This window comes from Mycobacterium sp. NGS51 (genome assembly GCF_059812525.1).
Window position 1 is genome coordinate 224,771 of record NZ_JCALCV010000004.1, and the last position, 54,471, is coordinate 279,241.

Below are 54,471 nucleotides of genomic sequence, written 5' to 3' on the forward strand. Positions count from 1 at the left end.
CCCACTTGCTGTTAGGCCGCGGCGAGGCCAACACCGGCGGCGCCGACAAATCGAGCATCCTGGCCGACGGGATGGAGTCGCTGCTGGGCGCGGTCTACCTACACCACGGGATGAACACGGCCCGGCAGGTGATCCTGCGGTTGTTCGGTGGGCTGCTGGACGCCGCGCCCACGCTGGGCGCCGGCTTGGACTGGAAGACCAGCCTGCAGGAGTTGACCGCGGCGCGTGGCTTGGGCGCGCCGTCATACCAGGTCACCTCCACCGGGCCCGACCACGACAAGGAGTTCACCGCCGTCGTCGTCGTCATGGAGACCGAGTACGGCACCGGTGTGGGTCGATCCAAAAAGGAAGCCGAACAGAAGGCCGCTGCAGCAGCCTGGACTGCCCTCGACAGCGCGTGATGTAGATGCCCGAACTCCCCGAAGTCGAGGTGGTGCGACGCGGGTTGGCCGACCATGTGGTCGACAAGACGATCACCGCGGTCCGGGTGCATCATCCCCGCGCGGTGCGGCGCCACGAGGCCGGCCCGGCCGACCTCACGGCGCGACTGCTCGGCGCACGGATCATCGGCACCGATCGCCGCGGCAAATATCTGTGGCTGACGCTGGACGGCGACCAGGCGCTGGTCATCCACCTGGGGATGAGCGGACAGATGCTGCTCGGCACTGTCCCCAATGTCGGCCATTTGCGGGTCGCCGCGGTGCTCGACGACGGGACCACGATGAGCTTTGTCGACCAACGGACGTTCGGCGGGTGGCTGCTGGCCGACCTGGTGACTGTGGACGGCAGCGTGGTGCCCGCGCCGGTGGCGCATCTGGCCCGTGACCCGCTCGACCCGCGATTCGACGTCGCTGCTGTCGTTAATGTGTTGCGGCGCAAGCATTCCGAGATCAAACGCCAGCTGCTCGACCAATCCGTGGTGTCGGGTATCGGCAATATCTATGCCGACGAGGCGCTGTGGCGGGCCGAGGTGAACGGAGTCCGCCTCGCCGACGGTTTGAGCCGACCGAAGCTGACAGCGGTGTTGGCGGCGGCCGCCGAGGTGATGCGTGACGCGTTGGCTCAGGGCGGCACCTCGTTCGATGCGCTGTATGTCAACGTCAACGGCCAGTCCGGCTACTTCGACCGGTCGCTGAATGCTTACGGTCGCGACGGCAAACCCTGTCGGCGCTGTGGTGCGGTGATCCGCCGGGAGAAGTTCATGAACCGCTCGTCGTTCTACTGTCCGCGCTGCCAGCCCCGCCCGCGCTGACTCCTGTTTGGCCGGGCGCGAGCGTGCGCTATCCCGGGCGACACGCCGGGCAAATTACCGGGAACACGCACGCTCGCGCAGAGGGCGTCAGTCGAAGATGTCGCGGCGCACCGATCCCGGGGGCGCGTCCGGGTCGACGAACCATTCCCGAGCGAACAGCAGGCCGAACACCTGAGGTGGTAGGCGCAGCAGCACCCCGAACATGCGCGCGGCCGCACCGGTGCTGCCGATCTGCGAGCGATGAGCGGCCAATGCATCCCGCTTCTGCCGTGCAAAACGGAAAACGTCGATCCGGTGGGTGATGGTTGCCCGCGGAGCGTATGCGGTGCGGACGACGTCCGGCTCGTACGGCGCCGGCAGGCGCAGCACCCGAGCGAGATCGCTGATCCGGCACAGCCATTCCCGGGGCATCGTCACCTCGAGCACTCTCGGCGTGCCAGCGAGTTCGGCCGCCCGCTTGCCGACATGGTGGACCTGCACATGATCACGATGGTGATAGCCGCCGTTGGATTGGTAGTTCAGCAGCAGGTCCGCATTTTCGGCGCGAAGTATCGCCGCCAGTCGCTGCGCCGCCTCCTCGACATCCGCTCGTCCGAACCGGACTCGTCCGGGCGGGTCAGGGTAGAAGTCGGGGCCGTATCCGCTGTCGGCATAGCCGAGACACTCGACCCGATGCGCCCCGAGAATGCCTGCACTCGACCGCAATTCGTCTAGGCGAGGTCTGTCTTCGGCATTATCCATATGACCGTCGGTTGCCGTGACGACAACCACACGGTTCCCGGCCGCGGCCGCTCGCGCCAGCGTGCCACCGGTCAGGATGACCTCGTCGTCGGGGTGGGCGTGGAATGCGACGACGGTGGCCATGGATTGCAGTATTACCCGACCTTGTCGATTGCCGCACACGGTAGAACTGACCCATGACGCAACTGTGGGTGGAACGCACCGGGGTCCGTCGCTACACCGGACACAGCTCGCGGGGCGCACAGGTCCTCGTCGGGTCCGAGGACGTCGACGGAGTGTTCACACCGGGGGAGTTGCTGAAGATCGCGCTGGCGGCCTGCAGCGGAATGGCCAGCGACCAGCCGCTGGCCCGGCGTCTCGGAGACGACTACCCGGCCACCATCAAGGTCTCCGGCGTGGCTGACCGTGAGCAGGAGCGGTATCCACTGCTGGAAGAGACCCTCGAGCTCGACCTGTCCGGCCTGGACGCCGCCGAAAAGGCACGGGTGCTGACAGTTGTCCAGCGCGCCGTCGACCAGGTCTGCACGGTCGGACGCACCCTCAAATCGGGCACCGACGTGATATTCGAGGTGACCAGTGGCTGAGGTTCGGCTCACCGCCTGGGTGCACGGCCAGGTGCAGGGCGTGGGCTTCCGCTGGTGGACCCGCAGCCGGGCCCTGGAACTGGGTTTGACCGGCTACGCCGCCAACCGGCCCGACGGGCGGGTCCAAGTCGTCGCGCAGGGATCGCGTGACGCCTGTGAACAGCTGTTGCAGCTGTTGCAATCCGGCAAAACACCTGGCCACGTCGACAACGTAGTTGTCGATTGGTCGCCGCGCGGCGAACCGATCAGCGGATTCACCGAAAGGTAGTCTGCACGCCGTGTACCTCAAGAGTCTGACGCTCAAGGGCTTCAAGTCCTTTGCCTCGCCGACGACTCTGCGTTTCGAGCCGGGCATCACCGCCGTGGTCGGGCCGAACGGCTCAGGTAAGTCCAACGTGGTCGACGCCCTGGCGTGGGTGATGGGCGAGCAGGGGGCCAAGACGCTGCGCGGCGGCAAGATGGAAGACGTCATCTTCGCCGGCACGTCGTCGCGAGCACCGCTGGGCCGCGCTGAAGTCACGGTCACCATCGACAACTCGGACAACGCGCTGCCGATCGAGTACTCCGAGGTGTCGATCACCCGGCGGATGTTTCGCGACGGCGCCAGCGAATACGAAATCAACGGCAGCGGTTGCCGTTTGATGGATGTCCAGGAGCTGCTGAGCGACTCCGGCATCGGGCGCGAGATGCACGTCATCGTCGGGCAGGGCAAGCTCAACGAGATCCTGGAGTCGCGCCCGGAGGACCGTCGGGCGTTCATCGAGGAAGCCGCCGGGGTGCTCAAGCACCGCAAGCGCAAGGAAAAAGCGGTCCGCAAGCTCGAGGCGATGTCGGCGAACCTGGCGCGGCTGACCGATCTGACCACCGAATTGCGTCGCCAGCTCAAGCCGCTGGGCCGCCAGGCCGAGGTGGCCCGTCGCGCCCAGACCATCCAGGCCGACCTGCGCGACGCGAAGCTGCGGCTGGCCGCCGACGACGTCGTCACCCGGCAGGCCGAGCTCAATGACACCAACGAGGCAGAAGCGGTGTTACGTCGCGAGCACGACGAGGCCGCCACCCGGTGCGCGGTAGCCTCCGACGAGCTGGCCACGCATGAAGACGCGCTGACCCAGCTATCCGACCGCGCTGAACGCGCACAGCAGACCTGGTTTCGGTTGTCCGCGTTGGCCGAAAGGGTCAGCGCGACCATACGGATCGCCAGCGAACGCGCGCAGCATCTCGACGTCGAGCCTGCTACGACCGGTGGTCCGGACCCCGACGCGTTGGAGGCCGAAGCGCAACAGGTGGCGGCACAAGAACAGCGGCTGCTGGCGGAGTTGGCCGGCGCTCGCACCGGGCTGGAGGCCGCCCGGGCGGAGTTGTCGCACCGTGAGCGCAGCGCCGCCGACGCCGAGCAGGCACACCTGGCGGCGGTGCGCGCCGAGGCCGACCGCCGGGAGGGTCTGGCCCGGCTGGCCGGACAAGTCGAAACCATGCGCGCGCGGGTTGAATCGATCGACGACAGCGTCGCCAAGTTGTCGGAGCGCATCGAGGAGGCGGCCACTCGAGCGCAGCACGCGGTGGCGGAGTTCGAAACCGTGCAGAGCCGCGTGGGTGAACTCGATCAGGGCGAGGTAGGCCTCGACGAGCATCACGACCGGATGGTGGCGGCGCTGCGACTGGCCGACGAGCGGGTCGCCGAACTGCAGTCCGCCGAGCGCGGGGCCGAACGTCAGGTGGCGTCGCTGCGGGCCCGCATCGACGCGCTGTCGGTGGGACTCGAGCGCAAGGACGGTGCCGCCTGGCTTACCGAAAACCGCAGTGAAGCAGGTATTTTCGGAACCATCGCGAAGCTGGTCAGGGTTGAGTCCGGCTACCAGACGGCGCTGGCGGCGGTGCTGGGCGCGGCCGCCGACGCCGTGGCCGCCGACAGCGTCGGCGCTGCCCGCTCGGCGGTGACCGCGCTCAAGCAGGCTGACGGCGGACGGGCGGCGATCGTGCTGGGCGACTGGCCGGCCGCAGCCGAACCCGAACGCGCCCCGGCCGCGCTGCCCGACGGTGCCCGCTGGGCGCTGGACCTCATCGAGGCGCCGCCGCGGCTGCGTGGCGCGATGACGGCGATGCTTTCCGGCGTCGCGGTGGTCGCCGATCTGAGCGCGGCGCTGGATCTGGTGGCGGCGAGCCCGCGGTTGCGCGCGGTCACCCACGACGGCGATCTGGTCGGGGCGGGCTGGGTGAGTGGAGGATCAGACCGCAAGCCCTCGACGCTGGAAGTGGCCGGCGAAATCGACAAGGCCGGTGCTGAACTGGCGGCCGCTGAAGCTCAGGTCAACCAGCTATCCGCCGCGCTGTCGGGTGCGCTCAGTGAGCAAGCCACCAGGCAAGACTCCGCCGAGCAGGCGCTGGCCGCGCTCAACGAATCCGATGCCGCGATCTCAGCGATCTACGAACAACTGGGTCGGCTGGGCCAGGAGGCCCGTGCCGCCGACGACGAATGGCGCAGGCTCTTGCACCAGCGCGAGGAGCTGGAGACCGGCCGCGCCCGGACCCTCGAGGAGCTCGGTGAGCTGGAGACCCGGCTACGCAACGCCGAACAGACCCAAGATGTGTCGGCCGCCCAGCCCGTCGACCAGCAGGAGATTGCCGCGGCCCGCACTGGTTTAGAGGCTGCCCGCACCGCCGAAGTGGAAGCCCGGTTGACGGTACGCACTGCCGAGGAGCGTGCCAATGCCGTTCGGGGACGGGCGGATTCGTTGCGCCGAGCCGCCGCCGCCGAACGGGAGGCGCGGCTGCGCGCCCAGCAGGCCCGCGCCGCGCGGGAGCACGCCGCGGCGGTGGCAGCTGCGGTGGCCGACGCCGGGAACCTGCTGGCCGGGCGGCTCAATCAGGTGGTCGGCGCTGCATCGCGCAACCGCGACGCGCTGACTACCGAACGCCAGCAGCGATCGACGGCGATGACGGCGGTGCGCGACGAGGTCAACACGCTGAACGCGCGGATCGCCACGCTGACCGAAGCGCTGCACCGCGACGAAGTGGCCAAGGCGCAGGCGGCGCTGCGCATCGAGCAGCTCGAACAGATGGTTCTCGAACAGTTCGGGATGGCGCCCGATGACCTGGTCGCCGAATACGGTCCCGATGTCGCGCTGCCGCCCACCGAACTCGAGATGGCCGAATACGAGCAGGCTCGCGAGCGCGGGGAGCAGGTCACCGCGCCGGCGCCGATGCCGTTCGACCGGCCCACTCAGGAGCGTCGGGCCAAACGCGCCGAACGTGAGCTGGCCGAACTGGGCCGGGTCAACCCGTTGGCGCTGGAGGAGTTCGCCGCGCTGGAGGAACGCTATAACTTCTTGTCCACCCAGCTCGAGGACGTCAAGGCCGCCCGCAAGGATCTGCTCGACGTCGTCGCCGACGTCGACGCCCGCATCCTGCAGGTGTTCACCGACGCCTATGCCGATGTGGAGCGCGAGTTCCAAGGAGTGTTCGCAAGCCTTTTCCCGGGCGGCGAGGGCCGGCTGCGGCTGACCGATCCCGACGACATGCTGCACACCGGCATCGAGGTGGAGGCCCGCCCGCCCGGCAAGAAGATCAAGCGGCTGTCGCTGCTGTCCGGTGGCGAGAAGTCGCTGACCGCGGTGGCGATGCTGGTGGCGATCTTCAAAGCCCGGCCGTCGCCGTTCTACATCATGGACGAGGTAGAGGCCGCGCTCGACGACACCAACCTGCACCGGCTGCTGCAGCTGTTCGAACAGCTGCGCGCCCAGTCGCAGCTCATCGTCATCACTCACCAGAAGCCGACGATGGAAGTGGCCGACGCGCTGTACGGGGTGACGATGCGCGACGACGGCATCACCGCGGTGATCTCGCAGCGAATGCGCGGCCAGGAGCTGGTCACCGCCGGATAGCGCCGCCGGCGACCGGCCCTCGGTGTTGGGTGTGGCCCCTGGAACAATGGCGTGGTGTCCGAAGCTCTGTGGATCGCCGTCGCGGTCATCGCTGCACTGGTCGTCATCGCCGCACTGATCTTCGGCCTGGTCCGCTACCGCCGGCGACGGATCAGCTTGTCGCAACAGCCCGCAACGCTTGACCGCTCCGGCGGCTACACCACGTCAGCGGGCATTACATTCAGCCAGACAGCGCCGCCGGTCCAGCCGGCCGAGCGCATCGACACCACCGGCCTGCCCGGTGTCGGCGACGACGCCACCATTCCGCGTGACGCCCCGAAGCGCACCGTCGCCGATGTTCAGCTGCCCGAACCCGAGACCGAAACACCGCCGGCGCCGCCCGCGATGCCCGCACTAACAGCGCCGCCAGCACCAACGGCGCCGCCCGCGCCGAAAGCCCCGGACCTTGAGGCGATTGCCCCGGCCGAAGGCCGGTTGGAGCGGCTGCGTGGACGGCTGGCCAGATCGCAGAACGCGTTGGGGCGCAGCATGCTCGGCCTACTGGGCGGCGGGGATCTCGACGAAGACTCCTGGGAGGAGGTTGAAGAGACGCTGTTGGTGGCCGACCTGGGGCCGACGGCCACCACGTCGGTCGTGTCGCGCCTGCGCAGCGAGCTCGCCGGCAAAAACGTGCAGACCGAGGCCGATGCCCGCGCGGTGCTGCGGGAGGTCCTGATCAGCGAGCTGCAACCCGAGTTGGATCGCTCGATCCGTGCGCTGCCGCACGCCGATCATCCGTCGGTGCTGCTGGTGGTCGGTGTCAACGGCACCGGCAAAACCACCACGGTCGGCAAATTGGCGCGGGTGCTGGTCGCCGACGGCCGCCGGGTGGTGCTGGGCGCCGCCGACACGTTCCGCGCCGCTGCGGCCGACCAACTGCAGACCTGGGCCGCCCGGGTGGGCGCCGAAGTGGTACGCGGCGCGGAGGGCGCCGACCCGGCCTCGGTGGCGTTCGATTCGGTCGACAAGGGCATCGCCGCGGGCGCTGACGTCGTCGTCATCGACACCGCGGGCCGATTGCACACCAAGACCGGGCTGATGGACGAACTGGGCAAAGTCAAACGGGTGGTGACGCGCCGCGCGGCCGTCGACGAGGTCCTATTGGTGCTCGACGCGACCATCGGGCAGAACGGCCTGGCGCAGGCGCGGGTGTTCGCCGACGTCGTCGACATCACCGGCGCGGTGCTGACCAAGCTGGACGGAACCGCCAAAGGCGGCATCGTGTTCCGGGTGCAGCAGGAACTAGGCGTGCCGGTCAAACTGGTCGGCCTCGGCGAGGGACCCGACGATCTCGCGCCGTTCGAGCCCGCCGCCTTCGTCGACGCCCTACTGGGCTGACGGGTCGCACCCACCGGCACCGGTGAGCATCCTGTAACGCTGGCGAAACCACGCCGCGTCGGAGCCGAAACAACGACTGCGCATTGTTTGACCAGGTCGTTGGCAGCTTCGGCGAAGGAGGTCTGGGCGCGTGGACCAATACCCGACGATGGGGGTGCCGAACACCGGCGATACCGCCTGGATGCTGGCCAGCTCCGCGCTGGTGCTGTTGATGACACCGGGCCTGGCCTTTTTCTATGGCGGCATGGTCCGCGCCAAGAGCGTGCTGAACATGATCATGATGAGCGTCAGCGCGATGGGCGTGGTGACGGTGCTGTGGGTGCTCTACGGCTACTCGCTGGCCTTCGGCGACGATGTCGGGTCCATCGCGGGCAATCCGACCCAATACTGGGGCTTAAAGGGGCTCATCGGCGTCAATGCCGTCGCAGCCAACCCGGCCACCCACTCGGCGTCCGTCGAGATTCCGCTGGCGGGAACCGTGCCGCAAACTGTGTTCGTCGCATTCCAGCTGATGTTTGCGATCATCACGGTGGCGCTGATCTCCGGAGCTGTGGCCGATCGGTTGAAGTTCGGCAGCTGGATGCTGTTCGCCGCGCTGTGGGCGAGTTTCGTGTACTTCCCGGTCGCGCACTGGGTCTTCGCGTTCGACAAGGTGACGGCGGCGCACGGCGGGTGGATCGCCAACAAGCTGCACGCCATCGACTTCGCGGGCGGTACCGCCGTCCACATCAACGCCGGCACGGCGGGCCTGGTGCTGGCCATCATCCTCGGCAAGCGCAGAGGGTGGCCCGCCATGCCGATGCGGCCGCACAACGTGCCGCTGGTGATGCTCGGCGCCGGTTTGCTGTGGTTCGGCTGGTACGGCTTTAACGCCGGTTCGGCGCTGTCCGCCAACGGGGCCGCCGGCTCGACGTTCATCACCACCACGATCGCGACGGCCGCGGCGATGCTCGGCTGGCTACTCACCGAGCGGATCCGCGACGGCCACGCGACGTCACTTGGGGCCGCGTCGGGCATTGTGGCCGGGCTGGTCGCGATCACCCCATCATGTTCGTCGGTCAACGTAGTTGGCGCACTGGTAATCGGCGTGGTGGCCGGTGTCGCCTGCGCGTTGGCCGTCGGACTGAAATACCGATTCGGGTTTGACGATTCGCTCGACGTGGTCGGGGTGCACCTGGTCGGCGGTCTGGTGGGTACCTTGCTGGTGGGCTTGCTCGCGGCCCCGGAAACGGTTGCCATCGCCGGCGTGGCGGGGGTATCGCCGGGTTTGCTCTATGGCGGCGGTTTCGATCAGCTGTGGCGGCAGACCATCGGCGCAGGCGGTGTTCTCGTCTATTCGGCTATCGGCACCGCTATCTTGGCTCTGATCGTGAAATACACGATCGGACTGCGACTGGGTGCGGAGGATGAAACCTCAGGCATCGACGAAGCTCAACACGCCGAAGGCGGCTACGACTTCGCTGTTGTCCGCAGTTCGGTTATCGCACATCACGACTTAGCGGACGGAGCAGAGGTACACAACGATGAAGCTGATTACCGCGATCGTCAAGCCGTTCACGCTGGAAGACATCAAGGCCAGCCTGGAGGAGGCAGGACAACTGGGGATGACAGTCAGCGAAGTCCAGGGCTACGGACGGCAGAAAGGTCACACTGAGGTTTACCGCGGTGCTGAATACTCGGTTGATTTCGTACCGAAGGTGCGAATCGAGGTCTTGGTCGACGACTTTGCCGCCGACAAGGTCGTCGACAGTATCGTGCGAGCGGCGCGCACCGGCAAGATCGGTGACGGCAAAGTATGGGTCTGCCCCGTGGAAACCGTTGTGCGGGTGCGCACCGGCGAGCGTGGGCCGGATGCGATATGAGGTTCGTTCTGAATTTCTGCCCCCGGCCGGGCAGCCATGAAATCAGGCCGCCCGGGCCCGCCGGGCACGGGTGAGTGGGAGACGGCGACAGGCGGAAGTAGCGGCGCGGCAACCGATTTAGTCTCGGCCCGAGAGGAACTGCTGGCCGCAGCGCCGGGCCAACTGGATTCGCGGGCGCTGCGCAAAGCCTGGGGAGAGTTGCACGAGTCCTGGCTGGCCGCGAAGGCGGCCGAGATCGGTATCACCGCCGGCAGCGGGTTTGCCGTCGTCGCCACCGGTTCGCTGGGCCGTCGCGAACTGCTGCCGTATTCCGACCTGGACCTGATGCTCATGCACGACGACATGCCGGCAGGAATCGTCGAGCAGACCGCTGAGTCCTTGTGGTATCCGCTGTGGAACGCCAACATTCGTCTCGACCACAGCGTGCGCACGGTCGCCGAGACACTGGAGGTCGCGGGTGCGGACATTTCCGCGGGCCTGGCGATGCTCGACATTCGCCACATCACCGGCGATCAGCGGTTGTCGACCCGGCTGATCGACGGTGTGCGCCACCAGTGGCGAACCGGAATACGTTCCCGCTTCGATGAACTCGTCGAGGCGACGCAATCACGGTGGCACCGCAGCGGCGAAATCGCACACCGCGCCGAACCCGACCTGAAATGCGGCCGCGGCGGCCTACGTGACGTTCAGCTGCTCGACGCGCTGGCCATCGCCCAGCTGGCCGACCGCCTCCCATCGGATAGTCCGACAGCCTCGCTGACCGGCGCATACCTCAACCTGCTCGACGTCCGCACCGAACTGCACCGGGTTTCGCGGCGCGGGCATGATCTGCTGCTGGCCCAGTACGCCGACGAGATCAGCGAGGTGCTGCACGTCGGCGACAGATACGACCTATCGCGCATGCTGTCCGACGCGGCCCGGACCATCAGCTACCGCGTCGACGCCGGGTTGCGGACCGCTGCCAACGCGTTGCCGCGCCACGGGATGTCGAGTGTGCGGCGGCGGCTACGCCGACCGCTGGATGACGGCGTGGTCGAGCATGCCGGGGAAGTGGTGCTCGCCCGCCAAGCCCGCCCCGAACGTGATCCCGGTCTGGTGCTGCGTGCGGCGGCTGCATCGGCCGTCACCGGATTACCCATCGCGGCGTCCACGCTGAACCGGTTGGCCCATACTGCAGCGGAACTGCCCACGCCGTGGCCGCGTGAGGCGCTGGACGACCTACTGGTTCTGCTGGCTGCGGGCCCCGCGGTGGTGGCGACGATCGAAGCGCTCGATCGCACCGGTTTGTGGGGCCGGCTATTCCCGGAATGGGCCGCAATCCGCGACCTCCCACCACGTGACGTCGCCCATGTCTGGACAGTGGACCGCCATCTGGTCGAAACTGTCGCTCGCGCAAGGATTTTCACAACCCGAGTGGCACGACCCGACCTACTGGTGCTTGCCGCGCTGCTTCATGACCTCGGGAAGGGCCGCGGCGCCGATCACAGCGTTGTCGGTGCCCAGTTGGCCACTCAGATCGGTACCAGGCTGGGCATGTGGCCCTCCGACGTCGAGATGCTCTCGCGGCTGGTGTTGCATCACCTGCTGCTGTCGAAGATCGCCACCAGACACGACCTGAACGACCCGAAAGTCATTTCCACCGTCGCGGACGCCCTGCACGGGGACCCGGTACTGCTCGACGTGCTGCACGCGCTCACCGAAGCCGACGCGCTGGCCACCGGCCCAGCAGTGTGGAGCGATTGGAAGGCATTGCTGGTCGGGGAGCTGGTGCGGGCCTGCCGGTTGGTGATGGCCGGTGAGCCGTTGCCGCAGCCTGACCCGATCGATCCTGACTATCTGTCGCTGGCAGCAGACCACGGCGTGCATGTCGAGATCCGAAGCGGCGGCGGTCGACGCACCTACCGGGTGACGATGATTGCCCCGGATCAGCGCGGCCTGTTGTCGAAAGCCGCTGGCGTGCTGGCATTGAACAGGCTGCGAGTCCATTCGGCCTCGGTGAACATTCACGACGGTTCGGCCATCAACGAGTTCGTGGTGTCGCCACACTTCGGAGCCCCGCCGGCCACCGGCCTGCTGCGCCAGCAGTTCGTCAACGCCCTGGACGGCGACCTCGACGTCCTCGGCGTGCTGGTGCAGCGTGACGGCGATGCCCGGCCCGTCCGCGACGTGCCGACCGGAGTTCCTGCCGATCTGCCGACCGCCCCGCCACGCGTTTTGTGGTTCGACGGCACGAGCAACCGGCTGACCGTCGAGATTCGCGCCACGGATCGCACCGGCTTGCTTGCGCAGGTGACCGGGGTGTTGGAGCGGGGCGGAGCGGACATCATCTGGGCGAAGGTCGCCACCCGGGGCTCGACGGTCGACGACACGTTCTGCGTCGTGCTGCCCACTGGGGCGGCCGACCAAACCGCCAGCATGCAAGCGGCGATCGAGTGGGAATTGGTCGCGATGTTGCGCGGCGATACCGCCGAAATTCCACCGACCACCTAATTCGGATCCGCCCGGCCGACGCTAATGGCCGGCCAGGTGCTTTGTCGAAGTGAAGGCTGCATTAACTTCGTCATGCTCATGACACATAGCGAGCCAAATTTAGTAAACCTTCCGAGCTGACCGTTAAAAGCCAGTTACCCGCCTATTCATTGGTGGATGAATCCGCAAAACTATGAGTAGGAATGGGTAGCCAACACGCCTACTCGGCGTTTATAAGAAGGGGTCCATGACGTTATGACTACACAGCCCGAATCGTTGTCGGCAGCAGTCAGGAAGCTACAGGACACCGGCGTGGCGGTGGCTGCGCAGAACGCCGCCGTTGCCATTCCCACCAGCGCGGTACACCCGGCCGGCGCCGACGCAGTGTCGGCAGTGACCGCGGCGCAGTTCGCGCTGCACGGTGAGATGTACCAAGCGGTCAGCGCCCAGGCCAAAGCCATTCACGAGATGTTCACCAGCATCCTGGCCCAGGCGGACAACGCCGCCGTCGACAGCTAAAACAGCTAAAAGGGCCCGTCGACCTCATGCTCACGGGGCCGCAGCCGCCCCCGCGCGATGTGGCTGACCATTGCGTCGTCAGACGAAGACCGGTTTGGGCATCACCGTGGGTTTGAAGCCGTAGCGCGGGGCACCGAAGCCAAAGCCGCCGCGCCCGGCCGAAGCCGCCGACGGCATTCCGGCCGGCACGGTGGCCACCGCGGCGCTTTCCTCGGCGGCGGCCGTCCAACCGCTGCCCGCCAGCGTCGCAGCACCAGTGCCGGCCGGGGTGGCCGCAGACCAACCCGCAGGCACCGACAACCCGCCGACCGAGGACGCCTGGCCCAGGCCCGCCAATATCGGCGCACCGCCCAAGCCGACAGAGCCGGCTGGGCCTGCTGCGCCCGCGAGCATCGTGCCCAAGCCCGCGCCCAGGCCCTCCGCACCGGCAGCTTCGGCGGCAACGGCCGCGGGCGCGCTGCCGGCCAGGGTATGCCCAAGTGATACCGCGTTCGGGATGGCGGCCATGACGAACCAGGCCGCCGTATTGACCGCCCCGTTCGTGGCATTCGACACCAACGGAATGCCCATGAAACTGTCGAGCGCCGCCATGAACCCCGTGGGCCCCGCCGTCGCCGCCATGGGCGTGGCCAGTTGTTGCATGGTGCTGGGCAAGTTGGTGACCAGCTGGGAGAGACCGGTTTGGGTGCTGGCGGTAGAGGCTTGGGTGACTGCCGCGGCTTGGGCCGTCAGCCCGGCGGGATTGGTGGTGGGCGCCGGGGAGGTCAGCGGTTGCAAAATTCCGGCGCTGGCCGAAGCAGCGGCGTACCCGTACATGGCGGCGGCGTCTTGGGCCCACATCTCGGCGTAGAGGGCCTCGGTGGCTGCGATGGCCGCGGTGTTTTGACCGAGGAAGTTGGTGGCAACAAGTACGGCCAGCTGAGCCCGGTTGGCAGCGATCACCGGCGGAGGCACGGTCATCGCGAAGGCGGCCTCGTAGGCGGCCGCTGAGGCCATGGCCTGGACAGCGGCATGTTCGGCAGCCGCGGCGGTGGTGTTCATCCAGGCCAGATAGGGAGCGGTCGCGGCGGCCATGGCTGCGGAGGCCGGTCCCAGCCATTCCTCGCCGCTCAGCATGGAGATCACCGACTCATACGACGCCGCGGTGGCGGCCAGCTCGGCACCCAGGCCGTTCCAGGATGCCGCGGCGGCCATCATCGGTGCGGGGCCCGGGCCGGCGTAGATGCGGGCGGAGTTGATCTCAGGGGGTAACGCGGCGAAATCCATGTTTGCGCTCGTTTCTGGGTTGGCGACGCGGAGTGGTTCCTAGACGACGGCAGGTTTGGGCATGACGGTCGGTTTGACGCCGTAGCGTGGTGCGCCAAAGCCGAAGCCACCCCGCCCGGCGCTGGCTGCCGATGGCACCCCGGCCGGCACCGTGCTCACCGGAGTGCTGTGCGGGGCAGCGCTGGTCCAGCCCGCACCGGTCAACGTCGCGGGGGTCGCGCCGGACACTGGGGCGGTTACCCCGGCCCAACTGGGCGGCACCGAGAGCCGGCCGACCGAAGAGGCCTGACCCACCGCCGCCATCGGCGCCGCGATGCCGCCGGCAGCCGCCGGCTGCGCCGAGCCGGCCAGGAGTGCCCCATCCAAACCGCCCGCACCGACAGCGTCGGCGTCGGCAGCCAGCTCGGCGGGGGCATCAAACAGACCGCCGCCGGCCATCCCGAGCAGGTTCGAGCAGGCAGAAGCCCAGTTTCCCCCGCCGATATTGAAGATGTTGGCCATGTTGCTGGACAGGCCCCCGGGCCCCGTCCCACCGAGGATGTCGGTGAGCCACGACAACGGGTCCGACCCCGATGACCCCGAAATCCCGCCGAGCAGTCCGGATACTCCCGACGAAGATGCGGCCGCGACCGAGTTGGCGGTCTCGGTCTCGCCATACGAACCCGCGCTGATCCCCAGCGTGTGCACGAACATCTCGTGAATCGCCGTGGCTTGGGCGCTGACTTGTTGGTACAAGGTGCCGTAGGCGGCGAACTGAGTCGCCTGCAACGCCGACACCTGGTCAGCGGCTGCCGGGACCACGCCCGTGGTCGGCGCTGCCGCCGCCGCGTTCTGCGCGGCCATGGCCGAGCCGATTCCCTGCAACGTGCCTGCCGCGGCGGCCAACGCTTCGGGATGTGTAGTCACAAAAGACATGGAGTTCTCCTCATAATGCGCGCCATCCGAAAATGGGTGGCCGACTGTTGGCGCTCGACCCATTGCACGTGCATGAGGTTTCCGCAGATTGGCCCAAAAGAATGGTGCGGTAACGGCCTTTTAACAGCTATGCCCGGAAGCTTAACGAAATGCGATGGCCTGTGAGGATTCGGCAATTGCCCTTTAAAGGGCTCGACTCCGAACAGTAACCGTTGGATTTCTTTAACACCACAGTTACATTTTTGCGAGGGCAGTAATTGTTGGGATTTGCTCCAGCAGTGCCAGCCCGCGTCGGACGGCTGCCGCCATCCCGGCCAGCATCGTCGCCCGGCGGCGTCCGGCTAGCATGGCGACGTGTTTGAATCGCTGTCCGACCGCCTCACCGGTGCACTGCAGGGGCTGCGCGGCAAGGGCCGGCTGACCGACGCCGACATCGACGCCACCACCCGCGAGATCCGGCTGGCGCTGCTGGAAGCCGACGTGTCGCTGCCGGTGGTGCGCGGTTTCGTCAACCGGATCAAAGACCGCGCCAAGGGCGCCGAGGTCTCCGCGGCGCTCAACCCTGCGCAGCAGGTCGTCAAGATCGTCAACGAAGAACTCATCGGCATCCTGGGCGGCCAGACCCGCCAATTGGCGTTCGCCAAGACCCCGCCGACCGTGGTGATGCTGGCCGGCCTGCAAGGCTCCGGTAAGACGACACTCGCCGGAAAGCTCGCCGCGTGGCTGCGCGGCCAGGGCCACACTCCGCTGCTGGTGGCCTGCGATCTGCAGCGGCCGGGCGCCGTCAACCAGTTGCGCATCGTCGGCGAACGGGCCGGCGTCGCGGTGTTCGCCCCGCATCCGGGCACCTCCGTTGAAGCGGACCCGACGCAGCAGGCCGGCCCCGGTGATCCGGTCGCCGTGGCCGCGGCCGGACTTACTGAGGCGCAGACCAAGCATTTCGACGTCGTCGTCGTCGACACCGCCGGGCGGCTGGGCATCGACGACGAGCTGATGACCCAGGCCGCCGCCATCCGCGCGGCCATCGACCCCGACGAGGTGCTGTTCGTTCTCGACGCGATGATCGGCCAGGACGCCGTCACCACCGCCGAGGCGTTTCGCGAGGGCGTCGGTTTCACCGGCGTGGTGCTGACCAAGCTGGATGGCGACGCTCGCGGTGGTGCCGCGCTGTCGGTTCGCGAAGTAACCGGTGTGCCAATCCTTTTCGCGTCTACCGGCGAGAAGCTGGAGGACTTCGACGTCTTCCATCCCGACCGGATGTCCAGTCGCATCCTGGGCATGGGCGACGTGCTGAGCCTGATCGAACAGGCCGAGCAGGTCTTCGATGCGCAACAGGCCGAGGCCGCCGCGGTCAAGATCGGGTCCGGCGAGCTGACGTTGGAGGATTTCCTCGAACAGATGCTGGCGATCCGCAAGATGGGTCCGATCGGCAACTTGTTGGGCATGCTGCCCGGCGCCGGCCAGATGAAGGACGCGCTGGCCGCCGTCGACGACAAGCAACTCGACCGGCTGCAGGCCATCATCCGGGGGATGACCCCACAGGAGCGGGCCGATCCCAAGATCATCAACGCGTCGCGCCGGCTGCGCATCGCCAACGGGTCCGGGGTGGCGGTGTCAGACGTCAACCAGCTCGTCGACCGTTTCTTCGAGGCCCGCAAGATGATGTCGTCGATGGTGGGCTCGATGGGAATCCCCGGCCTTGGCCGTAAGTCATCAGGCCGCAAGGGTGGAAAAGCAAAAGCCGGCAAGGGGAAAAAGAACAAGAAGCGCGGACCGACGCCACCCAAGGCACGGAGTCCCTTCGGGCCCGGGATGCCCGCGATGCCCGCCGGTTTCCCCGACTTGACCCAGATGCCCGAGGGCCTCGACGAATTGCCGCCCGGCTTGGCCGATTTCGACTTGTCCAAGCTGAAGTTCCCGGGCAAGAAGTAACCGCATGGGGCTCCATGTGCGCGGCCGCGGGTTACCCGACGGCGAACCGGTGCAGTGGTGGATCGCCGACGGAAAGCTCAGCGCCGAGCCGGTGACCGACGCCGACACCGTTTTCGACGGCGGCTGGATCATCCCCGGGCTCGTCGACGCGCACTGCCACCTCGGCATAGGTCCCGATGGACCGGTCGGAATTGACGAGGCCATCCGGTACGCCGAGACCGAGCGCCGCGCCGGGGTGTTGCTCCTACGCGACCCCGGAGTGCCGATCGACACCCGGGGCCTCGACGACCGTGACGACCTGCCCCGCATCATCCGTGCCGGGCGTCATCTGGCCCGGCCCAAGCGCTATATAGCAGGCTTGCCGATCGACATCGAAGACGAGGCACAGCTTCCCGCAGCGGTGGCCGAACAGGCGCGGCACGGCGACGGCTGGGTCAAGTTGATCGGCGACTGGATCGACCGCGCGGTGGGCGATTTGGCGCCGTTGTGGTCCGACGACGTACTCAAGGCGGCGATCGACACCGCGCACGCCCACGGCGCGCGGGTGACCGCCCATGTTTTCGGCGAAGACGCCCTGCCGGGACTGATCAACGCCGGCATCGACTGCATCGAGCACGGCACCGGGCTCACCGACGACACCGTCGAGTTGATGCTCGAACACAACACCGCCCTGGTGCCGACGCTGATCAACGTCGAGAACTTTCCCGGCATCGCCGATTCCGCCGGGAAGTACCCGGTGTATGCCGCTCATATGCGTGACCTGTACGCAAAGAGCAAGCAGCGACTGTCCGCGGCGCGCGAGGCCGGCGTACCCATCTACGCCGGCAGTGACGCAGGAGGCATGGTCAGCCACGGCCGGATCGCCGACGAGGTCGACGCGCTCACCGGCATCGGGATGACTACCACCGAGGCGCTCGGCGCTGCCTGCTGGGACGCCCGCCGTTGGTTGGGGCGCCCGGGCCTGGAGCCCGGCGCATCCGCAGACCTGTTGTGCTACCGCGACGATCCCCGCCGCGGCGCGGCCGTGCTGAACCGGCCGGACGTGCTGATCCTGCGTGGGCGGGTGTTCTGACCGGCACATCCGGCGACGGCCCGTTAGCATCGAAGGATGTCGTTGGCCACCGGCGCGACGTTTGCTGGATACACCATCCAGAAAATCCTGGGCTTCGGCGGGATGGGCGAGGTCTACCTGGCTCGGCATTCCACGCTGCCGCGTGAGTTCGCCTTGAAGGTGCTGCCTGCGGCAGCGTCGGCCGACGACGGGTTGCGCCAGAGGTTCACCGCCGAGACGTCGGCGGTGACGACGCTGTATCACCCGAACATCGTCGAGGTGGCCGACCGCGGTGAATACGACGGCCACCTGTGGGTCGCGATGGATTACGTCAACGGCATCACCGCGGCCCAGCTCGTCGCCGACCGTTACCCGGCCGGCATGCCGGCCGGTGAAGCCCTTGCCGTCGTCGCCGCCGCGGCCGGCGCGCTCGACTACGCCCACCGACGGGGAATCCTGCACCGCGGCGTCAAACCCACCAACATCGTGCTCACCGATCCGCAGGACGGTGAACAACGGATCCTGTTGACCGACTTCGGACTAGCCCGATATTCGGCGCAGCAGCGCGAAACGGCCGCCTATGCCGCGCCGGAACAGCTGACTGGCGGACCGATCGACGGGCGCGCCGATCAGTACGGTTTGGCGGCAACCGCCTATTACCTGTTCACCGGTGGCCCGCCGCAGCATTCCGGCTTCGCGCCGTCGAAGCTCAGTGACCGGCGCCCCGAGCTGGCGCGGCTCGACGAGGTACTGGCCACCGCTATGGCCAACAATCCTGCCGACCGGTTCGGTCGCTGCAGCGAGTTCGCCGCGGCCCTCTCCGAGCGTGCCGGCGGGTGGATGGGCGATCGCAGCACCGAAGCCTTCTTCACCGTCGTCGACTATCCCGACGACCCGGAGCCCGAGACAGCCGCTGCAACAGCGCCGGTACCGGCGAAGCGCACCCGGCGCTGGACTTTGCTGGGATCCGCGGCCGGCGCGGCGCTGCTGCTCTTATTCACCGGTCTGCTGGCCGGCATCATGATCGGCCGAAAACACGACGCGTCGCCCGCACAGGCGGGCGGCCCCTCGATGCCTCAGCCTCCGGCGGCCATCCCGACGAGCAGCGCGCCCGCGCTGCCTCCGGCGGGCCAACAGCTCGATGGCACCTACCAAGTAGACGTCAACCGCGCCCAGCAGACGTTCAACGACCGCCCTGATCCGCAACCACCCAACGTGACGACATGGTGGGCATTCCACTCGTCGTGCACGCCGACTGGTTGCGTTGCCACCGGGATCCAACTCGACGACCAGGACCACCAGAACCCACACCGAACAGCCGGGCTTCGGCCACTTGTCTTCGATTTCCACGACGGCGCCTGGCGGTCACGCCCGGAAACGCTGCAGTTCCCCTGCGTCGGACCCAACGGAGCGGCGGATAAGCAAACCATGACCCAGGTGTTGTCACTTGAGCCGCAGAGTCACGGCCCGTTGCGCGGCGTGATGACGGTGACGGTCCAAACCGATGAATGCGGCCAGCAGGGCGGCCGGATCGTGATTCCGGCGGTGGCCGGACGGCTGGGGCCGGTGGCGCCTGGGGTCACGGTGCCCGGCGTCCCACCGGTCGCGGAATCTCCGGCTTCGAGTACGTCGAGCCCGCCCACGTCGTCCAGCCAAACCCCGGCCAAGCCGGGCGGCTGAACTTCCAGCACTCAAAAGATTGTGAGTGCTTACTATCTATGTTAGGGTGGGCAGCAGCGAGGACGATGCAGAGGAGCGGCGCTATGACCCGCCCGGCGACGATGCAGAGCGAAAGCGATGAGGAGGAGCGGCGCTATGACCTACGACGTGATCGTGCGCGACGGCTTGTGGTTCGACGGCACCGGTAACCCACCACAGATCCGCACACTGGGCATTCGCGATGGCGTCGTGGCAGCGATTTCGGCCGGCGCGCTCGACGAGACCGGCTGCCCCGAGGTGATCGACGCCGCAGGCAAATGGGTCGTCCCCGGCTTCATCGATGTGCACACGCACTACGACGCCGAGGTACTGCTGGATCCCGGATTGCGGGAATCGGTGCGACACGGGGTCACCACGGTGCTGTTGGGCAACTGCTCGCTGTCGACCGTCTACGCCGACTCCGCTGATGCCGCCGACTTGTTCGCCCGGGTTGAGGCGGTGCCCCGCGAATTTGTGCTCGGTGCGCTGGAAGACAAGAAGACCTGGTCGCGGCCCGCTGACTACGTCCGGGCACTGGATGCACTGCCGCTGGGGCCGAATGTGGGCTCGCTGCTGGGGCATTCGGATCTGCGGACGGCGGTGCTGGGGCTGGACCGCGCCACCGACGACACCACCAGGCCGACCGACGCCGAGCTCGACCGGATGGCGGCCATGCTGGGCGAGGCGCTCGACGCCGGGCTGCTCGGCATGTCCGGGATGGACGCGGCCATCGACAAACTCGACGGTGACCGCTACCGATCACGGGCCTTGCCGTCGACGTTCGCGACCTGGCGGGAGCGCCGAAAGCTGATCAATGTCCTGCGCAAGCGCGGCCGGATTCTGCAGAGCGCTCCCGATGTCGCCAATCCGCTCTCGGGGCTGCTGTTCTTTTTGTCCAGTAGCGGATTGTTCGGACGCCGCAAGGGAGTTCGGATGAGCTTGCTGGTGTCGACCGATGCGAAGTCGATGCCGGGAGCGGCGACCGTCTTCGGGCCGATCATCCGGCTGCTTAACGCCGTCCTTGGCGCCAGTGTGCGCTTCCAGCATCTTCCGGTGCCGTTCGAGCTGTATTCCGACGGCATCGATCTGCCGGTCTTCGAAGAGTTCGGGGCGGGCACCGCGGCGCTGCACCTCCGCGATCAACTGGAGCGCAATGCGCTGCTGAAGGACACCGAATACCGTCGCAACTTCCGGCGTGAATTCGACCGCCGCAAGCTCGGACCGACGTTGTGGCACCGCGACTTTCACGAAGCGGTGATCGTCGAATGCCCCGACAAGGCGTTGGTCGGCAAGAGCTTCGGGCAGATCGCCGACGAGCGCGGGCTGCACCCGCTCGATGCATTCCTCGACGTACTCGTCGACAACGGCGAGCGCAATGTCCGGTGGACCACCATCGTGGCCAACCACCGGCCCAAGCAGCTCAATAAGCTGGCCGCAGATCCCAGCATCCACATGGGGTTTTCCGATGCCGGCGCACATCTGCGCAACATGGCGTTCTACAACTACGGTGTGCGACTGCTCAAGCGCACGCTGGACGCCAAGCAGGCGGGGGCGCCGTTCCTCACCCTCGAACATGCCGTACACCGGCTGACCGCCGAGGTCGCCGACTGGTTCGGTCTGGACGCCGGCACGCTGCGGCAAGGCGACCGTGGCGACTTCGCGGTGATCGATCCGGCCGGTCTCGACGAGTCGGTGGACGGCTACTACGAGGAGAAGGTGCCGTTCTACGGCAATCTGAGCCGGATGGTGAATCGCAACGACGCCGCCGTCGTCGCTACCGGGGTCGGCGGTGAGATTGTGTTCCGCAACGGCCGCTTCCGCGACGGCTACGGCACAACGGTGAAGTCCGGCCGATTCCTGCGTGCGGGCACCCGTCAACTACAGCAGGCGTGAGATGGCCCGCACCCAGCAGCAGCGCCGCGAGGAGACGGTCGCGCGACTGCTCGACGCCAGCATCGCGACGATCACCGAAGTCGGCTACGCCCGCGCGTCGGCCGCGGTGATCACCAAGCGCGCCAATGTATCTGTGGGCGCGCTGTTTCGACACTTCGACACCATGGGCGATTTCATGGCGGCCACCGCCTACGAAGTGATGCGCCGCCAGCTCGACGAATTCAGCAAAAAGGTCGCCGAAATACCCTCCGACAAGCCGGTTCTGGAGGCCGCCCTGGCGATCCTGCGCGATCTCACAGCAAATTCCACGAATACCGTGATGTATGAACTCATGGTTGCCGCCCGTACCGACGAGAAACTCAAAGCCACGTTGCAAAACGTCCTGGCACAGTATGGGGCCAAGATCCACGATGCCGCGAAGGCACTACCCGGCGCCGACAACATCCCCGACGATGTATTCCCGGCGTTGGTGGCAGTGCTGACCAACACCTTCGACGGGGCCGCGCTGGTGCGGGCGGTGTTGCCGCAACCCGAAATCGAAGCTCAGCGGATCGCGCTATTGGCGTCACTGTTGAGCGGAATGTACGTCGCCGACGCCGCAGCGGGTTAGGGCCCCGGCTATATCCCGGAAAGCCTGCTCAGCGCATCGTCCAGGGTGCGGCACAGCGACATGATCTCGTTGAGGCCCAACAGGGTGAGTGGCCGATGGGTGGCCGGCCCGTCGGCGACAACGGCGAAGCGATCCGTGTCGCCGATGTTTTCGTGGGCGGTGATGATGACACTGATCCCCGCCGAGCCGAGGAACTCCACCCGGGAGAGGTCGACAACCAAACCGGCCGGGCTTTTCGCCAGCGCAGCATCAAGCGCCTCGGTCAACCAGGGCGCGCTGAGCATGTCCACGCTGCCGCTGACGGCGACCACAGCCAACTGATCAACCCAGTGCTCGTCGACGTTGAAGTCGTTTTTGCCGGGCTGCGGTGTGGAACCCGGTGGAGCCTGCTGGTGTTCGGCCATCATTTTCCTCGTTCCTTGCACGCGTGTGCGCGGCATGCTCGCGGCGCCGGCATGTTCGGCCGTGGGCTGTGGCCTCAACCCCATAACCAGCGCCGACGGCTGCCGACGCACACCGTGCACCCGACTCGCGGACAACAGGATGTCACGGCATCAGAAGACTAGCCCACAAAGCTGCACTCCACCGGGGAGGGGAGCGGTTTCGGAGCGTCGCTGCACTCAGAGGGCGCCGATGCCCGACTGGGGGCCCAGCGCGAAGCCCCAGTCGAGCAGGCTCGCGGCCTGATCCCAGTAGGACGGGCCGCCCTCGCGGACCAGTCCGTACATCATCGCGATCACCAACCGGCGGCCGTCGCGCGCGGCGGCGCCGACGAACGTCTTGCGGGCGGCGTCGGTGAAGCCGGTCTTGCCGCCGATCGCGCCCGGATACCGGTAGAGCAACTCGTCCTGGTTGACGATCTGGTGTTCGCCGTGGATCCCGGGGCCCGCCGGAAAGGGGGCTGACGGCTGGGCAGTAATCTGCGCGAACACCGGGTTGGCCAGCGCCGCGCGGAAGATAACCGCCAGGTCGTGCGCGGTCGAGGCGCCCGAACCGCCGGGCCCGTCCAGTCCGGAGGGGGTCGCCGCGTGGGTGCTTGTCGCGCCCAGGGCGCCGGCCTTGGCGTTCATCTTGGCCACTGCGGTCTGTTGGCCGCCCAGCATCCGCGCCAGCGTGTTCGCGGCGTCATTGCCCGACACCAGCAGCAGACCGTCCAGCAGCTGGCGTGCCGTGTAGGTGCGGCCGGCTTTGACGCCGACGCAGTTGCACTCGACGTGGGTGTCGGTTTCGTCGGCGACCACGGTGGAATCCAGGCTCAGCTCGTCGAGGGCGACCAGCGCCAGCAACACTTTGATGGTGCTGGCCGGTGGGTGTCCGACGTTCTCGTCGCGCGCGGCCAGCACCCGGCCGGAATCGAGGTCGGCGACGATCCACGTCTGTGCCGGTCCATCCGGGATGGGCACCGAGCCGACGGGTTGCACGCTGGTATCAGCCCACGCCGTCGTGGTGGATGCGCTGAGCGCGGTGAGGACAGCCGCGATCGCGGCGACAAGCCTGCGCATGGGCGGTCAGCCTAACGTCGGGTCGCCATCGTGTTCAATCAATCCCATGTTGAGCCAGGCGGAAATCTCCGACCGATTCGAAATCCAGCAGCTGTTGGTTGATTACTCGAGCGCCATCGATACCCGTCGATTCGACGATCTCGACGATGTGTTCACCAGCGATGCATATATCGACTACAGCGCCTTTGATGGGATCGTCGGGCGCTATCCGGAGGTGAAGGCCTGGCTGGCGGAGGTGCTGCCGAATTTCGCCAACTATGCCCACATGCTGGGTCTGCCGTCGATACGGGTCGACGGTGACTCCGCACGCGCGCGGACCTTCTGCTTCAACCCGATGGTGTTCGGTGGTGAGACACCCAGCACCATGCTGTTGGGCCTGTGGTACGACGACGAGTTCGTCCGCACCCCGGCGGGCTGGCGGATGAGCCGCCGTGTCGAGACCAAGTGCTTCGACCGGCGCCCCTGACGGATTTCCACTCAACGTCGGCGTTCTGGCACAATGAGCGGCTGCACACGCGAGGCAAAACCGGATCCCGGCATCCTGCCCGGATCGCTGAATTGCAGCGTGACACGCATAGGAGAAGTCGCTAACCATGGCTGTGAAGATCAAGCTCACTCGGCTTGGCAAGATCCGCAATCCCCAGTACCGCATCTCTGTCGCCGACGCGCGCACCCGTCGCGACGGCCGCGCCATCGAGGTCATCGGCCGTTATCACCCCAAGGAAGAGCCGAGCCTCATCGAGATCGACTCCGAGCGCGCCCAGTACTGGCTCTCGGTCGGTGCTCAGCCGACCGAACCCGTGCTCAAGCTGCTGAAGATCACCGGTGACTGGCAGAAGTTCAAAGGGCTGCCCGGCGCCGAGGGCCGGTTGAAGGTCGCCGAAGCCAAGCCAAGCAAGCTGGAGTTGTTCAACGCCGCGCTGGCTGCCGCCGAGGGTGCGCCAAGCACCGAGGCCGCGACGCCCAAGAAGAAGAAGGTTCCGACCAAGAAGGCCGACAAGCCGGCCGATAAAGCCGACGAATCCGAGCCGGCCGCCGAGCAGTCCGAGCCGGCCGAGCCGGCCGCTGAAAGCTGATCATGGCCACTGTGGTCGTTGACGCCGTCGAGCATCTGGTCCGTGGGATCGTCGACAACCCCGACGATGTTCGGGTCGACATGGTCACCAACAGGCGTGGCAGGACCGTGGAAGTGCACGTTCATCCCGACGATCTCGGCAAGGTGATCGGCCGCGGCGGACGCACCGCGACTGCGTTGCGCACGCTGGTGGCCGGAATCGGCGGTCGTGGTATCCGCGTCGACGTGGTGGACACCGACCAGTAGCCCCGATGGAGCTGCTGGTCGGGCGGGTGGCGAAGGCGCACGGCATCACCGGCGAGGTCGTCGTCGAGGTCCGCACCGACGATCCCGAGACCCGGTTCGCGCCGGGAACAGTCCTGCGCGCCAAGGGATCCGACGGCGGGGAGCGCAGCTATGTCGTCGACACCGCCCGCGCGCACGGCGGGCGGTTGCTGGTTCGATTGATCGGGGTGGGTGATCGCGACGCCGCCGATGCGCTGCGCGGCACCCAGTTCCTCGTCGACTCGCAGGACCTGCCGCCCATCGACGAGCCGGATACCTATTACGACCACGAGCTGGAAGGTCTTCGGGTGCGCACGATCACCGGACAGGACATCGGCACCGTCACCGAGGTACTGCACACTGCCGGCGGTGAGTTGCTGGCGGTCCGCCGCGACGACGCGGGCGAGCTGCTGGTGCCGTTCGTCGGCGCGATCGTCACCTCGGTGTCGCTGGACTCTCACACTATCGAGATCGATCCGCCCGAGGGACTGCTGGAATTGGGGCAGTGAGGGGCGCATCGACATGAAAATCGACGTCGTGACGATCTTTCCAAGCTACCTGGATCCGCTGCGACAATCGTTGCCGGGCAAGGCAATCGAGTCGGGTCTGGTGCAGCTCGGGGTGCACGACCTGCGGCGCTGGACCCACGACGTACACCGCTCGGTAGATGACACGCCCTACGGCGGCGGCCCGGGAATGGTGATGCGGGCGCCGATCTGGGGTGAAGCGCTGGACGAAATCTGCTCGCAGGACACGCTTCTCGTCGTTCCGACGCCGGCCGGCACGCCCTTCCGGCAGGAGACCGCCCAACGGTGGAGCAGCGAGGCGCATCTGGTGTTCGCGTGCGGACGCTATGAGGGCATCGACCAACGGGTCGTCGACGACGCCGCCCGACGAATGCGGACCGAAGAGGTTTCGATCGGCGACTATGTGTTGCCCGGTGGCGAATCGGCGGCGCTGGTGATGATTGAGGCGCTCATCCGGCTGCTGCCGGATGTGATCGGCAATCCGCAGTCAGTTCACGATGATTCGCATGCCGATGGCCTGCTGGAGGGGCCGTCGTATACCAGGCCGCCGACGTGGCGCGGACTCGACGTGCCCGAGGTGTTGCTGTCCGGCGACCACGCGCGCATCGCCGAATGGCGGCGGGCGGCCGCGCTGCAGCGCACCCGGGAGCGTCGGCCGGACTTACTGCAGTAGTGGCGCCGCGCTGATGCGGGCTCAGATCCGGCCGGTCGGGAACATGGTCTTGACCGCTTGGGTGATCGTGGCCCGCGCGGTGGCCTCATCGGACGGCTGCAGCGACTCGATCACCATGATGTAGCGCCGATCCGCGCCGATAACACCGGTCGACAAGTGCATCCAATCACTGCCGATGCAGCACATCCATCCCTGTTTGACGGCAACCGGCTCGGCGTACAAGCCGTCCGGGATACCGAACCGTTGCGGGTAGCCGTCGATGCCGATCGGGGTGGACCGGGCCAGGTTCGCCACGATGATGTCGGCCTGCGCTGTCGGCAGGCCGCCGGACCCGCTGAGCAGCATGTCGTAATAGCGGACCAGGTCGGATGCCGAACTCATGGTGTCCCACCAGCGTCCGTCGCCCGGTGGTGTCGTGGCGGTCAACCCGTACCGCTCGACGACCTCGGCGATGATCGCCTGGCCGCCGCGCTGATTCCAGAAATTCTCGGCAGCGTTGTCGTCCGAGGAGCGCAGCATGATCTCGAGCGCCTGCCGGTCCTCCGGCGACAGCCGGATCTTGTCCTGGGATTCGGCCAGCAGCAGGTCGTCGGCGATGAACAGTTTGGCCACCGACGCGATGCCGATCAGCGTGTCCCTGCCGTTGGAGAACATCCGGTTGGTGTTGCGGTCGAAGAGCGCCACCGAGATCGTCGCGCCGTCCGCGGCGGCCTTGTCGGTGGCTTGCTGGATGCGCCTCTGCAGCCCGCCCAACGCCGCGGCGGACTCAGCGAACCCCGATTCGGGCGGGATCAACGCAGCCACCAGCGGGGCTACCCGGCTCGTCCGGTGTTCTGCCGGCCTGGCGGTGGACGCGCCGTACACCTTGGCCTCGCAGCCGGCCACCACCACCGTCAGCGCCGCTGTCGCGGCAACGAGCAGCATCGGGGCCCGCGCTCGCATGCGTCTCCTCGAAAAGGTTGCCAAAAAATACACCGGACGCGGTGGTCAGGCCCCTTAATGTGTACCACCCGGCCGCTCGTTCGGATGGCAGGCCTGACCGGTGATTTTGCCTGATTTCACTGCGTGCGCGCCATCTGGCACAATTGACCAGTTGTCTCCAGCGGTTGCCGGGCGGCCGGGCTGCTTCCGCCTGCTGCGAGATGCGTCAAGATGCCCGAATCCATCGGCTCGGTTGACCGCCCATGCGCCGCCGGCGCAGGCAGAAACCCCAGCCGCGAACCGCAAGGAAGTGTCTTCGGAAATGAACACGCTGGACTTCGTCGACAACGCGTCGCTGCGCGACGACATCCCGGCCTTCAACGCCGGCGACACGGTCAACGTGCACGTCAAGGTGATCGAGGGCGCCAAGGAGCGCATCCAGGTGTTCAAGGGTGCGGTGATCCGCCGCCAGGGCGGCGGGGTCCGCGAGACGTTCACGGTGCGCAAGGAAAGCTACGGCGTCGGGGTGGAACGGACTTTTCCGGTGCACTCGCCCAACATCGACCACATCGAGGTTGTGACCCGCGGCGATGTCCGTCGCGCCAAGCTGTACTACCTGCGGGAGCTACGCGGCAAGAAAGCCAAGATCAAGGAAAAGCGCTGAATCGCGGCCCCTTCGAAGTCGGGCGGATGCGGCTGACGGCGGTGCGAACCGCCCTGGCTACCCTGATCTGGTGACCGAAACCACGGACTCGTCATCCGAGCGCGAACCCGATTCCGGTCCGGCGGAGCCCAATGTCGCCACCCGAGAACCCACCCCCCAGGACGCGAAGACCACCGACGAGCCGAAGGGCAATAAGCGGGCGGCGCTGCGCGAGGTCGCGATCCTCGCGGCAATCGCGGTGATTCTGTACTACGTCATGTTGACCTTCGTGGCGCGGCCCTACCTCATCCCGTCGGAATCGATGGAACCCACGCTGCACGGGTGCTCGGGCTGTGTCGGCGACCGCATCATGGTCGACAAGGTCAGCTACCACTTCGGATCGCCGCAACCCGGCGACGTCGTCGTGTTCAAGGGACCGCCGTCGTGGAACCTCGGCTATAAGTCGATCCGCTCACACAACACCGTGGTGCGTTGGCTGCAAGACGGACTGTCGTTCGTCGGATTCGTGCCACCCGACGAGAACGACCTGGTCAAACGAGTTATTGCGGTCGGCGGGCAGACCGTGCAGTGTCGCAACGAGGGCGGGTTGACGGTCGACGGCACGCGGTTGACCGAACCGTATCTGGATCCGGCCACGCTGATGACGGACCCCGCCGTGTACCCGTGCCTGGGCAACGAGTTCGGGCCGGTCACCGTCCCGCAGGGCCGGTTGTGGGTGATGGGCGACAACCGCACCCACTCGGCGGACTCCCGCGCCCACTGCACCAGCACCCCGGCCGATGCGATGAAGGGCCTGTTGTGCACCGGCGATCCGGTGTCTGGCACCGTGCCGGTGGGCAACGTGATCGGCAAGGCCAGGTTCATCGTGTGGCCGCCGTCGCGCTGGGGTGGTGTGCGTTCGGTCAATCCCCAGCAGAGCCAGTAGCCGTGGCCACCACTTGGCCGCCGCGGACGGTAATCCGTAAATCCTCGGGCTTGCGCACTTTGGAGTCCGCCCTGTACCGCAACGGTTTGGGACCGGTGGTCGGGGTCGACGAAGTCGGGCGCGGAGCCTGCGCGGGCCCGCTGGTGGTCGCGGCTTGTGTGTTGGGTCCCGGTCGGCTGGAAAGTCTTGCCCTCCTTGATGATTCGAAGAAGCTCACGGAGAAAGCGCGGGAGAAGCTGTATCCGCTGATCCGCCGTTACGCGCTGGCGTACCACGTGGTGTTCATCCCGTCCACCGAGGTGGACCGGCGCGGAGTGCACGCGGCCAACATCGAGGGCATGCGACGCGCGGTGGCCGGCCTGCCGGTGCGCCCGGGGTATGTGCTCTCCGACGGTTTCCGGGTGCCCGGGCTGCCGGTGCCGTCGCTGCCGGTCGTCGGTGGCGACGCGGCGGCCGCCTGTATTGCTGCCGCCAGCGTGTTGGCCAAGGTCAGCCGGGACCGGCTGATGGTGGCGATGGATGCCGAACATCCCGGCTACGGCTTCGCCGAGCACAAGGGCTACAGCACGCCGGCCCACTCCGCGGCGTTGACCGAGCTGGGTCCCTGTCCCGAGCACCGCTATTCGTTCATCAACGTCCGCCGGGTGGCGACCGGATCGGGTACTCGGGTAGTGGCCGAATGCCAGCCAGTTCCGCCGGGTGGAGGAAGATGGGACCAGATCGAGCAGAAGGACGCCTGAGCAGATGAGTGCCGAGGATCTCGAAAAGTACGAAACCGAGATGGAGCTCTCGCTGTACCGCGAATACAAAGACATCGTGGGCCAGTTCAGCTACGTCGTGGAAACCGAGCGGCGGTTCTACCTGGCCAACAGCGTCGAGATGGTGCCACGCAACGCCGACGGCGAGGTGTACTTCGAGCTGCGGCTTGCCGACGCATGGGTGTGGGACATGTATCGGCCGGCGCGGTTCGTCAAGCAGGTGCGGGTGGTCACCTTCAAGGACGTCAATATCGAAGAGGTGGAAAAGCCCGAGTTGCGCCTGCCCGAGTAGCTACGCGGCGATCGCAAGCGCGGCGAAGCCGGGCGCGGCGGGTCGCCGCCAATGGCGTCAGCTGCCCAGCGAAGGTTGGTCGTCGCTGAAGATCGGGTTGCCGCGGTTCTCGATGACCGTTCGTGCCACGTCGGCGAGTTTGATGTTCAGGTCCTGGGAATAGCGCCGCAGCACATCGAATGCCTCGTCCTCGGATACCCCGTGCAACAGCATCAACATGCCCACCGCCTTGCCGATCTCCCGGTTGCTCAGTAGTCCCCGGCGCAGGGTGGTGACGTCCTCGCCCGCGGCGATGGCGTTGATGGCCACACTGGCAAAGGAGGCCAGCACGATCGCCTGACCGGCGGACTGGGTGTCGAAGGCGTTGGCGCTGTCGCTGAACAGGTTCAGCGCGCCGCTCTTGCGGCGATCGACCAAGATGCGAAACCCCATAGCGCCGCGCACTGGTGTCTCATCGAGCAAACGAGCAGCCAGTTTGGGCCACTCGCTCGGCGTGGTCAGGTCGGTTTCGATCTGGGGAGTCTCCTCCTCGATGGCGTCGAGGCATGGCCCTTCGTCGACGGCCCGTTCCAAGTTGTCGATGCGGTGCGCGACGTGGTCGCTAGCGCCGACGGTCACGTAACGCTCGCCGCGGCGCACCAGCAGGCTGGCGTGGTCGCAGCCAGACACGATCAGCGTTGCAGCGATGCAAATGGCTGCATACACCTCACCGGGGTCCGAGCCTTGGTAGATGATCTCGGCCAGCGCGGCGAACACCGTCGCGGGGTCGGCTTTGACCGGCTGGGCTATTGCCTCGGAGTTCGTGTTGGCCTCTTCTGCCACGTTGTTCCTCATTTCAGGTGCTGCCCTCGCCGAGGAACGCGCACGTCTTGCGGCGACATGTCGCCGGAAACCACCGTATACCGGGCGTCGGCCCAGCTGGCTGGATTAGCTGTCCAGGTTCGTTGCGTTTGATGACGATTCGGTGCAGCAACGGGCTGCTGCGTCCGGGTACTTGCGGCGAAGTTCCTTGTCCCGCGGCTACGGCAGCGATGGCAGGTGAAAGCCGCCCGACGTGGTTGTCGGCGCGGTGCTGGTGGACGGTGCGGTGCCGACTAGCTTGAGCCCGCATCGGCGGAGGCTGTCGACGTTCAGTCGACTCTGCCGACTGCCTCGACTTCACGACGCGGTCCGTGACGTTGCCACTTCGATACGAAGGGAAAGCGCAGTAGTGCCAACCCAGCGATCGTCAGGGTCAACAGCAAACCGCCAAGCGCCCAGCCGCCGACAATGTCCGTGGGCCAGTTAGTGCCCAGGTAGGCGCGCGTCGCACCGCCGATGGCGGCGATCACGACGGCCGCGATGACTGCGGTGACTCGGTGGCCGCGGCTGCGCAACCAAGGCCAGGCAAGCGTGACCACCAGCCCCCAAACCAGGACCGAGGTGGCTGCATGGCATGAGGGAAAAGCGTAGCCGTCAGCGCTTGTCAGCCAGTGAGCCTGGGGCGGACGCTGCCGCTGCACCAGCTTCGACACCCCGGCGCAGATGACTTGTCCGATGATCAGTGCCGGTACGGCGAAGGTGGCAGCCCAGTAGCGGTCGCGCCAGATCACCACCACCACCGCGATAACAACAACCAGATATGCAACAGGGGTGCTGCCCAGGTACGTCAGGAGGCGGGAGAGGTCCGAGAAGACGGCCACGCGATGGTCGACCAGGAACTCATGCCAGTGCGGGTCTTGCTGTGCCAGCTCTTCATGTCCGACGACGTCTTCGGTGACGCCGCCGAACAACCAGCCGGTGCCTCCCGCGGCCGCGATTATCAAGGTCAGTGGAAGCCCGGTCCAGCGCTCGGTTGACAGTCGCGCGTCGACCAGCGGCGCCAGCCGGGGGTGCCGCCGGAGGCGAGCCAAGAGGTATCCGCCGATAATCAGGACGAGAACACCGACGCCGATGATGCTCATACGCTGTTCCGCGGCGTGGTAGCTCTTTCCGGCGATGTAGCCGACCATCGTCGCGGTCGTAGCCCAGCCGATGCCGCCAATCGCGTTGAATACCAGAAATGTCGGGTACGGCAGCCGGCTGATACCGGCCATTCCGGGCACAAGCACCCGAAGTGCCGCGGTGAACCGCCCAATCAAAACCGCCGACCCGGCGCGGCGTCGCAGCAATGCAGTCGTGCGTTCGATGTGTTCAGGCTTGACCAGCCGTTTCGGCAGCCGGTTGAGCAGGCGTTGTCCGTAGCGCTTGCCAATTTCGTAGCCGACGCTGTCGCCGATGATCGCGCCACCTGACGCCACAATTATCACGAGCCAGAGCGGCAGAGCGCCTTGGCTGGCCACAACACCCGCAATGAGTACCGCGGTCTCGCCGGGAAAAACAACGCCGACAAACATCGACGACTCCAACAGCGGAAGCAGAAAGGCCGCGCCGAGAACTACCACGGCGGGTAGCTTGACGAGCCAATTGATGAACTGATCCATCCGCGTCTCTACTTACCGGTCGGCCATACGTGAGCGCTCAGCATGCGACGTTGATGTTGTGGCTGACGATCAGGATTCACCTACGTAGAAACCATCAGCCGGTGAGGCAGTTGAGGCGAGCTTCATCGCCTGGCCCGATGCTACTCCGGCTAATACGCAGTGTTGTGTCAGCCGGCGGCCGGCGAGCGGGGCACGACGCTCTTCGTACGCAGCTTCGCGGCGACGTTACTGACACCTCGTCCTGCCAGCGTACCGAGGAGCGCTTCACCGAACATGCCGGGAGGCATGACACCGGAGGCTGCCGGAGCTGCCGCGGCGCTGGTGCTCGGCAAAGTCAGTGCCGCGGGGCCAACCGCCGGGGTGGCTGTGGCGGCCCAGGTTTGCGGGACCGACAAAGTGCCGACCAGGCTGGCCCGCCCCGTCGCCGCCGATACGGACGACGCACCAAAGTTCGCCGGTCCGGCAGACGATGCCAGTGTCAGCGGCCCGGCCGGTCCTCCCAAGAATGGTCCAATTCCTTGCGCCGCGTCGCGTTCGGCATTGATCGCCACTGCATGGTTCGTCACGCCTATCGACGATCCAGAAAAGGATGCACTGGTAATGGACGCGGCGCCGCTCGTCGAACTCACGGTGTCGTTGAAGACGTCGGTTGGATTCAGCAGCGGGGTAGGCGCGGCTGGCGCCGCGGGTTGCTGCAGCGTCGTGGGTAGTTGTGGCATCGACTGCGCTGGGCTCCCGGCGGAATGCGCGGCCGCGGCAGTTTGTGCGGCCACCCCGGCTGGGTCCGTGGTGCGTGGCGGGTTAATAAACGGTGTCAGTCTCGACGCGGTGTGCGATGAAGCGGCGTAGCCGTACATCGCGGCGGCGTCCTGAGCCCACATTTCGTCGTACTGGGCTTCGGTTGCCGCAATCGCCGGGCTGTTCTGACCGAAAAAGTTGCTCGCTACCAGCGACTGCAGTTGCGTGCGGTTGGCTTCGATCAGCGGCGGAGGCACCGTCATTGCGAAGGCGGTTTGATAGGCTCCCGCGGCGGTCTTGGCCTGTAGCGCGGTCTGCTCGGCCTGAGCGGCGGTGCTGTGCATCCACGCCACATAGGGCGTAATCGCATTTGCCATCATCATCGACGACGGGCCCTGCCAGCCGCTGGTTGTCAGGCCGGTGATCACTGACCCGTAGGCGGCGGCCGACGCATTCAGTTCGTGGGCGAGCTGGTCCCACGCGGAGGCCGCGGCTATCAGCGGGGACGAACCGGGGCCGGCATAAATTCTGGAAGAGTTGATTTCTGGGGGCAATGCTCCAAAGTCCATGTCTGCAAACCTTTCTCAATCAGCGGTATAGGTTTTGGCGTTTGGGCTGCTATCCGGCAGCCGGCGAGCGGACGATCACCGGTTTACTTTTCGCGCGGGGACCGTCGAACCCGTATCGAGTTAGCGTCCCCAACACGGACTGGCTGAACGCGCTTCCGGGAACGGGCGGCATTTCCGCGGCGGTTGCCGGCGTTGCGCCCACGGACTCCGGCAAGGTCAGTGCGACCGTTCGGATCTCTGGTACGGCGGTGGTCCAGTTGGCCGGCACTGACAAGGATCCGACCACCGCGGCCCGGCCCATTCCTGCCGACACCGGTGGGCCGAGTACTCTCACCGGAGCGGTCGAGACAAGGCGGCCACCAGACACGGCAGATTTTTCCGCGTCCCGGGCCTGTTGGAACGCGAGCCTTTGATCTTGGATCACGATGCTGCGCCCCGTGTTTGCGGCGTTGCTCGTCGAGAACACCGTGTTCACGATTTTGGTGACCGAAAGGAAGGTGCTGAGCGTAGACGAGGGGGACAGCGAAGCAGCGGGTGCGGCGAGTTGCTGCAGGGCGGCGGGCGTAGCGGACATCAGTTGTGGCAGTGTCGTCGGCTGCGCCGCGACGGCATTGCTGACGGCGTTGACGACCGTGCCGGCTTGGGCCGCAAGCCCGGTCGGATCGGTGGTGGGTCGCGGGGGGACGAAGGGGGCCAACCGAATCGCCGCCGCCGAGGATCCGGCGTAGCCATACATCGCGGCCGCGTCTTGGATCCACATCTCGGCGTAATGCGCTTCGGTTGCCGCGATCGCCGGCGTGTTCTGACCGAAGAAATTCGTCGAAATTAGTGCCATCAACAGGCTGCGGTTAGCGGCAATCACCGGCGGTGGAACTGTCATCGCGAACGCCAGCTCGTAGGCGGCCGCTGCCTCCTTAGCCTGGATGGCGGTCTGCTCGGCCTGAGCCGCGGTGCTGTGCAGCCAGGCCACATGCGGTGCCGCCGCGGCGGCCATCGACAACGATGCTGAGCCCAGCCAGCCGCCACCGATCAGTTCCGCGATAATTGACCCGTATGCCGTTGCGCTGCAGGACAGCTCGACGGCCAGCACGTCCCAGGCCGTTGCGGCTGCCAACATCGGCGCGGGTCCGGGTCCGGAATACATTCTGGCTGAGTTGATCTCCGGTGGTAACGTCCCGAAATCGAACACAAGCCCGCCAGCTCAGCCGGTTGCGATGGCGTTGGCCGCCTCAGTGGCGGCATAGGAGCCGGCACTGGTACTCAAGGCGGTGACAAACATCTCGTGAATCGCCGAGGATTGGGCACTGACCGCCTGATACAGCTGGGCGTGCGCGGCGAACTGCGCTGCGGTCAGCGCCGAAACCTCATCTGCGGCAGCCGGAATCACTCCGGTGGTCGGAGCGGCTGCGGCGGCGTTCTGAGCGGTCATCGCTGACCCAATCCCCTGTAAACTGCCTGCTGCTGCCGTAAGCATTTCCGGCTGTGCGGTGACGAAAGACATGACTATTCCTTTCCTGGATGACGTTGGTCGTTGTGAAGGCGCTGAGAAAGCGCGCCGGGGGACCGCGAACTGGGAGGTGCTGCGCCACCGGGCATTTCGAGGAAATTGTCACGCCCGCATTCCGCAGCGACGTAGGACGCTGAGGAAAGCTACTGGAATGTGGTGCCATTCGCCGCTACCCGCCTTCCACCCCGACTTACTCACGGGTAGAAGCCATCAGCCAGGGGCGGCGGTTACGGCGAGCTTCATCGCCTAGCGGGATGCTACGCCGCGTCCAACCGGACGCGCAATCACTTGTGGATCGACATGCAACTGGGGATAACTGGCCGCTGAACCGTGGTGGCTGCCCCGCGGTGTCGGCCCGGCCACGCAGGGTGGCCGTATGACGACGTTGACGCGGACCCAGTTGGGAGCCCTCGGCGAACAGCTGGCCGTTGACCACTTGATCGGTTCGGGATTAGAGATCGTGGCCCGAAACTGGCGCTGCCGCTACGGCGAGCTGGATGTGATCGCCGCTGACCCGGCCGCGCATGCGGTGGTCTTCATCGAGGTCAAAACCCGCACGGGGGACGGCTTCGGCGGCCTGGCCTATGCGGTGACCGACCAAAAAGTGCGCCGGCTGCGGCGGCTGGCCGCGGCCTGGCTGGCCGGTCAGGACCACCGCTGGGCGGCGATCCGCATCGATGTGATCGGCGTGCGGATCGGTCGTCGTCGCACCCCGGAGATCACCCACCTGCGAGGGATCGGCTGATGGCGCTGGGGCGTGCGTTCTCGGTGGCGGTGCGCGGGTTGGACGGCGAGATCGTGGAGATCGAAGCCGACATCACCTCGGGCTTGCCGGGTGTGCACCTCGTTGGTCTGCCCGACGCCGCCCTGCAGGAGTCCCGCGACCGGGTCCGGGCAGCGATCACCAACTGCGGCAATCAGTGGCCGCAGGCCCGCCTCACGCTGGCGTTGTCGCCGGCCACCTTGCCGAAAATGGGTTCGGTCTATGACGTGGCGTTGGCGGCGGCGGTGCTGTCGGCGCAGCGCAAAAGACCTTGGCAGCGGCTGGGGAGATCGGTCCTGCTGGGCGAGTTGGCGCTGGACGGCCGGGTGCGGCCGGTGCGCGGCGTGCTGCCGGCCGTGCTGGCGGCGAAGCGCGACGGCTGGCGAACCGTTGTGGTGCCGACGAAGAACCTGGCCGAGGCCAGCTTGGTCGACGGCATCGAGGTGTGGGGCCTGCGCACCCTGGGTCAGTTACAGGCCTGGCTCGGCGGGTCGGCGCGGCTGGACGAGCGGATCGGCGGCACACTCCCGGCGCCGGAACCGTCGGCGGATCTGGCCGATGTGGTGGGACAGTCCCAAGCGCGCTTCGCCGTCGAGGTGGCCGCCGCCGGTGCACATCATCTCATGCTCACCGGGCCACCCGGCGTCGGGAAAACAATGCTGGCTCAACGTCTTCCGGGTCTGTTGCCCGCGCTGTCGGACAGCGAGTCGCTGGAGGTCACCGCGATCCACTCGGTGGCGGGCCTGCTCTCGGATGCCACACCGCTGATCACCAGACCACCGTTTGTGGCGCCGCATCACAGTTCCAGCGTCGCCGCGCTCGTCGGCGGTGGATCGGGCATGGCCCGGCCCGGTGCTGTCAGCCGTGCACACCGCGGGGTGCTGTTTCTCGACGAGTGCGCAGAGATCGGTGTCAGCGCGCTCGAGGCGCTGCGAACACCGCTGGAGGACGGCGAGATTCGGCTCGCCCGCCGCGACGGCGTGGCGCGCTACCCGGCCCGGTTCCAGCTGGTGCTGGCGGCCAACCCCTGCCCGTGCGCACCCACGAACCCGCAGGATTGCATCTGCGCGGGCGCGGTCAAACGCCGTTACCTGGGCCGACTATCCGGGCCGCTGCTGGACCGCGTCGACCTGCGGGTCGAGATGCATTCCGTGCGCACCGCGGCGTTCTCGACGACGCGGGCCGAGTCGACGGTGCAGGTGCGCAACCGGGTAGCGCAGGCCCGCGGTGCGGCGGCTGAGCGCTGGCGAGCACACGGCTTTCATAGCAACGCCGAAGTCAGCGGACCGTTGCTGCGGCGGCGGTTCCGGCTCGGCACCACGGCGATGGAGCCGCTGCGCGCCGCCCTTGATCGCGGCCTGCTGAGCGTCCGTGGCGTCGACCGCACTCTGCGGGTCGCGTGGACGCTGGCTGATTTGGCCGGCCATGCCGCTCCGGGACTCGACGAGGTGGCCGCCGCGCTGAGCTTCCGCCAAGCCGGAGTGTCGCGATGAGCGATCCGACGCTGCGGGCCTGGGCCTACCTGTCGCGCGTTGTCGATCCACCGTGCGCTGAACTGGCCGGGTTGGTCGAGCGGGTGGGGCCGCAGGAGGCAGCCGAACGGGTTCGACGTGGGCAGGTCGACGACACGTTGGCACGCTTCACTGAAGCGAGGCGCGAAATCGACCGGGCTGCTGAGGATCTCGAGCTGCTTGCGCACCGGGGCGGGAGACTGCTCACACCCGCCGACGACGAGTGGCCGGTGCTGGCGTTCGCCGCATTCGGCGGCGCAGCCGCCGCGGCCAAACCGCAGGGCAGAGCGCCGATGGTGTTGTGGGCGGTCGGGCCGCAGCGGCTGGACCAGGTCGCGCAGCGCGCGGCTGCGCTCGTCGGCACTCGTGCGTCCACCACCTACGGCGAGTGCGCGGCGGCTGATCTGGCGGCAGGACTGGCCGACCGCGACGTGGCGGTGGTATCGGGCGCGGCCTACGGGATCGACGGCGCGGCGCATCGGGCTGCGCTGGCCGCAGATGGCGTCACGGTCGCGGTCCTCGCCGGGGGCATCGATATTCCTTATCCGGCAGGACATTCCGGACTGTTGCATCGCATCAGCAGACACGGGTTGCTGGTCACCGAATATCCCCCAGGCGTGCGTCCGGCGCGGCACCGGTTTTTGACCCGCAACCGTCTGGTGGCAGCCTTTGCGAACGCGGCCGTCGTGGTGGAAGCCGGTCTACGCAGCGGCGCGGCCAGCACCGCCGCCTGGGCCAGGTCGCTGGGTCGGGTAGTTGGCGCGGTACCCGGGCCGGTGACCTCCTCGGTGTCGGCGGGTTGTCATGTCCTGCTGCGCGACGGCGCCGAGCTGGTCACCCGTGCAGAGGACATCATCGAGTTAGTGGGCCGCATCGGCGAATTGGCATCCGAGCAGTCCCGGCCCACCACAGCGCTCGACGGCCTCAGCGACATCGAACGCCAAGTGTATGAAGCGCTGCCGGGCCGCGGTGCCGCCACGATCGACGAGATCGCGGTCGCCGCGGGGCTGGCGCCGGCGCGGGCGCTGGGCCCATTGGCGATCTTGGAGTTAGCCGGGCTGGCCGAGCGCCGCGAAGGCCGATGGCGCATCGTCCGTCAGGCGGCGCGGCTCGTATAGTCGACGGAGTGGCCGGTCGACCAGTGCACACCCTTGAAGTGGTCCGCAGCGAAGAAATCACCCCGCACATGGTCCGCGTGGTACTCGGCGGCAGCGGCTTCGACACTTTCACTCCCAGCGACTTCACCGACTCCTACGTCAAGCTGCTATTCGTCGCCGACGACGTCGACGTGACCAGCCTGCCGCACCCGTTGACACGGGACAGCTTCGCCGAGCTGCCCGCCGAACGGCAGCCCGTCGTTCGCACCATGACCGTGCGCCGCGCCGACCTGGCGGCGCGCCAGATCGCCATCGACATCGTCGTGCACGGTGAACACGGGACAGCCGGGCTGTGGGCCGTGGGGGCCGAAGCCGGCCAACCGGCCTATCTGATGGGGCCCAGCGGCGCCTACGCCCCGGACCCGGCCGCCGACTGGCATCTGCTCGCCGGCGACGAATCAGCGCTGCCGGCCATCAGCGTGGCACTGGAAGCATTGCCGCCCAACGCCGTCGGCAAGGTGTTCATCGAAATCGCCGACCCCGAGGATGAGATTGCGCTGACCGCGCCCGAGGGCGTGTCGGTGAACTGGATCTACCGCGGTGGGCGCGCCGATCTGGTTCCCGAGGATCGCGCCGGTGACCACGCCCCGTTGATCGAGGCGGTCACGACCACGCAGTGGCTGCCAGGGCAGGTGCACGCCTTCGTGCACGGCGAAGCCCAGGCCGTCATGCACAACCTGCGGCCCTACATCCGCAAAGACCGTGAAGTCGACGCCAAATGGGCATCGATCTCTGGTTACTGGCGGCGGGGTCGCACCGAAGAGACGTTTCGGCAGTGGAAACAGGAGCTCGCCGCTAAAGAGGAAGCCGAAGCCGGCGGCTGATCGACGGCTGGCATCCTCACTGTCATGGCATTCGGCGATTACCAGTTCGAGATCTACCTGCAAGGCCTGGCCGGCGTGGTCCCAAAGCTGCCGATGGCTTTCGCCGAATTGGAGGCCAAGGCGCATGCCGCCATGCCGCCGTCGGTGTGGTCGTACGTCGCGGGTGGCGCCGGCGACGAGCGCACCCAGCGGGCCAACTGCGAGGCCTTCGAGCGCTGGGGGTTGATCCCACGGATGTTCGTGGGCGCCACGCAGCGCGACATGTCCATCGAACTGTTCGGCATGGCGCTGCCGTCACCGATATTCATGGCACCCATCGGTGTCATCGGGATCTGCGCCCAGGACGGCCACGGCGATTTGGCCACCGCCCGCGCGGCGGCCCGCACCGGCGTCCCGATGGTCACCTCCACATTGACCGCCGACCCGCTCGAGGATGTCGCCGCCGAATTCGGTGGCACCCCCGGCTTTTTCCAGCTGTACACCCCGACCGACCGGGAACTCGCCGCGAGCCTGGTGCATCGCGCGGAGGCCGCCGGTTACCAGGGCATCATCGTCACGCTCGATACCTGGGTGCCCGGCTGGCGGCCGCGCGACTTGGGAGGCGCCAATTTCCCGCAGCTGCGCGGACATTGCCTGAGCAACTACACCAGCGATCCGGTGTTCCGGGCCGGGCTGCAGCAGCCGCCGGAAGATGATCCGCGGGCCGTGGTGCTGCGCTGGGCGCAGGTCTTCGGTAATTCGCTCACGTGGGATGACCTTCCGTGGCTGCGCTCGCTGACCAGTCTGCCGCTGATCGTCAAGGGCATCTGCCACCCCGAGGATGCCCGTCGTGCCAAGGACGGCGGTGTCGACGGCATCTACTGCTCCAACCACGGCGGCCGGCAGGCCAACGGCGGACTGCCCGCGCTGGACTGCCTGGCAGCCGTGGTCGACGCCGCCGACGGCCTGCCGGTGCTGTTCGACTCGGGCATCCGCAGCGGTGCGGACATCGTCAAGGCGCTTGCGCTGGGTGCGTCCGCGGTGGGCATCGGCCGTCCGTACGCCTACGGCTTGGCGCTCGGTGGAGTCGACGGGATCGTGCACGTACTGCGTGCGCTGCTGGCCGAAGCCGATCTGACCATGGCCGTCGACGGCTACCCGACACTGGCTGATCTGACCCGCGAGGCGCTGCGGCGCGTCAGCTGAGCCAGATGGTCGCCGTCTGCGACCGTGGGGGAGTGGAGACGGTCCTCGACGAGTTCGACGACTATTTGACGCTGCAGCGCAATCGCTCGGCGCACACCCGTCGTGCCTACCTGGGCGACGTGCGGTCGTTTTTTGCCTTCGCCGAGGAATATGCGCCCGGATCCGGCCTTGCCGCGCTGACCCTGCCGTTGTTGCGGTCCTGGCTGGCCACCCAGGCCGGCGCAGGTGCAGCGCGCACGACGCTGGCGCGCCGCACGTCGGCGGTCAAGGCGTTTACTGCGTGGGCGGTGCGCGGTGGGCTGTTGAGCGCCGACCCGGCTGAGCGGCTGCAGGTGCCCAAGGCGCATCGCACGTTACCGTCGGTGTTGCGCCAGGATCAGGCGCTGGCGGCCATGGCAGCCGCGAAAACCGGCTCACAGCAAGGCGATCCATTAGCGTTGCGGGACCGGCTGATCGTCGAGTTGCTGTACGCCACCGGAATCCGGGTCAGCGAGCTATGCGGTCTGGATATCGACGACGTCGACACGGCGCATCGGCTGGTGCGCGTGCTCGGCAAGGGTGACAAGCAGCGCACCGCCCCGTTCGGGGGGCCGGCAGCCGAGGCGTTGAACGCGTGGCTGGCCGACGGGCGGCCCGCGCTGGCCACTGCCGTGTCCGGGCCGGCGCTGTTGCTGGGTGCGCGGGGCCGCCGGCTCGACGTCCGCCAGGCCCGCACCGTCGTGCACCAGACCGTGTCTGCCGTGGCCGGCGCGCCCGACATGGGTCCGCACGGGCTGCGGCACAGCGCCGCCACCCACCTGCTCGAAGGCGGCGCTGACCTGCGTGTCGTGCAGGAGTTGCTCGGCCATTCCAGCCTGGCCACTACCCAGCTCTACACCCATGTCACGGTTGCTCGGCTGCGCGCTGTCCACGATCAGGCCCACCCGCGGGCCTAACTCGCGAGCAGACGCAGAATCGCACGATCCGAGCCCCGGACGTGCGATTCTGCGTCTGGTCGCGCTACCCACGTAGCGGCTTGAGCCGGATCGGCGTCGACGCGAGCAGCCCGAGCGGGTCGACGTAGTCGGCTCGGGCAGCCGGGCCCCACATCGCGCCCCAGTGCAGGCACGCTGCAGCCCCGCACCCCGGGTGGCCGGCCAGCAATTCGCCGATCACCGTCGAGCCGGTCACCGGTTGACCGACCTGAACAGCGGCTCGGACCGGCTCGTAGCTGGTATGTAAGCCGCCCGGGTGGGCCAGCGACACCACCGGCCTACCGGCCAGCATCCCGGCGAACACCACCGTCGCGTTGCCCGCCGCGTACACCGGCTGACCGGCGACTCCGGCCAGGTCAACGCCCCGATGCCCGGGATTCCAGTTCGGCGAGGGAGCATCGAAGCGGTGCACGACGGCCGGGGGCGGCCGCAGCGGCCAGTGCAGCCGGACGTCATCGGCAACCGCCGGGGCAGCGCACAGCAGCGCACAAAGCAGCACCACAACCAATCGCACCGGCCCAGTTCAGTGCGCAGCGGGCCGACCCGCCAGCCGGGCTGTGGACAAAGCACCTGCTTGAACCGTGTAAACTCGTCCGCGCAGCTCGCCCGAGCGGGCTGACTTCGCGTGTCTGCAGCCGAACGGATGCCGCGCGGTCCCGTCCTCAGGCGGGTCCGGCATCCCGCAGACACCAGGGCCCGGCTTCACCCGTCGCCGGGCGACAACCGACACAACATAAAGGCATAAGCATGGCCGTAGTAACCATGAAGCAGCTGCTGGACAGCGGCACCCATTTCGGGCATCAGACCCGTCGCTGGAATCCCAAGATGAAGCGGTTCATCTTCACCGACCGCAACGGCATCTACATCATCGACCTGCAGCAGACGCTGACGTTCATCGACAAGGCGTACGAGTTCGTCAAGGAGACGGTCGCCCACGGGGGCACGGTGCTGTTCGTCGGCACCAAGAAGCAGGCGCAAGAGTCCATCGCCGCCGAGGCCACCCGAGTCGGGATGCCGTACGTCAACCAGCGCTGGCTGGGCGGCATGCTCACCAACTTCTCCACCGTGCACAAGCGGCTGCAGCGCCTCAAGGAGCTCGAGGCGATGGAGCAGACCGGCGGCTTCGAGGGTCGCACCAAGAAGGAAATTCTTGGTCTGACCCGGGAGAAGAACAAGCTGGAACGCAGCCTGGGCGGTATCCGCGACATGGCGCGGGTGCCGTCGGCGGTCTGGGTCGTCGACACCAACAAGGAGCACATCGCCGTCGGTGAGGCCCGCAAGCTGGGCATTCCGGTGATCGCGATCCTGGACACCAACTGCGACCCCGACCAGGTCGACTACCCGATCCCGGGCAACGACGACGCGATCCGCTCGGCGGCGCTGCTGACCAAGGTGATCGCCTCCGCCGTGGCCGAGGGGCTGCAGGCGCGGGCCGGGCTGGGCCGCGGGGACGGCAAACCGGAAGCGGACTCGGCCGAGCCGCTGGCCGAATGGGAACAGGAGCTGCTGGCCAGTGCCACCGCGTCTGCGCCCGATGCCGCCGCCGCGACGGGGACCACCACCGAGACCACTGACCCTTCATAGGAAAGGCTGAGCATTGGCGAACTTCACAGCTGCCGACGTCAAGCGGCTTCGTGAACTGACCGGCGCGGGCATGCTCGACTGCAAAAACGCGCTGGCCGAAACCGACGGCGACTTCGACAAGGCCGTCGAGGCGCTGCGGATCAAGGGCGCCAAGGATGTCGGCAAGCGCGCCGAGCGCGCGACCGCCGAAGGTCTGGTCGCCGCCAAGGACGGTGCGCTGATCGAGCTGAACTGTGAGACCGACTTCGTCGCCAAGAACGGCGAGTTTCAGCAGCTGGCCAACGAGGTAGTAGGCGCTGCCGTCGCCGCCAAAGCTGCCGATGTCGAGGCGCTCAAGAGCGCGCAGGCCGGGGAGCGGACTGTCGAGCAGGCCATCGCCGAGCTGTCGGCCAAGATCGGCGAGAAGCTCGAGTTGCGCCGAGTCGCGTTCTTCGACGGCACCGTGGAGACCTACCTGCACAAGCGGTCGGCCGACCTCCCGCCGGCGGTGGGCGTGCTGGTGGAGTACACCGGCTCCGACCACGAGGCTGCGCACGCGGTCGCGCTGCAGATAGCCGCGCTCAAGGCACGCTACCTGTCCCGCGACGACGTCCCCGAAGACGTCGTCGCCAGCGAACGCCGCATCGCGGAGGAGACCTCGCGCGCCGAGGGCAAGCCCGAGCAGGCTCTGCCCAAGATCGTCGAGGGCCGGCTGGGCGGATTCTTCAAGGATGTCGTGCTGCTGGAGCAGCCGTCGGTGTCCGACAACAAGAAGACGGTCAAAGCCCTGCTAGACGAGGCCGGTGTCACCGTGACGCGATTCGTCCGCTTCGAAGTGGGTCAGCAGTAGCATCAGCCGGATGCGACACGTACACGCATTTGGCGGCCCATTCCGCGATGACGCGCTGGGTGACCTCGACGCGGTTGCGTTGGCTGAGGCCATCCAGTCCGGCACAGTTTCTCGCGTCGAGGTCATCGAGGCTGCCATCGCCCGGACCGAGGCGGTCAACCCGGTCCTGAACGGCTTGGCGTATGAGGCATTCGACCGCGCACGAGCCGAAGCGTCCGCGCCGCCGAAAAGCGGTTTCTTCAGCGGCGTGCCGACGTTCGTCAAAGACAACGTCGACGTGGCCGGCATGCCGACCATGCAGGGCACCGACGCGTGGGACCCCCGCCCGGCCGCCGTCGACGGCGCCTTCGCCCGGATGTATCTCGCCACCGGGCTGAACACGTTGGGCAAATCCCAGTTGAGCGAGTTTGGTTTCAGCGCCGCCGCCGAGCATCCCCGGCTGGGCGCGGTCCGCAACCCGTGGAACACCGACCACACCGCCGCCGCATCCTCGTCAGGGTCGGCGGCGTTCGTCGCTGCTGGGGTGGTGCCGATCGCGCACGCCAACGACGGGGGCGGGTCCATCCGGATTCCGGCAGCCTGCAACGGCCTGGTCGGTCTCAAACCATCGCGCGGCCGATTGCCGCTGGACGACGACTTTCGCCAGATGCCGGTGCGCATCGTCTACAACGGCGTGGTGTCCCGCTCGGTGCGCGACACCGCCGCCTTCTACCGGGAGGCCGAACGCATCTGGCCCAACCCCAAGTTGTCGGCGATCGGCGATGTCACCGGCCCCGCCAAGCGGCGGCTGAAGCTTGCGGTCGTCACCCAGTCCATCGGCCGGGAAGCCACCCCGGAAGTGCGCGAGCTGACATTGAAGACCGCGGCTCTGCTGGAGGAACTTGGCCATCGGGTGGAATACGTCGAAAACCCGCCGGTGCCAGCCTCTTTCGCCGACGACTTCCTGCTGTACTGGGCGTTCTTGTCCACCGCGCTGGTGCGCCGGGGACGGCGCGTATTCGGCCCCTCGTTCGACCGCACCCGGCTGGACAACTTGACGCTGGGGCTGGATCACTACGCCAGCCGCCGCCTGCACCGGCTGCCGCTGGCCATCGCCCGGCTGGCGGCTTCATCACGGCGCAGCGCACGGTTCTTCCGCAGCTACGACGCGTTGTTGACGCCGACGCTGGCCACCGAGACTCCCCGCGTCGGGCATCTTGACCCGACCGCGGACTATCAGCAGATCATCGACCGGCTGATGGAGTGGGTTGCGTTCACACCGCTACAGAACGCCACCGGTGATCCGGCGATCTCGTTGCCGCTGGCCCACACCGCCAACGGTTTACCGCAGGGCATGATGTTCTCGGCAGAGCGCGGTGCGGAGGCCCGACTGCTGGAGTTGGCCTACGAGCTCGAAGAAGCGCGGCCGTTTGCCGCCATCCAGGCCGCGGTGGGCGATTAGTCGGATCCCAGCGCTTCGAGCATCCGTTTGAACTCACGCTGCTGCGACGTTGACAGCTTGCTCAGGATGCGGGCGTCGGCTTCGCGCACTGCCGCCTCGGCGCGCTTGAGCAGCGCCCGGCCCGCGCCGGTCAGCGTGGCCGGCAGCGCTCGCCCGGACGGCACCGTCGCCGGCCTGGCCACCACCGCGACGTCTTCGAGCTTGCGCAGCACGGTGTTCATCGCCTGCGGTGTGACGTTGGTCTGCCGCGCCAAGTCGGCGCTGGACATCCCCGGATACATGGAAAGTATTCGCATGCAGACGAATTCGGGCAGTGTCAGTTCGAGTGGGCGCAGTACCGCGGTTACCTCCGGACGCAGCGCGGCGCCTACCCGGTACAGCAGATAGCCGAGTGGTGCATCCTCGATCCGTCCCATGTCAACCATCTTGACATATATCAGGCTGGTTGATATACCGGACGGTATGACTGAAACCAAGAATTTCGATTTCGACTTCGATCCCGCCTACCGCGGCGAGGCTGCCGAGTTCGGCGCGGGCGTCCGACCACCGTGGAGTCTCGGCGAGCCGCAGCCGGAGATCGCGGCGCTGATCGACGCGGGCAAAATCCGGGGCGATGTGCTCGATGCCGGCTGCGGCGAGGCCGCGCTGGCCCTGCACCTGGCGGCATTGGGCCACAACACCGTCGGGCTGGACGCCTCGCCGACCGCGATCGAGTTGGCCAGCGCCAAGGCCGCCAAGCGTGGATTGACCAACGCGTCTTTCGAGGTCGCCGACATCTCGGCGTTCACCGGCTATGACGCTCGGTTCGACACGATCGTCGACAGCACGCTGTTTCATTCGATGCCGGTGGAGCTGCGCGACGGATACCAGCGCTCGATCGTGCGTGCCGCTGCTCCCGGTGCGTCGTATTTCGTGCTGGTCTTTGACCGGGCCGGGATGCCGGACAGCCCGGCCAATCCGGTCACCGAGGATGAGCTGCGCGAGGTGGTCTCCAAGTACTGGGTTATCGACGAAATCCGGGCCGCCCGAATTCACGCCAATTTCCCCGACGGCGTTTCCGCCGAGTTTCCGGTGGTGGATCTGCGCGACGAGGCCAACGGGCGCAAGTCGGTGCCGGGCTGGCTGCTCTCCGCACACCTCGGCTGAGCGGCGGCGGGTCACAACCGCAGCAATTGGCTGAACTCGTCGAGGTGGGCCCACACGTCGAGCGGTCCGGCGTAGATCGCCGCCGCGCCGGCGTGTTCTAGTGCCTCCCGGGCGATTCCGCCGCTGAGCACCGCCGCGGTCGGGACCCCGGCACGCCGGCCCGCCTGCACATCCCACACTGTGTCGCCGAGCATGACGGCCTGCGAGGGTTGTGCCCCGACACACTCCAGTGCGCTGGCGACGATGTCAGGATCCGGCTTGGCCCGGTCAGCGTCAGCGGCCGACGTCACGGCGGCCACCAGGTCTTCCGCGTCGAGGACGCTGCGCAGCAGCGCAAGCTCGTCTTCACCGGCCGACGTGGCGAGTACCGCGCGCCAGCCCTGTTCTGCGATCGCCTCGAGCAGCTCGCGCGCACCAGGCAGCAGGCGCAACGTCGACCCGCTGTCGAGGAAGTAGCGGGTGTGCGACTTCTCGACCTGTGCGCCGTGCGCGTCGGCCAACTCGTCGCCCAGCAGAATGCGCACGAGTTCAGAACCTGAGCGGCCGACGAGTCCGTGGATGCGCCAACAGGGCACCTCCTTACCGATGTCGAGAAAGGCGCGATGCCAGGCGACGACGTGATGAAAGTTGGAATCGACCAACGTGCCGTCGACGTCGAACAAGACAGCCGGTTTATCACCGGCGCCGCTGTCACGCGCCGACTCGACCGGGGCGGGTTGCGCCATGACGAACAATCCTTCCGTGGGTGGTGGGCCGCTACTGGGTACCCCGTCGGCGGCCGGCCGACGCGGCCGTAGCCGGTCGGGGATTGCCGGGCCCCGACATCGGGTAACCGGCGTGCGAAACCCGACTCGAGGAGTGGCAGTGGGCGACGTGACGGACATGGCCAAGCGCGCGCGTCAGGAAGCAGATACATATCGCGGAGACAACCCGCGGCCGTTGGGCGGCTACCTGGTGGTTCTCGCCGTCTACGGGACGGTCGTCGCGCTCACGGCGGTGATCGCGGCCGCCACCGGACGCCGGCTGCCCGAGCGATGGCGCATTGACGATCTGCTGACCGTGATGTGCGGCACCCATAAGCTGTCCCGCTCGCTGACCAAAGACGCAGTGACCAGCCCGCTGCGGGCGCCATTCGCCCACTACGCCGGCACCGGCGGTCCCGCCGAAGTGCAGGAGGAAACGCGGCACTCCAGTCAATTGCGGCACAGCCTGGGCGAATTGCTGACATGCCCGTTCTGCCTGGACATGTGGGTAGCCACCGCATTCGTCATCGGGCTGATCTTCGCGCCGAGATTCACCCGCCTGGTGGCCGGCAGTTTCACCGCGCTGGCGGGCGCGGACTTTTTGCAGCTCGCATACGCAATGGCACAGCAATCCGCGCAGGGTTGACGTTCAAGGAGGTCAAGTCATGCCCAAGACAACCAAAGGCGGCAAGCCCAAGCAGGACGAGTTGCCCAGTACGTTGCAACGTTCCAGCTCCAGAGCCCAACGCACCTTCACCAAAGCTCATGACGCCGCCGCCGAACAGTACGGTAGCGAGCGGCGGGCCCATCGGGTTGCCTATTCCGCCCTTAAGCACAGCTTCGAGAAAGTCGGTGACCGCTGGTTGCCGAAGAAGAAGAAAGGCCCTTCGGACAAACGCGCCGAACGCGGCGGCCTGAACAATCCGATCCCCTCGGCGGAGGGCGTGGATGCCAACGCCAGCAAAAAGCACCTGCTCGACGTCGCCCGTCGCCTCGACGTCCCGGGACGGTCCACGATGAACAAGTCGCAGCTAGTCGACGCGATCAAAAAGCACAACCGTCGTGCCCGGGACCGGTGAGCGGCCGGCGCACAACCGGTCGCCCGGGCCTTTCGCTGCGCTGACCGTGTTGGCGGCGGTGCTGGGTTTGCAGCTGCGGTAGCTCACTCACCAAAGCCTTGCGGTGGGGCTGCCACCGACACGGGGACGGGCGGACCTGCACCAAGGCTGTTCGCTGCAAAGGCCGCTCCCTGGTCAATCATCGCGCCGTCGTCTGCATAGGTTTTGTGGGCAGAAAAATTCATCCCGTCAGAGCAGATCGGGTCCTCGGTGGCGCACACCTTGATTGTCTTGCCCTGATACGCCGGGCCGATGACGACCGGCGGCTCACCGAGGAAGTTCATGGCCCGAACATTGGGCATTCCGAACAAGACGACCGAGGCGACGTGGTTGGCCACGGCGGGGTCCAGAGGTTTGGGGACTGTCGCCGGATCGACGCCGTCGGGGACTGCAGCCGAGGTGACAAACCCCATCACGGCCGCGCCCTGAGAGTATCCGCCGAGCACCATCTTGGTCTGCGGACAGCTGTTGGCCGTGGAAAGGACGTGCGCGCCGGCATCTCTGATCCCGTCGACACCGGTATCCCACTGTTCGGTGGCGGGATAGTTGACCGGATATACGTCGAACGACCGTGGGCCAACTCGCTGGTGCAGGTTGTCGACGAACGCCTGCCCGACCGGGCCGACACCCGGATCGTCCCCGGTGCCGCGGGCGAACACCACCTGAACATCGGGGCACGGCTCGGCGGACGCGGTGGGAAGAGCAGAATCAGACAGGAACCAAGCGCTGAGGCCGCAGGCGGCAAGTGCCGCAGGACCAAGGAATCGGACGAGGTGACGTGCAATCATGGCGCAGGAAGTGCCCACCGGATCGCGCCCTCAAACCAGAAAGTTTTTGGGCACTAATACTCGGTGACTACCCGGCTTCGACGCAGGCGCCAGCGGGTACTCCAGCGGACGAGTTTCGTCGGGATGCGACGTAAGGACCGTGTCGCTGATGGAGAACCACCTCAATGCGAAGTCCGGGCAGACCCCGGCTGCCGGCTCGTCGGAGCCGATGCTGGACGCGCTCACGCCGGACGAACTGAGTGCCGCTCATTCGGTCATCGCCGCGGGTGAGCCGCAACGCGTCGGCAGGTCCTGGTACTTCCTAGGCGGGCAGCGCTCGGAGTAGTCGGATGGGTCGCACGCAGCCACGGCGCTATCAAGTCTGTGCTCCGCCGCCGGCGCCCAGCGTCTGCTGCATATCCGGCTTCATGGCCGCCAGCTGGCTACCCCAGTAGCCCCAGCTGTGAACGCCGTTGCTGTCGATGTTGAACGTCGCGTTGTGGCCGCCAGCCGCGGTGTAAGCGTTCTGGAAAGTAACGTTGCTTTGCAAGATCACCTGTTCGATGACCTGCCCCGGCACGCTGCCCTCGCCGATGTTTTCCGAGGGCGTGCCGTTGCCGCTGTAGATCCACAGCCGAGTGTTATTGCCGGCTATCCGGCCGGCCTGCACAGTGGGGTCGTTGCGCTGCCACCCGGGGCCGCCTGCCGGTCCCCACATGTCCTCGGGGTTGAAACCGCCCTCGTCGTTCATCGCGAACTTGATGAAGGTCGGCCCGCTGCCCTGGGAGGGGTTCAGCAATGCCGACAGCGAACCGGCGTAGGCGAACTGCCCCGGATGGTAGGCGGCCAAGATCAACGCTGACGATCCGGACATCGAAACGCCCACCACGGCATTGCGATTCGACCGCACACCTCTGCTGGAAAGATAGCCGGGAAGCTCATTCGTCAAGAATGTTTCCCATTTGTAGGTTTGGCCATTCGCCGAGCCGTACCAGTCGGAGTAGAAGCTGGAGCGTCCGCCGACCGGCGCCACCACCGATATACCCGAACCGGCGTAATCGTTGAAGGCGTTGGTTTCGATATCCCAGCCGCTGCGATCGTCGCGGGCACGTAGCCCGTCGAGCAAGTAGACCGCCGGCGCTCCGCCACCTTGAAATTCGACGGTGATGTCGTGGCCCATCGACGGCGACGGCACCGCAAGGAATTCGGGCGCAGCGGCTCGCGCCGGCGGTGCAGTCCCGACCAATCCAGCCAGTCCCGGTAGCGCGGCGGCCACAACTCCGGCGTTCAGCAGTCGACGCATCCAACGTCTTTTGTCCGCATCCATCTCTATCCCTTACGTCCGGTTGGGCTGCCGCCCATCAGCCTTGTCCACGAATTCCATTCCGAATCAACGAATTTCGTCATCCACCACCCTTCCGGAGTTGGCTTATCCATCAGACGGCTTCGGCGGATCGCCGACATCTATCGCCAACGGTCGAGGCGCGTAGATGGTCGGGGGAAGCTTGCTCAGCACGACTACCGGCCAGGAGAGTTCGATAACACGGCTCATGGGGCGTTCTTTTCGTAGCGCGGTGCCCCCGAGCGCCGTGATGGATGGCTGCCCGCAGTCTGAAAGACAGACCACGACCTCTTTTTCTTAACAAAGATGAGGCGATCTGTCCAGAAGGTTTTCGGCAACGCCGACGCCGCGTTTTCGGTTTGATCCGTTACGGGTTCAGTCGATCCGCGGCCGGCCGTTGCGCGGAGTTGGCGGGGCCAAGCCCGCCGCTTTGTGGTGCCGGCGCGTGGTCAGCCTCCAGTCGGAAGTCGGCTCAATGCGCGCGGATTGCCCCATTCCGCTTGCGTCGGCCGCTGCGCCGGGCCACCGCAAGCTACCGCGTGCTATAGCCCGTGGCGCGGACACCGTCGGAGAGCGGTGCCCTCTGCCGAAGACCCGCTGGTCGAACTCATCGATGCCCTAAGCACTGCCTCCCACAGCTTGCCGAGTGAATGGCCGGGACTGTTGGGCATGTCGTCGGCGACCGCGTCGCGCGTCAGCCCGTGTGTTCCGCCGAGTTCGGGCAGGGCGGCCGGGCACGTCCTGTAGCTTAGCTAGCAGGGCTAGATGGTTGGATTCGTGATCAACTGGCTGGAACTAACGCACTGCGTGATCGCGCTGGCCCATTATCTCGACGACAACCGGAGCCGCGAGCTCGATGCCGAGCAGCAGATCGTGGAATCGGTGAGGTCGGCCAAGGGTAGCGCGGGTCACAAGCCGCCCGATACCGCCCAGAGCCATCAGCCCCGCGAGCGTGCGCATCCGGTTCAGGTCTGGTTCCGGGGCGGACGCGGCGTCGAGCCACCCCAGCCCATATCCTGCAAAGACAGGACCCATGAAGCGGATGTGTGAGTCCACCGTCGCGTCACCGGTCATGCCAGGCTCTCCGCGCGCCCCGCCGATGAGCTGGATGCCTCCAATTGCGATGCATGTCCATCCGGTCACGCGCCCCAAGATTCTCATCCCTGTCATGATCTCAGCCTCTCACGGGTCGTTCCGGACGTCCCAGAGCAACTGTTGAAACTGGGTCCACCAATCGATGGGTTGCGTCCGGAATCCGGTGGAAATAGGGGGCCGTTGGTTTGAAAGACGCAACGCTCAGTGATTCGTACCGCATGGTCGGCGAAGCGCTCATAGAGCCGACTTACCAGTGCCGCGTCAACGCCCGCGGCGACGTCGTATCGCCATCCTGGGTCAATTAGCACGGTCAGCAACTGACGGTGCGATCGCCGACGCCGCCCATCCGCGGCGAGCCAGATTAATTGGGCTGCGCCAAGTGGATTCGATGGTGCGCCGTATGGATCGAGTCAGGCGCGAGTCATTCTCCAAAACCCCCGCCCGGAGACGCCGCCGGCACTGCGGCGCCGGGACTCGACTGTAGGTGGCTTGCGGCGAAGTCCGCGCCCTGGTTGATCAGGCTGCCCTCGTCTACGTAGGTGTTGTGCGCGGCGAAGTTCATCCCGTCAGAGCAGACCGGGTCCTCTGGAACGCACAACTGCAGGGTCTTGGGCTGATACAGCGGGCCGATGGTGAGGGGCGGTTCGTTGAGGAAGCTCATCGCCCGCACGTTCGGGGTTCCGAAGAGAACGACCGAGGCCACGTGGTTGGCCACGGCGGGGTCCAGTGGTTTGGGGACGGTCGCCGGATCAACCCCGTCCGGCACCGTTGGCGACGTGACGAAGCCCATCACGGCCGCGCCCTGGGAGTAGCCGCCGAGCACCATTTTGGTGTTGGGACAGGTGTTCGCCATCGACACGACATGAGCGCCCGCGTCCCGGACGCCGTCTACCCCGGTGGCCCACTCGTCGCTGGCAGGGTAGTTGACCGGATACACCCCCAGCGACCTCCCACCGATGCGCTGGCCGAGCGCATCGACGAATGCCTGTCCCGTGGGGCCCACGCCTGGTGGCTCACCGGTACCACGCGCAAACACCACTTCGGCATCGGGGCATCCCGCGGCCGAGGCCGACGGAAGAGCCTGGCCAGAAAGGACGGTGGTGCTGAGACTGCATGCTGCGACCATCGCAGAACCGACGAAACGAACGACGTGACGTGTCATCATGCCGCAGTTGTTGCCCATACGCTCACTTCCTTAAACGCAAACTTTCCGGCTCAATTCATCCGCCGCGATTCCGGCCTGTCCGCGGCTGGTTGTCGGCACGACTAGTGTAGTGGGTGAGCTCTCGATTATGTTAAACCTCAGCTCTTTTCGATCCCGGTAGGAGCGCGGCGTGTCTGGTCAGCGCGTGAGCGGCTTGCAACCCGCTGCCGGAGAGCTCACGACGCGGAAGTCCTCGCTTGTGTCAATCTGCGGGTCGACCCCATTTTGGAACGGGATGAGGATCTCGGAACCGCCGAACTGGAAGTAGCCGAACTCCGCGCCTTTGGCCATGTGCTTGCCAGCAGTCGAAGTGAGCGTTACCGAGGACACGTGCGCCATTCCTACCCGGGATGACTGCGACGATCCCGATGTCACCTAAGTCGGACTGCGGCGTGTCGAGGGTGACCACGCCGCGGGTCTGTGAGAATTCGTAGCCGCTGGTGGCGTTGTCGCTGGCCTGTAGCTCGTGGTCTTCTACTCCTCGTACTCGCCGATATCCGTGGGCCATTCCAGCTGCTCCTATCGGGTTTCAGGAGAAGTACCCGCAGCTGAGTCGGGTAACCAGGGACGTCTTCGGCCTAGCGCTAACCCCCCAGAGCCGGCCCGGCGATCGGCGGCAGACCCATGGTCAGTGTGAGCAGCATCAGCAGCAACAAAAACCAACCCGCGCCCTGCCATGCCCACCAGGGCCTGCCCTGCCGCCACAGCCGGTACGTTCGCGCGAACGCCCAGACGCCTCCGCCGAACAGAATCACCGGCGCGCCAACTCCCAGCGCGATGCGCAGTACTGAGCCACACGCCGCTGTGTCGGTGCGCGTGCCGCCGTCGCAACCAGCAACTGACAATGCCGCCAGGACGAGGAAGGCCACGCCTACCACGGCGATCACCAGAGCGAAAGTGACCGCCGGCCGGACGCTGCGGTCTTCGCGGCCGGGCTCGTCGGGGCGGGGCGGCAACGGTGGCGTACCCATCGTTACTGTTGCCGGTCGGCCAGCGCGTCGTCACCGGATTCGCGTGCGCAGTGCACGCAACAGTAGACAGCGTCAGTGGTCTCGACCCCGTGTCCGAGAATCCGGCAGCCGCAATGCGCACACTGCGGCGCAATCTCGCTGGCCGCGCATTCGATGCTGTCGAAAGTAGCGGTGCGCCCCTGCCAAGTCACCGTGAACGCTTTGTCGTAGTCGTTCCCACATGTTGCACAAATCGCCATGTCAGCCGAATCCCCACAGAGTGGCACCGGTAAACCCGGCGCGGTGTCGTGACCTGCGATGAGCGTTTACCGAGGCGAGCGGTCGGGCACCCAAATGCTATGGCCGCCTCAACCACCCGCAGCCGACTTCGACACTGCCTCAACGACGTCGACTACCCCGCGAGCAAGGACGATTTGTTGGCTGCAGCTCGACGAAACGGTTGCGACGAGCAGACCGGACGCGCGCTGCGGGCTGTGCCGCCCGAGACATATGCGAACCTCGGCGAAGTCCTCCCATCGGTCACGGTCGCAGACAACGAGGATGGCATCGACGCGGCGGACAGGAGGTAAGCATGCCGGCGTCGCCGCCCGATCGCGACAACATCGAACTGGTCCGCGAATACATGCAAATCGCCTACGCACCGGGCCGCGCCAGCGCACAGGCGGTTGCCCACTTATGTGCCCCGAACAATCGTTTTGTCGCGCCCACTACGTTCCCGGACGTTCATACCCTTGAGGAGTACGCCGAGGACCACGGGCGGTTGATGGAACAGGTGAACGATCTGCACATTGTCAGTTTCGATGTTCTGTTCAGCAAGGACGACCGTGTCTGTTTGCGCTACACCGCAGCAGGAGCGCACCGTGGTCGACCGCACGGAGACCTCGCGCCGA

Annotated in this window: 59 protein-coding genes, 2 pseudogenes and 2 riboswitches (2 of these 63 only partly in view); of the genes and pseudogenes, 39 read left to right on the forward strand and 22 right to left on the reverse strand. The window is 66.8% G+C overall.

Features of this window, described 5'->3' with window-relative positions; translation table 11 throughout:
• Both rnc and mutM read left to right on the forward strand, forming a co-directional pair.
• A protein-coding gene (gene rnc / locus AC5Y5W_RS07220) for a ribonuclease III (protein ID WP_500009146.1) crosses the window boundary here: on the forward strand, positions 1-401 show its 3' portion. 280 nt of this gene lie to the left of the window's left edge; only the last 401 of its 681 coding nucleotides appear in the window; its start codon lies beyond the left edge, outside the window; the stop codon is at positions 399-401.
• Between the two features lie 5 nt (positions 402-406).
• Complete coding sequence (mutM, locus tag AC5Y5W_RS07225; protein ID WP_500009148.1) at positions 407-1,252, forward strand: DNA-formamidopyrimidine glycosylase; 846 nt, start codon at positions 407-409, stop codon at positions 1,250-1,252.
• An 87-nt stretch (positions 1,253-1,339) separates the two neighbouring features.
• Here mutM and AC5Y5W_RS07230 read toward each other — a convergent pair whose 3' ends face one another.
• Positions 1,340-2,116, reverse strand: coding sequence for a PIG-L deacetylase family protein (locus AC5Y5W_RS07230; protein WP_500009149.1), 777 nt, complete (start codon positions 2,114-2,116; stop codon positions 1,340-1,342).
• 53 nt (positions 2,117-2,169) lie between these two features.
• On the opposite strand from AC5Y5W_RS07230, the gene AC5Y5W_RS07235 reads away from it, so the two are divergent.
• The 8 genes from AC5Y5W_RS07235 to AC5Y5W_RS07270 all read left to right on the forward strand — a co-directional run bounded on the left by AC5Y5W_RS07235 (position 2,170) and on the right by AC5Y5W_RS07270 (position 12,685).
• Positions 2,170-2,577 carry an OsmC family protein gene (locus tag AC5Y5W_RS07235; protein ID WP_500009150.1) on the forward strand — a complete coding sequence of 136 codons (408 nt, stop codon included), beginning with the start codon at positions 2,170-2,172 and terminating at the stop codon, positions 2,575-2,577.
• Positions 2,570-2,845 carry an acylphosphatase gene (locus AC5Y5W_RS07240; RefSeq protein WP_500009151.1) on the forward strand — a complete coding sequence of 92 codons (276 nt, stop codon included), beginning with the start codon at positions 2,570-2,572 and terminating at the stop codon, positions 2,843-2,845. The genes AC5Y5W_RS07235 and AC5Y5W_RS07240 overlap by 8 nt, the downstream gene beginning before the upstream one ends.
• A gap of 10 nt (positions 2,846-2,855) precedes the next feature.
• Positions 2,856-6,458, forward strand: coding sequence for a chromosome segregation protein SMC (gene smc, locus AC5Y5W_RS07245; protein ID WP_500009152.1), 3,603 nt, complete (start codon positions 2,856-2,858; stop codon positions 6,456-6,458).
• A gap of 54 nt (positions 6,459-6,512) precedes the next feature.
• The gene (ftsY, locus tag AC5Y5W_RS07250; protein ID WP_500009153.1) at positions 6,513-7,835 is read left to right on the forward strand and encodes a signal recognition particle-docking protein FtsY; all 1,323 of its coding nucleotides are present in this window, start codon (positions 6,513-6,515) and stop codon (positions 7,833-7,835) included.
• A gap of 130 nt (positions 7,836-7,965) precedes the next feature.
• On the forward strand, positions 7,966-9,489 hold the full coding sequence (locus AC5Y5W_RS07255) for an ammonium transporter (protein ID WP_500009154.1): 1,524 nt from the start codon (positions 7,966-7,968) through the stop codon (positions 9,487-9,489).
• Positions 9,416-9,697 (forward strand): P-II family nitrogen regulator, encoded by a 282-nt coding sequence (locus tag AC5Y5W_RS07260; RefSeq protein WP_499886305.1) that lies wholly within the window; start codon positions 9,416-9,418, stop codon positions 9,695-9,697. Before AC5Y5W_RS07255 ends, AC5Y5W_RS07260 begins: the two co-directional genes overlap by 74 nt.
• A 36-nt stretch (positions 9,698-9,733) precedes the next feature.
• Positions 9,734-12,187 (forward strand): [protein-PII] uridylyltransferase, encoded by a 2,454-nt coding sequence (locus AC5Y5W_RS07265; RefSeq protein WP_500009156.1) that lies wholly within the window; start codon positions 9,734-9,736, stop codon positions 12,185-12,187.
• Between the two features lie 234 nt (positions 12,188-12,421).
• Complete coding sequence (locus tag AC5Y5W_RS07270; RefSeq protein WP_499885423.1) at positions 12,422-12,685, forward strand: PE family protein; 264 nt, start codon at positions 12,422-12,424, stop codon at positions 12,683-12,685.
• A gap of 78 nt (positions 12,686-12,763) precedes the next feature.
• On the opposite strand, the gene AC5Y5W_RS07275 is transcribed toward AC5Y5W_RS07270, so the two are convergent.
• From AC5Y5W_RS07275 to AC5Y5W_RS07285, 3 genes and pseudogenes are all read right to left on the reverse strand, one after another.
• Positions 12,764-13,951 carry a PPE family protein gene (locus tag AC5Y5W_RS07275; RefSeq protein WP_500009157.1) on the reverse strand — a complete coding sequence of 396 codons (1,188 nt, stop codon included), beginning with the start codon at positions 13,949-13,951 and terminating at the stop codon, positions 12,764-12,766.
• 39 nt (positions 13,952-13,990) lie between these two features.
• Entirely contained in the window at positions 13,991-14,452 is a 462-nt protein-coding gene (locus AC5Y5W_RS07280; RefSeq protein ID WP_500009346.1) for a PE/PPE C-terminal domain-containing protein, read from the reverse strand.
• Between the two features lie 120 nt (positions 14,453-14,572).
• Positions 14,573-14,866, reverse strand: a pseudogene (locus tag AC5Y5W_RS07285) (PE family protein); the annotation flags it as partial.
• A gap of 354 nt (positions 14,867-15,220) precedes the next feature.
• On the opposite strand from AC5Y5W_RS07285, the gene ffh reads away from it, so the two are divergent.
• The 5 genes from ffh to AC5Y5W_RS07310 all read left to right on the forward strand — a co-directional run bounded on the left by ffh (position 15,221) and on the right by AC5Y5W_RS07310 (position 22,050).
• Positions 15,221-16,798 (forward strand): signal recognition particle protein, encoded by a 1,578-nt coding sequence (ffh, locus tag AC5Y5W_RS07290; protein WP_500009158.1) that lies wholly within the window; start codon positions 15,221-15,223, stop codon positions 16,796-16,798.
• A 4-nt stretch (positions 16,799-16,802) separates the two neighbouring features.
• Complete coding sequence (locus AC5Y5W_RS07295; RefSeq protein WP_500009159.1) at positions 16,803-17,870, forward strand: metal-dependent hydrolase family protein; 1,068 nt, start codon at positions 16,803-16,805, stop codon at positions 17,868-17,870.
• A 36-nt stretch (positions 17,871-17,906) separates the two neighbouring features.
• A complete protein-coding gene (locus AC5Y5W_RS07300; protein ID WP_500009160.1) occupies positions 17,907-19,529 on the forward strand; it encodes a serine/threonine-protein kinase in 1,623 nt (540 codons plus the stop codon).
• Between the two features lie 117 nt (positions 19,530-19,646).
• On the forward strand, positions 19,647-21,440 hold the full coding sequence (locus AC5Y5W_RS07305) for an N-acyl-D-amino-acid deacylase family protein (protein ID WP_500009161.1): 1,794 nt from the start codon (positions 19,647-19,649) through the stop codon (positions 21,438-21,440).
• 1 nt (position 21,441) lies between these two features.
• On the forward strand, positions 21,442-22,050 hold the full coding sequence (locus AC5Y5W_RS07310) for a TetR/AcrR family transcriptional regulator (RefSeq protein WP_500009162.1): 609 nt from the start codon (positions 21,442-21,444) through the stop codon (positions 22,048-22,050).
• 8 nt (positions 22,051-22,058) lie between these two features.
• Here AC5Y5W_RS07310 and AC5Y5W_RS07315 read toward each other — a convergent pair whose 3' ends face one another.
• Both AC5Y5W_RS07315 and AC5Y5W_RS07320 read right to left on the reverse strand, forming a co-directional pair.
• Positions 22,059-22,457, reverse strand: coding sequence for an STAS domain-containing protein (locus tag AC5Y5W_RS07315; protein WP_499987269.1), 399 nt, complete (start codon positions 22,455-22,457; stop codon positions 22,059-22,061).
• Positions 22,458-22,670: 213 nt separating this feature from the next.
• Positions 22,671-23,552: a D-alanyl-D-alanine carboxypeptidase family protein gene (locus tag AC5Y5W_RS07320; RefSeq protein ID WP_500009164.1), complete on the reverse strand. Its 882-nt coding sequence runs from the start codon at positions 23,550-23,552 to the stop codon at positions 22,671-22,673.
• A gap of 46 nt (positions 23,553-23,598) precedes the next feature.
• Between AC5Y5W_RS07320 and AC5Y5W_RS07325 the strand changes: the two genes are divergently transcribed.
• The 5 genes from AC5Y5W_RS07325 (at position 23,599) to trmD (ending at position 26,091) form a co-directional block, all read left to right on the forward strand.
• Complete coding sequence (locus tag AC5Y5W_RS07325; RefSeq protein ID WP_500009165.1) at positions 23,599-24,018, forward strand: nuclear transport factor 2 family protein; 420 nt, start codon at positions 23,599-23,601, stop codon at positions 24,016-24,018.
• A gap of 127 nt (positions 24,019-24,145) precedes the next feature.
• Positions 24,146-24,628, forward strand: a complete 483-nt coding sequence (rpsP, locus tag AC5Y5W_RS07330) for a 30S ribosomal protein S16 (RefSeq protein ID WP_500009167.1) — start codon at positions 24,146-24,148, stop codon at positions 24,626-24,628.
• A 2-nt stretch (positions 24,629-24,630) separates the two neighbouring features.
• Positions 24,631-24,873, forward strand: a complete 243-nt coding sequence (locus AC5Y5W_RS07335; protein ID WP_065015852.1) for an RNA-binding protein — start codon at positions 24,631-24,633, stop codon at positions 24,871-24,873.
• Between the two features lie 5 nt (positions 24,874-24,878).
• The gene (gene rimM / locus AC5Y5W_RS07340; RefSeq protein ID WP_500009168.1) at positions 24,879-25,400 is read left to right on the forward strand and encodes a ribosome maturation factor RimM; all 522 of its coding nucleotides are present in this window, start codon (positions 24,879-24,881) and stop codon (positions 25,398-25,400) included.
• Between the two features lie 13 nt (positions 25,401-25,413).
• A complete protein-coding gene (gene trmD, locus AC5Y5W_RS07345) occupies positions 25,414-26,091 on the forward strand; it encodes a tRNA (guanosine(37)-N1)-methyltransferase TrmD (RefSeq protein ID WP_500009169.1) in 678 nt (225 codons plus the stop codon).
• A gap of 21 nt (positions 26,092-26,112) precedes the next feature.
• On the opposite strand, the gene AC5Y5W_RS07350 is transcribed toward trmD, so the two are convergent.
• Positions 26,113-27,033 carry a serine hydrolase gene (locus tag AC5Y5W_RS07350; protein ID WP_500009170.1) on the reverse strand — a complete coding sequence of 307 codons (921 nt, stop codon included), beginning with the start codon at positions 27,031-27,033 and terminating at the stop codon, positions 26,113-26,115.
• 301 nt (positions 27,034-27,334) lie between these two features.
• On the opposite strand from AC5Y5W_RS07350, the gene rplS reads away from it, so the two are divergent.
• From rplS to AC5Y5W_RS07370, 4 genes are all read left to right on the forward strand, one after another.
• Complete coding sequence (gene rplS, locus AC5Y5W_RS07355) at positions 27,335-27,676, forward strand: 50S ribosomal protein L19 (protein WP_500009171.1); 342 nt, start codon at positions 27,335-27,337, stop codon at positions 27,674-27,676.
• A gap of 70 nt (positions 27,677-27,746) precedes the next feature.
• A complete protein-coding gene (gene lepB, locus AC5Y5W_RS07360; RefSeq protein ID WP_499885467.1) occupies positions 27,747-28,601 on the forward strand; it encodes a signal peptidase I in 855 nt (284 codons plus the stop codon).
• A gap of 2 nt (positions 28,602-28,603) precedes the next feature.
• On the forward strand, positions 28,604-29,341 hold the full coding sequence (locus tag AC5Y5W_RS07365; RefSeq protein ID WP_500009172.1) for a ribonuclease HII: 738 nt from the start codon (positions 28,604-28,606) through the stop codon (positions 29,339-29,341).
• 4 nt (positions 29,342-29,345) lie between these two features.
• A complete protein-coding gene (locus AC5Y5W_RS07370) occupies positions 29,346-29,651 on the forward strand; it encodes a DUF2469 domain-containing protein (RefSeq protein WP_012393608.1) in 306 nt (101 codons plus the stop codon).
• A 57-nt stretch (positions 29,652-29,708) separates the two neighbouring features.
• Here AC5Y5W_RS07370 and AC5Y5W_RS07375 read toward each other — a convergent pair whose 3' ends face one another.
• The 5 genes from AC5Y5W_RS07375 to AC5Y5W_RS07395 form a co-directional block, all read right to left on the reverse strand.
• Positions 29,709-30,485 (reverse strand): GAF and ANTAR domain-containing protein, encoded by a 777-nt coding sequence (locus AC5Y5W_RS07375; protein ID WP_500009173.1) that lies wholly within the window; start codon positions 30,483-30,485, stop codon positions 29,709-29,711.
• 296 nt (positions 30,486-30,781) lie between these two features.
• A complete protein-coding gene (locus tag AC5Y5W_RS07380; protein WP_500009174.1) occupies positions 30,782-32,113 on the reverse strand; it encodes a VTT domain-containing protein in 1,332 nt (443 codons plus the stop codon).
• Positions 32,114-32,191: 78 nt separating this feature from the next.
• A riboswitch (Fluoride riboswitch) is annotated at positions 32,192-32,252 on the reverse strand.
• A 28-nt stretch (positions 32,253-32,280) separates the two neighbouring features.
• A complete protein-coding gene (locus AC5Y5W_RS07385; RefSeq protein WP_500022237.1) occupies positions 32,281-33,420 on the reverse strand; it encodes a PPE family protein in 1,140 nt (379 codons plus the stop codon).
• 49 nt (positions 33,421-33,469) lie between these two features.
• The gene (locus tag AC5Y5W_RS07390) at positions 33,470-34,564 is read right to left on the reverse strand and encodes a PPE family protein (protein ID WP_500009347.1); all 1,095 of its coding nucleotides are present in this window, start codon (positions 34,562-34,564) and stop codon (positions 33,470-33,472) included.
• 57 nt (positions 34,565-34,621) lie between these two features.
• A complete protein-coding gene (locus AC5Y5W_RS07395; protein WP_500009176.1) occupies positions 34,622-34,921 on the reverse strand; it encodes a PE family protein in 300 nt (99 codons plus the stop codon).
• A gap of 200 nt (positions 34,922-35,121) precedes the next feature.
• A riboswitch (Fluoride riboswitch) is annotated at positions 35,122-35,183 on the reverse strand.
• Positions 35,184-35,303: 120 nt separating this feature from the next.
• Here AC5Y5W_RS07395 and AC5Y5W_RS07400 point away from each other — a divergent pair.
• Genes AC5Y5W_RS07400 through AC5Y5W_RS07425 form a run of 6 tightly spaced genes read left to right on the forward strand, consistent with a single transcriptional unit; the run spans position 35,304 to position 41,302 of the window.
• Entirely contained in the window at positions 35,304-35,672 is a 369-nt protein-coding gene (locus AC5Y5W_RS07400) for a YraN family protein (RefSeq protein WP_500009177.1), read from the forward strand.
• Positions 35,672-37,183, forward strand: coding sequence for a YifB family Mg chelatase-like AAA ATPase (locus AC5Y5W_RS07405; protein ID WP_500009178.1), 1,512 nt, complete (start codon positions 35,672-35,674; stop codon positions 37,181-37,183). The genes AC5Y5W_RS07400 and AC5Y5W_RS07405 overlap by 1 nt, the downstream gene beginning before the upstream one ends.
• Positions 37,180-38,319: a DNA-processing protein DprA gene (gene dprA / locus AC5Y5W_RS07410; protein ID WP_500009179.1), complete on the forward strand. Its 1,140-nt coding sequence runs from the start codon at positions 37,180-37,182 to the stop codon at positions 38,317-38,319. Before AC5Y5W_RS07405 ends, dprA begins: the two co-directional genes overlap by 4 nt.
• A gap of 8 nt (positions 38,320-38,327) precedes the next feature.
• Positions 38,328-39,182, forward strand: a complete 855-nt coding sequence (locus tag AC5Y5W_RS07415) for a siderophore-interacting protein (protein ID WP_500009181.1) — start codon at positions 38,328-38,330, stop codon at positions 39,180-39,182.
• A gap of 24 nt (positions 39,183-39,206) precedes the next feature.
• Positions 39,207-40,367, forward strand: coding sequence for an alpha-hydroxy-acid oxidizing protein (locus tag AC5Y5W_RS07420; protein ID WP_500009182.1), 1,161 nt, complete (start codon positions 39,207-39,209; stop codon positions 40,365-40,367).
• Between the two features lie 32 nt (positions 40,368-40,399).
• On the forward strand, positions 40,400-41,302 hold the full coding sequence (locus AC5Y5W_RS07425) for a tyrosine recombinase XerC (protein WP_500009348.1): 903 nt from the start codon (positions 40,400-40,402) through the stop codon (positions 41,300-41,302).
• 73 nt (positions 41,303-41,375) lie between these two features.
• On the opposite strand, the pseudogene AC5Y5W_RS07430 reads toward AC5Y5W_RS07425, so the two are convergent.
• Positions 41,376-41,831: pseudogene (locus AC5Y5W_RS07430) on the reverse strand (M23 family metallopeptidase); the annotation flags it as partial.
• A gap of 257 nt (positions 41,832-42,088) precedes the next feature.
• On the opposite strand from AC5Y5W_RS07430, the gene rpsB reads away from it, so the two are divergent.
• The 3 genes from rpsB to AC5Y5W_RS07445 are packed head-to-tail and all read left to right on the forward strand — an operon-like array spanning position 42,089 to position 45,195.
• On the forward strand, positions 42,089-42,925 hold the full coding sequence (gene rpsB, locus AC5Y5W_RS07435; RefSeq protein ID WP_500009184.1) for a 30S ribosomal protein S2: 837 nt from the start codon (positions 42,089-42,091) through the stop codon (positions 42,923-42,925).
• 13 nt (positions 42,926-42,938) lie between these two features.
• A complete protein-coding gene (tsf, locus tag AC5Y5W_RS07440) occupies positions 42,939-43,754 on the forward strand; it encodes a translation elongation factor Ts (RefSeq protein WP_500009185.1) in 816 nt (271 codons plus the stop codon).
• Positions 43,755-43,764: 10 nt separating this feature from the next.
• Positions 43,765-45,195, forward strand: a complete 1,431-nt coding sequence (locus tag AC5Y5W_RS07445; protein WP_500009186.1) for an amidase — start codon at positions 43,765-43,767, stop codon at positions 45,193-45,195.
• Here the strand turns inward: AC5Y5W_RS07445 and AC5Y5W_RS07450 are convergent.
• Positions 45,192-45,611 carry a MarR family winged helix-turn-helix transcriptional regulator gene (locus AC5Y5W_RS07450; protein WP_500009187.1) on the reverse strand — a complete coding sequence of 140 codons (420 nt, stop codon included), beginning with the start codon at positions 45,609-45,611 and terminating at the stop codon, positions 45,192-45,194. The genes AC5Y5W_RS07445 and AC5Y5W_RS07450 overlap by 4 nt on opposite strands.
• A gap of 46 nt (positions 45,612-45,657) precedes the next feature.
• On the opposite strand from AC5Y5W_RS07450, the gene AC5Y5W_RS07455 reads away from it, so the two are divergent.
• Positions 45,658-46,341, forward strand: a complete 684-nt coding sequence (locus AC5Y5W_RS07455; protein ID WP_500009188.1) for a class I SAM-dependent methyltransferase — start codon at positions 45,658-45,660, stop codon at positions 46,339-46,341.
• An 11-nt stretch (positions 46,342-46,352) separates the two neighbouring features.
• Here the strand turns inward: AC5Y5W_RS07455 and AC5Y5W_RS07460 are convergent, their stop codons facing one another.
• A complete protein-coding gene (locus AC5Y5W_RS07460) occupies positions 46,353-47,066 on the reverse strand; it encodes an HAD family hydrolase (protein WP_500009189.1) in 714 nt (237 codons plus the stop codon).
• Between the two features lie 157 nt (positions 47,067-47,223).
• Between AC5Y5W_RS07460 and AC5Y5W_RS07465 the strand changes: the two genes are divergently transcribed.
• Together AC5Y5W_RS07465 and AC5Y5W_RS07470 are read left to right on the forward strand one after the other, a co-directional pair.
• Positions 47,224-47,730 carry a DUF1360 domain-containing protein gene (locus AC5Y5W_RS07465; protein ID WP_500009349.1) on the forward strand — a complete coding sequence of 169 codons (507 nt, stop codon included), beginning with the start codon at positions 47,224-47,226 and terminating at the stop codon, positions 47,728-47,730.
• Between the two features lie 19 nt (positions 47,731-47,749).
• Complete coding sequence (locus tag AC5Y5W_RS07470) at positions 47,750-48,163, forward strand: ChaB family protein (RefSeq protein ID WP_500009190.1); 414 nt, start codon at positions 47,750-47,752, stop codon at positions 48,161-48,163.
• Between the two features lie 83 nt (positions 48,164-48,246).
• Here AC5Y5W_RS07470 and AC5Y5W_RS07475 read toward each other — a convergent pair whose 3' ends face one another.
• A complete protein-coding gene (locus AC5Y5W_RS07475) occupies positions 48,247-48,990 on the reverse strand; it encodes a cutinase family protein (protein ID WP_500009191.1) in 744 nt (247 codons plus the stop codon).
• Positions 48,991-49,138: 148 nt separating this feature from the next.
• Between AC5Y5W_RS07475 and AC5Y5W_RS07480 the strand changes: the two genes are divergently transcribed.
• The gene (locus AC5Y5W_RS07480; protein WP_500009192.1) at positions 49,139-49,315 is read left to right on the forward strand and encodes a hypothetical protein; all 177 of its coding nucleotides are present in this window, start codon (positions 49,139-49,141) and stop codon (positions 49,313-49,315) included.
• 30 nt (positions 49,316-49,345) lie between these two features.
• Here AC5Y5W_RS07480 and AC5Y5W_RS07485 read toward each other — a convergent pair whose 3' ends face one another.
• The 6 genes from AC5Y5W_RS07485 to AC5Y5W_RS07510 all read right to left on the reverse strand — a co-directional run bounded on the left by AC5Y5W_RS07485 (position 49,346) and on the right by AC5Y5W_RS07510 (position 53,820).
• Positions 49,346-50,272, reverse strand: a complete 927-nt coding sequence (locus AC5Y5W_RS07485; protein ID WP_500009193.1) for an esterase family protein — start codon at positions 50,270-50,272, stop codon at positions 49,346-49,348.
• Positions 50,273-51,106: 834 nt separating this feature from the next.
• Positions 51,107-51,481 carry a DUF4345 domain-containing protein gene (locus AC5Y5W_RS07490; RefSeq protein WP_500009194.1) on the reverse strand — a complete coding sequence of 125 codons (375 nt, stop codon included), beginning with the start codon at positions 51,479-51,481 and terminating at the stop codon, positions 51,107-51,109.
• A gap of 346 nt (positions 51,482-51,827) precedes the next feature.
• Positions 51,828-52,589, reverse strand: coding sequence for a cutinase family protein (locus AC5Y5W_RS07495; RefSeq protein ID WP_500009195.1), 762 nt, complete (start codon positions 52,587-52,589; stop codon positions 51,828-51,830).
• Between the two features lie 159 nt (positions 52,590-52,748).
• Positions 52,749-52,940, reverse strand: a complete 192-nt coding sequence (locus tag AC5Y5W_RS07500) for a phosphatidylserine decarboxylase (protein WP_500022238.1) — start codon at positions 52,938-52,940, stop codon at positions 52,749-52,751.
• A 254-nt stretch (positions 52,941-53,194) separates the two neighbouring features.
• Entirely contained in the window at positions 53,195-53,581 is a 387-nt protein-coding gene (locus AC5Y5W_RS07505) for a hypothetical protein (protein ID WP_500009197.1), read from the reverse strand.
• Positions 53,582-53,583: 2 nt separating this feature from the next.
• Entirely contained in the window at positions 53,584-53,820 is a 237-nt protein-coding gene (locus tag AC5Y5W_RS07510; protein WP_499885539.1) for a metallothionein, read from the reverse strand.
• 99 nt (positions 53,821-53,919) lie between these two features.
• Between AC5Y5W_RS07510 and AC5Y5W_RS07515 the strand changes: the two genes are divergently transcribed.
• The gene (locus AC5Y5W_RS07515; protein WP_500009198.1) at positions 53,920-54,150 is read left to right on the forward strand and encodes a DUF2795 domain-containing protein; all 231 of its coding nucleotides are present in this window, start codon (positions 53,920-53,922) and stop codon (positions 54,148-54,150) included.
• Positions 54,151-54,152: 2 nt separating this feature from the next.
• Positions 54,153-54,471 carry the 5' portion of an ester cyclase gene (locus AC5Y5W_RS07520; RefSeq protein WP_500009199.1) on the forward strand. It continues 146 nt past the right edge of the window, so only the first 319 of its 465 coding nucleotides appear in the window; the start codon lies at positions 54,153-54,155; its stop codon lies beyond the right edge, outside the window.

Excerpts from the sequence above, each read along its gene's own strand:
- mutM (WP_500009148.1), top strand. The coding sequence starts at position 407 with ATGCCCGAACTCCCCGAAGTCGAGGTGGTGCGACGCGGGTTGGCCGAC.
- AC5Y5W_RS07230 (WP_500009149.1), bottom strand. The coding sequence starts at position 2,116 with ATGGCCACCGTCGTCGCATTCCACGCCCACCCCGACGACGAGGTCATC.
- AC5Y5W_RS07235 (WP_500009150.1), top strand. The coding sequence starts at position 2,170 with ATGACGCAACTGTGGGTGGAACGCACCGGGGTCCGTCGCTACACCGGA.
- AC5Y5W_RS07265 (WP_500009156.1), top strand. The coding sequence starts at position 9,734 with ATGAAATCAGGCCGCCCGGGCCCGCCGGGCACGGGTGAGTGGGAGACG.
- AC5Y5W_RS07270 (WP_499885423.1), top strand. The coding sequence starts at position 12,422 with ATGACTACACAGCCCGAATCGTTGTCGGCAGCAGTCAGGAAGCTACAG.
- AC5Y5W_RS07275 (WP_500009157.1), bottom strand. The coding sequence starts at position 13,951 with ATGGATTTCGCCGCGTTACCCCCTGAGATCAACTCCGCCCGCATCTAC.
- AC5Y5W_RS07280 (WP_500009346.1), bottom strand. The coding sequence starts at position 14,452 with ATGGCCAACATCTTCAATATCGGCGGGGGAAACTGGGCTTCTGCCTGC.
- AC5Y5W_RS07295 (WP_500009159.1), top strand. The coding sequence starts at position 16,803 with ATGGGGCTCCATGTGCGCGGCCGCGGGTTACCCGACGGCGAACCGGTG.
- AC5Y5W_RS07300 (WP_500009160.1), top strand. The coding sequence starts at position 17,907 with ATGTCGTTGGCCACCGGCGCGACGTTTGCTGGATACACCATCCAGAAA.
- AC5Y5W_RS07305 (WP_500009161.1), top strand. The coding sequence starts at position 19,647 with ATGAGGAGGAGCGGCGCTATGACCTACGACGTGATCGTGCGCGACGGC.
- AC5Y5W_RS07310 (WP_500009162.1), top strand. The coding sequence starts at position 21,442 with ATGGCCCGCACCCAGCAGCAGCGCCGCGAGGAGACGGTCGCGCGACTG.
- AC5Y5W_RS07315 (WP_499987269.1), bottom strand. The coding sequence starts at position 22,457 with ATGATGGCCGAACACCAGCAGGCTCCACCGGGTTCCACACCGCAGCCC.
- AC5Y5W_RS07320 (WP_500009164.1), bottom strand. The coding sequence starts at position 23,552 with ATGCGCAGGCTTGTCGCCGCGATCGCGGCTGTCCTCACCGCGCTCAGC.
- AC5Y5W_RS07325 (WP_500009165.1), top strand. The coding sequence starts at position 23,599 with ATGTTGAGCCAGGCGGAAATCTCCGACCGATTCGAAATCCAGCAGCTG.
- rpsP (WP_500009167.1), top strand. The coding sequence starts at position 24,146 with ATGGCTGTGAAGATCAAGCTCACTCGGCTTGGCAAGATCCGCAATCCC.
- AC5Y5W_RS07335 (WP_065015852.1), top strand. The coding sequence starts at position 24,631 with ATGGCCACTGTGGTCGTTGACGCCGTCGAGCATCTGGTCCGTGGGATC.
- rimM (WP_500009168.1), top strand. The coding sequence starts at position 24,879 with ATGGAGCTGCTGGTCGGGCGGGTGGCGAAGGCGCACGGCATCACCGGC.
- trmD (WP_500009169.1), top strand. The coding sequence starts at position 25,414 with ATGAAAATCGACGTCGTGACGATCTTTCCAAGCTACCTGGATCCGCTG.
- AC5Y5W_RS07350 (WP_500009170.1), bottom strand. The coding sequence starts at position 27,033 with ATGCGAGCGCGGGCCCCGATGCTGCTCGTTGCCGCGACAGCGGCGCTG.
- rplS (WP_500009171.1), top strand. The coding sequence starts at position 27,335 with ATGAACACGCTGGACTTCGTCGACAACGCGTCGCTGCGCGACGACATC.
- AC5Y5W_RS07370 (WP_012393608.1), top strand. The coding sequence starts at position 29,346 with ATGAGTGCCGAGGATCTCGAAAAGTACGAAACCGAGATGGAGCTCTCG.
- AC5Y5W_RS07375 (WP_500009173.1), bottom strand. The coding sequence starts at position 30,485 with ATGAGGAACAACGTGGCAGAAGAGGCCAACACGAACTCCGAGGCAATA.
- AC5Y5W_RS07380 (WP_500009174.1), bottom strand. The coding sequence starts at position 32,113 with ATGGATCAGTTCATCAATTGGCTCGTCAAGCTACCCGCCGTGGTAGTT.
- AC5Y5W_RS07385 (WP_500022237.1), bottom strand. The coding sequence starts at position 33,420 with ATGGACTTTGGAGCATTGCCCCCAGAAATCAACTCTTCCAGAATTTAT.
- AC5Y5W_RS07390 (WP_500009347.1), bottom strand. The coding sequence starts at position 34,564 with ATGTATTCCGGACCCGGACCCGCGCCGATGTTGGCAGCCGCAACGGCC.
- AC5Y5W_RS07395 (WP_500009176.1), bottom strand. The coding sequence starts at position 34,921 with ATGTCTTTCGTCACCGCACAGCCGGAAATGCTTACGGCAGCAGCAGGC.
- AC5Y5W_RS07400 (WP_500009177.1), top strand. The coding sequence starts at position 35,304 with ATGACGACGTTGACGCGGACCCAGTTGGGAGCCCTCGGCGAACAGCTG.
- AC5Y5W_RS07405 (WP_500009178.1), top strand. The coding sequence starts at position 35,672 with ATGGCGCTGGGGCGTGCGTTCTCGGTGGCGGTGCGCGGGTTGGACGGC.
- dprA (WP_500009179.1), top strand. The coding sequence starts at position 37,180 with ATGAGCGATCCGACGCTGCGGGCCTGGGCCTACCTGTCGCGCGTTGTC.
- AC5Y5W_RS07420 (WP_500009182.1), top strand. The coding sequence starts at position 39,207 with ATGGCATTCGGCGATTACCAGTTCGAGATCTACCTGCAAGGCCTGGCC.
- rpsB (WP_500009184.1), top strand. The coding sequence starts at position 42,089 with ATGGCCGTAGTAACCATGAAGCAGCTGCTGGACAGCGGCACCCATTTC.
- AC5Y5W_RS07445 (WP_500009186.1), top strand. The coding sequence starts at position 43,765 with ATGCGACACGTACACGCATTTGGCGGCCCATTCCGCGATGACGCGCTG.
- AC5Y5W_RS07450 (WP_500009187.1), bottom strand. The coding sequence starts at position 45,611 with ATGGGACGGATCGAGGATGCACCACTCGGCTATCTGCTGTACCGGGTA.
- AC5Y5W_RS07455 (WP_500009188.1), top strand. The coding sequence starts at position 45,658 with ATGACTGAAACCAAGAATTTCGATTTCGACTTCGATCCCGCCTACCGC.
- AC5Y5W_RS07460 (WP_500009189.1), bottom strand. The coding sequence starts at position 47,066 with ATGGCGCAACCCGCCCCGGTCGAGTCGGCGCGTGACAGCGGCGCCGGT.
- AC5Y5W_RS07465 (WP_500009349.1), top strand. The coding sequence starts at position 47,224 with ATGGCCAAGCGCGCGCGTCAGGAAGCAGATACATATCGCGGAGACAAC.
- AC5Y5W_RS07470 (WP_500009190.1), top strand. The coding sequence starts at position 47,750 with ATGCCCAAGACAACCAAAGGCGGCAAGCCCAAGCAGGACGAGTTGCCC.
- AC5Y5W_RS07475 (WP_500009191.1), bottom strand. The coding sequence starts at position 48,990 with ATGATTGCACGTCACCTCGTCCGATTCCTTGGTCCTGCGGCACTTGCC.
- AC5Y5W_RS07480 (WP_500009192.1), top strand. The coding sequence starts at position 49,139 with ATGGAGAACCACCTCAATGCGAAGTCCGGGCAGACCCCGGCTGCCGGC.
- AC5Y5W_RS07485 (WP_500009193.1), bottom strand. The coding sequence starts at position 50,272 with ATGCGTCGACTGCTGAACGCCGGAGTTGTGGCCGCCGCGCTACCGGGA.
- AC5Y5W_RS07490 (WP_500009194.1), bottom strand. The coding sequence starts at position 51,481 with ATGACAGGGATGAGAATCTTGGGGCGCGTGACCGGATGGACATGCATC.
- AC5Y5W_RS07495 (WP_500009195.1), bottom strand. The coding sequence starts at position 52,589 with ATGGGCAACAACTGCGGCATGATGACACGTCACGTCGTTCGTTTCGTC.
- AC5Y5W_RS07505 (WP_500009197.1), bottom strand. The coding sequence starts at position 53,581 with ATGGGTACGCCACCGTTGCCGCCCCGCCCCGACGAGCCCGGCCGCGAA.
- AC5Y5W_RS07510 (WP_499885539.1), bottom strand. The coding sequence starts at position 53,820 with ATGGCGATTTGTGCAACATGTGGGAACGACTACGACAAAGCGTTCACG.
- AC5Y5W_RS07515 (WP_500009198.1), top strand. The coding sequence starts at position 53,920 with ATGGCCGCCTCAACCACCCGCAGCCGACTTCGACACTGCCTCAACGAC.